Source organism: Butyrivibrio sp. AD3002 (assembly GCF_000420905.1).
Taxonomy (GTDB): domain Bacteria; phylum Bacillota; class Clostridia; order Lachnospirales; family Lachnospiraceae; genus Butyrivibrio.
The window spans coordinates 1-44628 of sequence record NZ_ATVV01000031.1 but is presented as its reverse complement, the minus strand read 5'-3'; the positions used below and the strand labels follow the sequence as shown (position 1 = coordinate 44628).

At 44.3% G+C, this 44628-nt stretch carries 34 protein-coding genes and 1 pseudogene; 33 read left to right on the top strand and 2 right to left on the bottom strand.

The genetic code is table 11. The features are described from left to right. Positions 1–205, bottom strand: a pseudogene (locus G596_RS0117215) (IS110 family transposase); the annotation flags it as partial. A gap of 263 nt (positions 206–468) precedes the next feature. Between G596_RS0117215 and G596_RS0117210 the strand changes: the two are divergent. From G596_RS0117210 to G596_RS0117190, 4 genes are all read left to right on the top strand, one after another. Beyond that, positions 469–663, top strand: a complete 195-nt coding sequence (locus tag G596_RS0117210) for a hypothetical protein (RefSeq protein ID WP_022763064.1) — start codon at positions 469–471, stop codon at positions 661–663. A gap of 18 nt (positions 664–681) precedes the next feature. After that, positions 682–3045 carry an EAL domain-containing protein gene (locus G596_RS24115; protein WP_022763063.1) on the top strand — a complete coding sequence of 788 codons (2364 nt, stop codon included), beginning with the start codon at positions 682–684 and terminating at the stop codon, positions 3043–3045. Between the two features lie 24 nt (positions 3046–3069). Continuing rightward, positions 3070–6081 carry an ATP-binding protein gene (locus G596_RS24110; protein WP_022763062.1) on the top strand — a complete coding sequence of 1004 codons (3012 nt, stop codon included), beginning with the start codon at positions 3070–3072 and terminating at the stop codon, positions 6079–6081. Positions 6082–6269: 188 nt separating this feature from the next. Continuing rightward, positions 6270–7049: a response regulator gene (locus G596_RS0117190; protein ID WP_022763060.1), complete on the top strand. Its 780-nt coding sequence runs from the start codon at positions 6270–6272 to the stop codon at positions 7047–7049. Between the two features lie 497 nt (positions 7050–7546). Here the strand turns inward: G596_RS0117190 and G596_RS0117185 are convergent, their stop codons facing one another. Then, positions 7547–8269, bottom strand: coding sequence for a hypothetical protein (locus G596_RS0117185; protein ID WP_155829347.1), 723 nt, complete (start codon positions 8267–8269; stop codon positions 7547–7549). Between the two features lie 951 nt (positions 8270–9220). Here G596_RS0117185 and G596_RS0117180 point away from each other — a divergent pair. From G596_RS0117180 to G596_RS0117035, 29 genes are all read left to right on the top strand, one after another. Then, positions 9221–11212, top strand: coding sequence for a M13-type metalloendopeptidase (locus G596_RS0117180; protein WP_022763058.1), 1992 nt, complete (start codon positions 9221–9223; stop codon positions 11210–11212). 93 nt (positions 11213–11305) lie between these two features. Beyond that, entirely contained in the window at positions 11306–12031 is a 726-nt protein-coding gene (locus G596_RS0117175) for a class I SAM-dependent methyltransferase (protein WP_022763057.1), read from the top strand. Positions 12032–12057: 26 nt separating this feature from the next. Then, complete coding sequence (locus G596_RS0117170) at positions 12058–12843, top strand: histidine phosphatase family protein (RefSeq protein ID WP_022763056.1); 786 nt, start codon at positions 12058–12060, stop codon at positions 12841–12843. A 103-nt stretch (positions 12844–12946) separates the two neighbouring features. Beyond that, positions 12947–13867: an orotidine-5'-phosphate decarboxylase gene (gene pyrF / locus G596_RS0117165; protein ID WP_022763055.1), complete on the top strand. Its 921-nt coding sequence runs from the start codon at positions 12947–12949 to the stop codon at positions 13865–13867. 135 nt (positions 13868–14002) lie between these two features. Further along, positions 14003–14695, top strand: coding sequence for an orotate phosphoribosyltransferase (gene pyrE / locus G596_RS0117160; RefSeq protein ID WP_022763054.1), 693 nt, complete (start codon positions 14003–14005; stop codon positions 14693–14695). 7 nt (positions 14696–14702) lie between these two features. Then, entirely contained in the window at positions 14703–15065 is a 363-nt protein-coding gene (locus tag G596_RS0117155) for a DUF6142 family protein (RefSeq protein ID WP_022763053.1), read from the top strand. 10 nt (positions 15066–15075) lie between these two features. Continuing rightward, the gene (locus G596_RS0117150; protein ID WP_022763052.1) at positions 15076–17556 is read left to right on the top strand and encodes a hybrid sensor histidine kinase/response regulator; all 2481 of its coding nucleotides are present in this window, start codon (positions 15076–15078) and stop codon (positions 17554–17556) included. After that, positions 17553–20237: a DegV family protein gene (locus G596_RS22720; protein ID WP_022763051.1), complete on the top strand. Its 2685-nt coding sequence runs from the start codon at positions 17553–17555 to the stop codon at positions 20235–20237. The genes G596_RS0117150 and G596_RS22720 overlap by 4 nt, the downstream gene beginning before the upstream one ends. Next, positions 20230–20985, top strand: a complete 756-nt coding sequence (locus tag G596_RS0117140; protein WP_022763050.1) for a response regulator — start codon at positions 20230–20232, stop codon at positions 20983–20985. The genes G596_RS22720 and G596_RS0117140 overlap by 8 nt, the downstream gene beginning before the upstream one ends. Before the next feature lie 77 nt (positions 20986–21062). Beyond that, positions 21063–21563, top strand: coding sequence for a 5-(carboxyamino)imidazole ribonucleotide mutase (gene purE, locus G596_RS0117135; RefSeq protein ID WP_022763049.1), 501 nt, complete (start codon positions 21063–21065; stop codon positions 21561–21563). Positions 21564–21580: 17 nt separating this feature from the next. Continuing rightward, positions 21581–22615, top strand: coding sequence for a phosphoribosylformylglycinamidine cyclo-ligase (gene purM / locus G596_RS0117130; RefSeq protein WP_022763048.1), 1035 nt, complete (start codon positions 21581–21583; stop codon positions 22613–22615). Continuing rightward, on the top strand, positions 22609–23253 hold the full coding sequence (gene purN, locus G596_RS0117125) for a phosphoribosylglycinamide formyltransferase (RefSeq protein WP_022763047.1): 645 nt from the start codon (positions 22609–22611) through the stop codon (positions 23251–23253). Before purM ends, purN begins: the two co-directional genes overlap by 7 nt. Before the next feature lie 62 nt (positions 23254–23315). After that, positions 23316–24590 (top strand): phosphoribosylamine--glycine ligase, encoded by a 1275-nt coding sequence (gene purD / locus G596_RS0117120; protein ID WP_022763046.1) that lies wholly within the window; start codon positions 23316–23318, stop codon positions 24588–24590. A gap of 415 nt (positions 24591–25005) precedes the next feature. Continuing rightward, positions 25006–26388, top strand: coding sequence for an SH3 domain-containing protein (locus G596_RS0117115; RefSeq protein WP_022763045.1), 1383 nt, complete (start codon positions 25006–25008; stop codon positions 26386–26388). Between the two features lie 146 nt (positions 26389–26534). Then, a complete protein-coding gene (locus tag G596_RS0117110) occupies positions 26535–26903 on the top strand; it encodes a GntR family transcriptional regulator (protein ID WP_022763044.1) in 369 nt (122 codons plus the stop codon). A 104-nt stretch (positions 26904–27007) separates the two neighbouring features. Further along, a complete protein-coding gene (locus G596_RS0117105; protein WP_022763043.1) occupies positions 27008–29569 on the top strand; it encodes an ATP-dependent Clp protease ATP-binding subunit in 2562 nt (853 codons plus the stop codon). A 138-nt stretch (positions 29570–29707) separates the two neighbouring features. Beyond that, positions 29708–30115, top strand: a complete 408-nt coding sequence (locus G596_RS0117100; protein ID WP_022763042.1) for a hypothetical protein — start codon at positions 29708–29710, stop codon at positions 30113–30115. 123 nt (positions 30116–30238) lie between these two features. After that, the gene (locus G596_RS0117090) at positions 30239–30694 is read left to right on the top strand and encodes a DUF2752 domain-containing protein (RefSeq protein WP_022763040.1); all 456 of its coding nucleotides are present in this window, start codon (positions 30239–30241) and stop codon (positions 30692–30694) included. A 38-nt stretch (positions 30695–30732) separates the two neighbouring features. Then, positions 30733–32124 (top strand): DNA repair protein RadA, encoded by a 1392-nt coding sequence (gene radA / locus G596_RS0117085; protein ID WP_022763039.1) that lies wholly within the window; start codon positions 30733–30735, stop codon positions 32122–32124. A gap of 159 nt (positions 32125–32283) precedes the next feature. Then, positions 32284–33480, top strand: a complete 1197-nt coding sequence (locus tag G596_RS0117080) for an ABC transporter substrate-binding protein (RefSeq protein WP_026671404.1) — start codon at positions 32284–32286, stop codon at positions 33478–33480. 110 nt (positions 33481–33590) lie between these two features. Further along, a complete protein-coding gene (locus G596_RS0117075) occupies positions 33591–34475 on the top strand; it encodes a branched-chain amino acid ABC transporter permease (RefSeq protein WP_022763037.1) in 885 nt (294 codons plus the stop codon). A gap of 5 nt (positions 34476–34480) precedes the next feature. Beyond that, positions 34481–35521, top strand: a complete 1041-nt coding sequence (locus G596_RS0117070) for a branched-chain amino acid ABC transporter permease (protein WP_022763036.1) — start codon at positions 34481–34483, stop codon at positions 35519–35521. A 2-nt stretch (positions 35522–35523) separates the two neighbouring features. Then, entirely contained in the window at positions 35524–36282 is a 759-nt protein-coding gene (locus tag G596_RS0117065; RefSeq protein WP_022763035.1) for an ABC transporter ATP-binding protein, read from the top strand. A gap of 122 nt (positions 36283–36404) precedes the next feature. Beyond that, a complete protein-coding gene (locus tag G596_RS0117060; protein ID WP_022763034.1) occupies positions 36405–37115 on the top strand; it encodes an ABC transporter ATP-binding protein in 711 nt (236 codons plus the stop codon). Between the two features lie 2 nt (positions 37116–37117). Next, a complete protein-coding gene (locus tag G596_RS0117055; protein WP_022763033.1) occupies positions 37118–37762 on the top strand; it encodes a cytidylate kinase-like family protein in 645 nt (214 codons plus the stop codon). A 67-nt stretch (positions 37763–37829) separates the two neighbouring features. Continuing rightward, the gene (locus tag G596_RS0117050) at positions 37830–40328 is read left to right on the top strand and encodes a glycoside hydrolase family 2 TIM barrel-domain containing protein (RefSeq protein ID WP_022763032.1); all 2499 of its coding nucleotides are present in this window, start codon (positions 37830–37832) and stop codon (positions 40326–40328) included. A gap of 163 nt (positions 40329–40491) precedes the next feature. Next, positions 40492–42105, top strand: a complete 1614-nt coding sequence (locus tag G596_RS0117045; protein ID WP_022763031.1) for a hypothetical protein — start codon at positions 40492–40494, stop codon at positions 42103–42105. Beyond that, complete coding sequence (locus G596_RS0117040; protein WP_022763030.1) at positions 42102–43352, top strand: hypothetical protein; 1251 nt, start codon at positions 42102–42104, stop codon at positions 43350–43352. Before G596_RS0117045 ends, G596_RS0117040 begins: the two co-directional genes overlap by 4 nt. Before the next feature lie 3 nt (positions 43353–43355). Then, on the top strand, positions 43356–43979 hold the full coding sequence (locus G596_RS0117035) for a response regulator transcription factor (RefSeq protein ID WP_022763029.1): 624 nt from the start codon (positions 43356–43358) through the stop codon (positions 43977–43979). The last annotated feature ends 649 nt before the right edge of the window (positions 43980–44628 follow it).

Here is a 44628-nt window from a genome sequence, read left to right as displayed (position 1 = left end):
CGGTCTTATTCATGAGTTCCTCAATCCATCGAAGGAATGTAAGGAATCCCATTCGGTCGTTACTAAACTTAAACACTCTTCTGGATAGCTCAAATCCCCTCCAGTCAAACGCTCTACAGAAATGTGTCTGTGATCCAACATCAACCCCAACAATCAGTGTATCTGCAGTTACTTGCTTAAGTCTGTCATTCTGTGTAAAATTCATTTTGAGAAACCTCCGGTTAGCATAAGATGTTTTTTCATCCGCCAAGATGAACACCTTTATCTTACTTAGAGGTTTCTTTTTATTCAATTGGCGTTATTTCTGAATTACAGGAATGCTCCTATCAAAAATCGCAATCGTTCCTATTTTGCTTTATTTTTCATGGAATGTAAAGGAATACTTTAAATACTCTTAAAAAAACATAAAAACGCACTTTAAGCTTAATTTTCGTTGTAGAATAAAAATGATGTATAAGGGAGGATGCTATGAATATCTATCTGTGTAAGCCTGACGAAACACTTGAGCAGGCACTTGAAGCTGTTATGGAAAAAGATCCTGACGGAAGAAAATTTACCTGTGATGAAGAAAAGGACAGGTGCTATATCGGGGATGAGGCATTTGCCAATGCGCCTGTAATAGTAAATAAAAATAATCAGTACTATGCACTGAAGCAAATATGATACCTTAGTGGGGAAATTATGCTAAAGAACGAAGAGATTGATCAGTTAACCGGACTTCCTAATCTTTATTCTTTCAGGAAAAATGCGCAGAATCTGATGGATGGCCGCGCGAAGACCGAGCGGGAATTTGCCATCATCTATTTTGATGTGCAGAATTTTAAGAGCTACAACTCGCGCTATGGCTTTGAGGCCGGTGACCGCTTTCTTCAGAATCTGGCAAAACATATTGAGAAGATTTTTCCGGAACTTATGGTGGCAAGATTTTCCGATGACCATTTCGTTGCACTTGCATATTTTTCTGGAATAGAGGCGAGAATTGAAGACCTCCGAAGAAGAGTTATAAGCTACAATCCCGATGCGGGAGTTGATCTCCATGCGGGTATTTATGAGCTTGAACCCGATGATACGGACATCAGTATGGCCTGCGACAAGGCGAGAATTGCCTGCAACAGTATAAAAGCCAATTACGACAATATCTACAGATACTATGACAGAGAGCTGGGCAACCAGCTCGATCTGGCACATTACATAATTCACAATATAAGCGATGCGGTTCTGAACGGATATATTCAGGTTTACTATCAGCCCGTGGTAAGGGTTATCTCGGGAAGAGTATGCGGTTTTGAAGCGCTCGCACGATGGGTGGATCCTAAACACGGATTCCTTATGCCCGGAGTTTTCATACCTATTCTCGAGGATGCACACCTTATCTACAAGCTCGATGCCTATGTGATAAGGCAGGTCTGCGAGGATATCAGGGAATACATGGATCATGGCTATAAACCCCAGCCTGTGTCCATCAATCTTTCCCGCACCGATTTTCATCAAAAGGATATGTACCGCGTTGTTAACGATGCGGTCAGCGTAAATAAAATACCCAAGAACCTCATACATATTGAGGTTACCGAGAGTGCCCTTGACGACAACCAGGACGTACTGAAGGGAACAATAGATAAATTCAGGAGAGGTGGCTACCAGGTTTGGATGGACGACTTCGGAAGCGGCTATTCATCACTGAATCTTCTTAAGGACTATGAATTTGACGTCCTCAAATTCGACATGAAGTTTTTGCAGAACTTTGGATCCAATCCAAAGGAGACCGCTATCTGGGAAAATGTCATCAACATGGCAGAAGAGATAGGAATCCAGACCCTTGCAGAGGGTGTGGAAACCATGGAAGCATGGGATTTCCTAAAGAGAGTCGGCTGTGAAAAGGCTCAGGGCTATTTCTTCGGAAGACCTATGTCCAAATCCGAATGCATTGATTATCTCGATGAAGCCAAGAGTAACGAAAGGCCTTCAAAAACCGCAATGGAAGAGGATGAGAGTGCGCTCTCACACAACAAGAATATTATTGAACTCAAAAATGAGGAGCCCGAAGAGGATGAAATAGACAGGATCGGAACAATTGAGGATGAGCAGTTTATGGCGCAGTCCCCGGTGTACCTCACTCTGGCAGCAAGAGGGTTTGTGTCGCTGCTTGAGTACAATTCCTATTCCCAGTTCCAGAAGCATTCATTTTTCATAGTTGCGAATCTGTCTGAGGATAAGCTGGTAAGACTCCACCTTAGCAGCAAGCGCAAGATACTGGACAAGGAATATCACAGGCAGGAATCCTACCAGGAGATGATAGATGACATAGTCGAGAATACGGTTATCGACGAGGAAAAGAGAAACGTTGAGGAATTTTTCAGCAAGGACAGACTGATTCTTGCTTATCACAGCGGAATTAATTTTGATGAGATTGAATTTCACAGGATAGTTGATAAAAAGATGGCTCCGAGATGGACGCATACCATCTATCAGATAATGGAGGAAGAGGGAAGCATCGTTGCGTATTTCCTGTCTTTCGATATCGATGAGTATAAGAGATCTAAGGATCTAGTGAGACAGATGGCCGAGCGTGATTCACTTACCGGGCTTTACAACAGACATACCGCTGTTCCGCTTATCAGAAACAGGCTTTACAGGCATCACGGCGGGAAGTCGGTGCTGATAATGGTCGATGTGGATAATTTCAGAGATATAAACGATAGGTTTGGAAGTTTTGCGGGCGATGAGGTTTTGAGAAGAATTTCCGCAAGGCTGGATGACTTCTTTGGAAGAGATGGCATTGTGTGCCATATAGATCAGGATGAGTTCCTGATTTTCCTTGAAAATATTCAGCCGGTGAACATAGAAGACAGAATCGTGGATCTTTGTGACAACATTTTCAGTTTAAGATACCATGATGACAAAATTACGTTCACAGTCTCTGCGGGCTATGTCATTCATCCCGATCAGGGCAGAGGATACCATGATCTGTACCGCAAGGCAGACATGGCGCTTTGCATGGCGAAAAATGCAGGAAAGGGAACAGCAGTCAGATATTCCGAACAGTGACCGTCTTAAGAGGATACTGTAATTATGCGTAAACGTGACCGCAATTTTTATATCAGGCATATTGTTCTGATAGTTCTGTTTGCTTTTGCAACAGTAATCACAATTAAAAACAACTTGCATATTGATAACGGTGATGAGCTTTCGGGATTACAGTTCTTTAGCGTGTACCTGTTTAAATTTTCACCGCTTCTTATTTTTGCGGGGCTTGAGGGTGTTACTCCCGCTGTTTTTTCATGCTTTATTCTGTTTGGCGTAAAAACTGCAGTCAACAAGGAACTCGCCTTTGTTACCGGTATTTATCTTGTGGGTGCGGCAACCACTCAATACTTTTCAATGAGCGGAATGTTTGAAAAAAAGCGCAAAGCTTTATTGGCAATGCTTTTTTACATGTTCTTCTACGGGAGCGTGTGGGGAGGCTGCCTTGGAATTCTGGCAGGGAGACGCTTTATCGAGTTTATGCCGACCAGAAATATTTGGTTTTTCCTGAATGAGTTCCCGGAAGCTTTTATTACTGTGGCAATTTTGTATCTGATTCTCGGAAAAGGTTCCAACAAATTAAAGGCGCTGTTTTTCAGCGGAGTTTATTACAGAAGTGATGTGGATGAGCTTTCCAGAAAAATGGCTGATATCAGAAAGTCAAAGCTCAGCAGATCGGTATCCCTGATTATTTCAATACAGGCGGTAGCACTGGGGATTGCGGCTGCAATATATGCCAATACGCTTATTCCCAATATGAAGCAGTCATTTGAGTCCGGTATTATTAAGCAGGTTGATCAAATTTCGCAGTCTATCGACTGGAGTAAAATGACCAACATAATCCATCTCGAGCAGGTTGTCAGTCAGATAGAGAGTGTAAAGCAAACAGGATACCTGCGGCTAACACTCAATAATGACACTCTCATTTTTGATACAAAGCTGATACTTCTGATACTTATAGTCATTATTCCTATGGCGGTTATTGCCAATCAGTATGCGCAGTTTCGAATAACGAGGCCAATAATGATGCTTGCGGATTCCGTGCAGTCCTTCTATGACCTTGGCGCGAAAGGACTCGACGAAAACCTACGAAGACTGCAGAATTTGAACATACACACGGATGATGAGATTGAGTACATGTACTCGACTTTCACCAAGACTGCAGAGACCATGGTCAGCTATATCAAGATGATTCAGGCGCAGCGGTCACTTGCTGATGAACTGCGTGCTCAGCAGATGGCGAATGAGGCGAAGAACAATTTCCTTTCAAGTATGTCGCATGAGATCAGAACGCCCATAAATGCTATGCTCGGCTTTAATGAGATGATACTCAGGGAGAGTAAGGACGCTGAGATACTAAAGTATGCTTCGAATGTAAACAGTTCGGGTAAGCTGCTGCTCGGACTTGTAAATGATATTCTCGATTTTTCCAGAATTGAAGCCGGAAAGACGGAGATAATACCTGTTGAGTACGACCTCAGCTCGCTTATCAACGATCTCGTAAATACCGCACACATGAGGGTACAGGGGAAAAATCTTGAGCTTAAGACCAACATTGCAACCGATATTCCCTGCATACTTTTCGGAGATGAGATCAGAATAAAACAGTGTGCAATGAATGTGATAACCAATGCCGTAAAATATACAAATGAAGGCAGCGTTACCATAAGTGTCGATTACACCAAGATAGATGATGATAACATATCTCTGAGATTCAGAGTGAAGGATACCGGAATCGGAATCCGCAAAGAGGATATGGACAAGCTCTTTGCACCCTTTGAGCGCATTGAAGAGAGCAGAAACAGGACCATCGAGGGAACCGGTCTTGGAATGAATATAGTAAAGCAGCTCCTGTCTCTCATGGATTCAAGACTTCTTGTCAGCAGTGAATACGGAAAAGGCAGTGAGTTCTCTTTTTCCATAAAACAGAAGGTGCTCAACTGGAATCCTATCGGTGACTTTGCAGCGACCTACGAGGAGACGCTGCTCGGACAGGATACCTACCACGAGAGCTTCCATGCACCTGAGGCGAAGATCCTGGTTGTCGATGATACACTTGCAAACCTTACGGTTATACAGGGCTTATTAAAACAGACCCAGGTTCAGGTAGACGTTGCTGAGAGTGGTTTCGAGGCTCTTGAGAAGGTCTGCGAGAACAAGTACAACATTATTTTCATGGACCACAGAATGCCCAAGATGGACGGTGTCGAAACCTACAGGGCGATGAAGGAACTGGATGAAAACCTGAATAAGGATGTTCCCGTATTTGCGCTTACTGCAAACGTAATAAGCGGCGCGAGGGAAATGTATATGAAGGAAGGCTTTGCGGGGTATATCCCGAAGCCTGTTGATTCAGGAAGGCTTGAGGATGCGATATTGAAAGCTCTTCCTGAAGAACTGATAATCAGACCTGATGATGAAGAATTTAATTCCGTGATAGAGGCTGAGGAGATAGGAGCGGAGGATCTTGAGGCCATCGGAATTATGACCAATATCAAGGGCATAGACTACGAGACCGGTGCAAAGAACTGCGGTGGGCCCTCCGCACTCAGGAAGGTTGCCACAAACTTTGCTCTTGCTATAGAGAATAACTCAAAATCCATCGAGGATGCCTGGCACTTCGATGATTTGGATAATTACACGACCTATGTGCACGGGTTGAAGAGTTCGGCCAGGGTCATAGGTGCTATCGAGCTTTCAAACCTCGCCGCTTATCTGGAGCAGTGCGGAAATAAGAAAGACAAGGATGAGATAGAGAGAAGAACTCCCGAGCTTTTGGCGAATTACAGGGAGTACATCGATTTCCTGAAGCCGCTTATTGATGAAGCTACCGCGGAAACCGAGGAAGACATGAACAAACCTCTGATAGAACCGGAGGAATTAAAGGGAGCTCTTCGCAGTCTCAAGGAATTTGTGGAAGGCAGCTATTTTGACAGTGCTGACGATGTCGTCTCCATGATGGACGACTATCGAATGCCGGAGGATTTCAAGGGGACTTACAAGGAAATCAAACGGCTGCTCGCTGCTGTTGATAGGGATGGACTTTTGAAGATTTTATGATTGAACTATGAACCTTCCCCTTGGGGAGGGAGAAAATAAAAGCCGTCTCCCCTGGGGGGAGGGAAAAATAAAAGCCTTCCCCTTGGGGAGGGAGAAAATAAAAGCCGTCTCCCCTGGGGGAGAGGGAAAAATAAAAGCCTTCCCCCTTGGGGGAAGGTGTCAGCGAAGCTGACGGATGAGGGGAAAATATGGACAAAAGAGTACTTCTTATTGGAGCATCCAAAAGTTTTATGGTAAGTGCTATCGCGAAAGGCCTTGAAAAAGACGGCTTTGAGATAGTTCACTGTGAGTTTACCAAGGCCGCACTTACAGCGGTTGAGGATAAACCACAGCTTTATGTGCTTTACCTGGGAGACATCGATACTTCCAATCCGGAGAAAAACGGTATAGAACCGCTGAAGTATCTCGATGAAGCAATAGACAGAGAGAGGTTCTTCCTCTATGAGGTCGGGAACACTGACGAGCTGAATTATGCTTCCAAGTTCCTGTCCAATATAAAGGTCACTGAAACTTTCCTCAGGCCTCTTGATGTGCAGCAACTCTCGGATCAGCTCATGTCAGCTGTTCAGAGCAACGAGATATCCGAGGATCAGAAAAAGAAGATTCTTGTTGTGGACGACGATGGAACAATGCTCAGAATGATCAAGACCTGGTTGTCTGTGAAGTACAGAGTTTACATGGCAAGCTCCGGAAAGATCGCGTTGAACTTCCTCCAGAGCAATGAGGTTGATCTCGTGCTTCTTGACTACATGATGCCGCAAATGGACGGCCCACAGGTTCTTCAGGAGATCAGAAAAAGCGAAAATCTGAAGGCGCTTCCTGTTATGTTCCTTACTTCCAAGAGCGACAAGGAGAGTGTTGTCAGCGTGGCAGCCCTTCGCCCTGAAAAATACCTGCTTAAGACAATGCCTAAGGCGAAGCTCATAAAGAGTATTGATGAATTCTTCTTCGGTCCGGAGAAGCAGTGATGGCTGAGAGAAAGATAGAGATTTTGATTACGAAGAATAGTGCAAACTTATGAAAAATAGTGCAAGCTTACGAAAAATAGTTCAAGCTTTTGCTGGCGGAGGCTGTGGCCTCCGCCTGTTTATGCTTTTGGTACTTTGTTATGGGTACTGTTTATGCTGTTGGTACTTTGTTGCGCTAAGGTTTTGTGGGTACAACAAAAGTGACGTTGTTGTTTTGATTTGTTGTTTGGATTCGCTTGGATTTTTTATTGGGACAACAAATATGGGTGTATCTGTCTATTATGTTGTTTGGAAAAATCGCAGGTGCAATAAATGTAGGCTTATCTTTCAAGTTTGTTGTTCGGTATTTTGGTGCAAACAACAAATAGAGGAGCTGCTATTCAATTTGTTGTTTCGGAAAATAGCAAGTGCAACAAATTCGGGGATATCCATCTGGTTTGTTGTTTGGCATTTTTGCCTGTACAACAAACCGTTGAAGTACCATTTGATTTGTTGCATTACTTCTTTTTTCCAAAGTGCTTATCAAGAAAATCTTCAATGTTTTGCGTGGTAAGAGGCATCTTCTGGGTTTCCATTGTGATGAGTAGTTCTTCACCAAGATAGATTCCGGTTTTTTCATAATCTCTAAGCTTCTTAAGATTCCAGGAAATATAATCCGTGTCATCAACTTTGCCTAGATGTTCAAGCAGTACAACTTTTCTGGTATGAGTATTAAGTATTGTAAAATCAGGATGTCTGATTTCTCCATTATAAAGCGTTACAGGGTATTCATATTTGTATGGAATGGACCTGGCAAACAAGGCATTTGCTATCATTTCTTCTGCCTTTGATCTTACCTGTTCGCCTCTGGCAGTGATATGAAAGGGAACACCCTCGTCTATTCCTTTGGGTTTATATTCGATATTCTGCCAATAAATTGCATATTCCTCATCTGTCATCTCGGCTATATCCATTTTTGCCTTGATTTCCCATGGGAATGATTCTGATATACCGGCCGGGTTGAAATTGTAATGATTTAGAAAACTGTGTAAAAGCTTTAACTCTTTTTCGGCAGATGAGATGTATTTTACGTCATACCTTTTCTGGGCTAGTTCAAGAATAGTTTTGGGTTTATCTTTGTGAATATATTCACCGTTAGGCTCCCCTTTGTTACGCTTGTAATATTGATAACTATTACGATTTCTGATGATTTTGAGATCACCTTCAGGGTATTTATTCAAACGTTTCTTTCGCTTTTCAATTTCTTGTGTTAGATTTTTTTCTCTTTCTATTATCAAATCGTAAATATTATTTGTGTTTATTTGCATATAATTAGTCCTCAATTCTTTTCGTTTTTATCCTCATTATTCACAGTAGCGGGGTTACATGTTTTGGAGTTCAAACTATCTGGCCATATATTTTGAGTCCAAATTTGTAAAAAGTATTGTGAAAATAGCATGCTGAACGCATACCAATCGCTCGAAGAACAACAAGATTATATTTTACTCATAAACATAACAGTGTCAAGCATAAATATGAATATATGTGATTTCAGCGGCGAAAAATACGGTTAAGCGTATTTATTTACACTTGATTTATGAGGAGCTTTACAGAGGATCTACGGGGATTGACAGAAATCTACGGGAGATTAACAGAGATCTACGGGGATTGACAGGATTCTTAGGAGGGGAATGATCTCCGAGAAAATATAGATACAACAAATGATAGAATTCATTACGAATTTATTGTGAGAAAAACCTGAAGATACAATAAATAAGAGTATATCAGACATAATTGTTGTATGTGAAAAATTGAGAAACAATAAATGAAGAGATATTTGATGGATTTGTTGTTTGAACGAAATATCAATGCAACAAAACCAAGCAGTACAGCATGATTTGTTGTTTGGAAAAAAACTAGACACAACAAACCAAACAGATGAAAACTGATTTGTTGTTTGCAAAAATATGAGACACAATAAATCAGATAGATGTAGTTATATTTGTTGTATGGAGATATATTCGGAACAACAAATCAGACGTCCGGAATCAGATTTGTTGTGAGGCTGGATTTTTAAGTGCCTAAAGTGGAGCTATAGTCGGCTCCACGTTTAAACAGCCCCGTCTCCAATTTGAGAGATTCCGCCAATATTGCTATAATTGCCTGGGGGAACAAATTAAGGAGGAAACGGTATGAAAAGAATGACTAATTGTCGCACTAAAAGGGTGGTAGCCTGTTTAGTGACGGCTGCTTTAAGTATATCTATTGCCGCGCAAGTTACCGGATGCGCAGCATCTGTTTCAAATAAGGCTACTCAGCCGGAAGAAATCATAGAAAGTGAAAAGGAAACAACCCCTTCTGAAGAAATCATAGAAAGAGAATCCGTTTACGATTTCGATGACTTGGTAAACGCTCAGTGGAAAGAAGAAACCAAAGCCAAACTCAATGAAAACGGATACAGTTACTATTCTGTCGTCACTGAGAGGTCAGAGGTGCTTGACGATAGGATGGAGGAAATATTTGAAACAGATATTTCATCACTTCCACAGGGCAGTGACATTTACAAAGTGCTCTATGTTTACAATCAGATTCTGGATGCAAAGTGGGAAGGAACGGATGCCAAAAAGGAGATAAAGAGTAAACTTGACCTGATTGACGCTGTGTGCACCCGTGACGATTTATACTCGCTTTTCACAGATAAATACTGGGGACGTTATAATCTCGGAATGTCAAGAAGAGTTGATTTTGTGAGAGGTGATATAACAAATGACATTGATCCGCAGACAATCATAGGTAACGGGAGAATGACAGATGAACAAAAATCTGTGGCGCAAAATTACCTGATTAACCTTGGCTTTTCGGAAGACAGAGCGAAAGAAATCATCAGTAATGCTGATGAGATGGATAAGATGATTGTCGACTATCATGACGGTTTGTCTGAGGATACACTTTGGGGATTCATTGGAAGAAAAACGCTTGAAGAGAAAAACGTTCAGTTCCCGATTCTTGATATCTTAAGTAATCAGGAAGCACTAGGAAGAGATAAAAGCTTCTATTCTAGTTTGGACTACCTGAGCTTTCTGGATGATTATTATACAGATGAGAATATTCCGAAAATCAGAGATCAGATGATCGCCTGCGCGGCAGTGACACTTTCCAGACTTGATAAAGAAGACGGTGGCGAGACCAGCTTTGCATTTTATCCGTACGCGGAGAAACCTGATTTTGACGAGTGCCTTAGATATGCCATGTTTCAGGCGGGTGGTTACACAATCGAAAAAACATTCAAAGATAAATATATTAGTGACAAGACTATTGATGACGTAAAAGAGATAATAGAAGATGAAAAAGCAACAATGCGGAGCATGATAGCTGATACAGACTGGCTTTCTGTGCATGGTAAGGAGCAGGCGAATCACAAGATTTTTTATCTTAAGGAGTACATTGGTGAAAATGGTCACACTGACGATTTGTCCGAAGTGGAACTCACTGAGAATCCATTGGAAAACTACATTGCGCTAAAAACAAGTTTGAATGACTTTCGAGATAAGCAGCTTTTAACAGATAAAACAGATAAGGAATTGTTCACAGGCTCATTTATACAGGTCAATGCATTTTACAATGCCTATAATAACAGCATTATTGTTGGGGATGGTTATCTGGAAGATGTTACCGATGCATCATATGAGGAAAAACTTGCATATCTGGGAGTTACGCTGGCACACGAGTTATCTCATGCGTATGACCCCAAAGGCAGTAACTATGACTATGAGGGCTATAATGATCCCTGGATGTCTGAAGAAGAATACGAGGAGTATTCGAATCGGACTAAGAAAATTGAAGAATTTTTCGACGGGATGGAAGTCGGAGATGGCATAAAGCTTGACGGGAAACTGGTTTGCCAGGAAGCCTTCGCTGACTTAATGGGAATGGAATGCTGCCTCAGAATTCTCGGGGAAAGAGATAATCCTGATTATGACGCATTTTTCAAAGCCTACGCAAGAGAAAATGCCTGCTACTACACACAGGACGGCTTAAAGGAGGCGGTGAAGGATACACACCTTCCTTATAAGGAACGCATAAATTATATTGTTGGCCAGTTTGATGAGTTTTACGAGACCTATGATGTTGATCCGGACAGCCCTTATTATGTGCCCAAGGAGAAGAGGTTGTCGACGTTTTAATAAAAAAACGGGGACGATAAGCACATCTAAAAAAATTCAACAACATGCGGCTTGCAAGACATGGCTTAAGATAGAATACTATGGAGGAGAAAAATGTCAGCAGCAATCGACAATTACAGAAAAACAGTAGAGCAGCCCTGGGGAAAGATGTTCTACGATTTGATATACAGACAACTGAATATTCCGAGTGATAAAAAATTAAAGATACTCGATTTCGGTGCAGGTTTTTGCATAACCGCAGGCCACTATGCAAAAAGCCATGAAGTGACTGCGGTTGAGCCAAGTGAAGAAATGTACAGCCTTCGCTTTTCAGACAATGATTACACCCTGGTTCCACAGGGAGCGGAGTACCTGGAAACACTTGAAGATAACAGCTACGATGTTGTTATCTGCCACAACGTTCTCGAATATGTGGATGATAGAGAGGCCTTGTTGCAGCAGCTTGTCAGGATTCTGAAAAAAGGTGGAATGCTGTCTGTAGTAAAACATAATGATCCCGGCAGAGTTATGATGTACGCAGTACTGAATGATAATCCGAAGGCAGCCCTTGAATTGTTAACGCAGGAAGGCAGTGAGAACTGCGCATTCGGAACCCGGAATGTCTACAACAACGAAACGCTTACAGCATCAATTGCAGACAAAGCAGAACTTACAGCTATGTTTGGTGTGCGAACCTTCTTTGGACTGTCCTCCAATAACGACATCAAGTTTACAGATGAGTGGTATGAGGCTATGCTTGACCTGGAAACGGAAGCAGGCAAGAAGGAAGAATATAAAAAGATTGCCTTCTTTAATCACTTGATTTTCAAGAAGAAATAAACAGCAAAATAGATTGGAAGAAAAAGATGAGAATTTTATTTTTCAGACATGGTGATCCGGACTATCAGATAGACGGACTTACAGAAAAAGGAAAGGTTGAGGCAGAGCTTCTGGCTGCGCAGATTAAGTCCTTTCACTTGGATGATGTATATGTGTCGCCGCTTGGAAGAGCGAGGCAGACCGCGGAGTATTCACTTAAGGAATTAGGGAAAGAGGCTGCGGTTTTAGATTGGCTCAAGGAATTCCCGGCGCTGTTTGATGCAAATAAGGCGGATGAAGAAACAAGACTTGCCTTTCCAAATGAACTTCATATAAATGAAGCCACAGGAGAGTATGATAAGCGCATAGTCTGGGACATCATTCCTTCATATTATATGAATCATCCTGAATTGTTTGATGCGAAAGCGTGGAGAGATTCCGAATTCGTAAAGAGTACTGACATGCCACAGATTTATGATTATGTCATAGACAGCTTTGATAAGTTTCTTTCAGACTATGGATACGAGCGCGATGGCAGCGTTTACAAGGTTAGGGAAAACAATGACAAGGTTATTGGATTTTTCTGCCATTTCGGAATCACTTCAATTATGTTGTCACATTTGTGGGGAGTGTCACCCTTTGTCACCATGCAGTTTCTTGCGATGGCGCCGACTTCCGTAACAGAGATTGTTACAGAGGAGCGCGAAAAAGGGATAGCCATTTTCAGAACCCTGAGAATCGGTGATATCACCCACCTCACTATGGGGAATGAAGCACCTGCGTTTTCAGCAAGATTCTGTGAGCGGTTTGAGAACACAGACGAGCGCCATTAACGGTAAATACATCATACCGGATACTTAACTTATCTCCCAAAATCATGTATACTGTCGAGAGATAAAAACGCAATCTACAAGATTATTCACAAGGAGAGTTCCCATGATCAAAAACTTAATTGACGGTATCAAAAAGACTGAGGCACCAATTGTTGTAGGACTTGATCCCAAGACTGACTTCATTCCGAAGAGAATTTTGGACAAGGCTCTTAATGAAAAAGGATACACAGCGGAGGCGATAGCTGACAGCTTCTTTGAATTCAATAAAGAGATAGTTGATAGCATCTGCGATCTGGTTCCGGCCGTAAAACCGCAGGTTGCAATGTATGAGCAGTTCGGACTTCCCGGACTCATCGCCTATAAGAAGACAATTGATTACTGTCATGAAAAGGGACTCCTTGTTATAGCTGATGTAAAGCGCGGCGATATAGGCTCAACCTCAGAATCCTACGCGCTCTCACACCTCGGAGCATCCAAAGTGGGAGATACTCTCATCAAAGGATTCGATGCTGATTTTGCAACGGTTAATCCTTACCTTGGATCAGACGGCGTTAAGCCCTTCATCAACGTCTGCAACGAGTTTGACAAGGGAATCTTCGTACTTGTAAAAACTTCAAACCCCTCAAGCGGTGAGCTTCAGGATAAAATAGCGGACGGCAAGCCCCTCTACGAGACAGTCGGAGAGCTTGTTGAAAAGTGGGGACAGGATTCTATGGATGGTAGCTACAGTAACGTCGGCGCCGTTGTAGGTGCTACTTATCCCGAGATGGGCAAGGTTCTTCGCGACATCATGCCTCACGCTTTCATCCTTGTTCCGGGCTATGGAGCACAGGGCGGAAAGGGCTCAGATCTTGTTCACTTCTTTGATAAGGACGGCCTCGGAGCAATCGTAAATTCCTCCAGAGGAATTATCGCTGCATGGAAAAACGAGAAATACGGCGATCCCGCAAAAGAAGCCGTAGGAGAGGCAGCTAGAAAAGCCGTTCTCGACATGAAGGAAGACATACAGAACGCATTAAAGTAATGACCTGCGCACTCAATAAATAAAAGAAAAATACGCATTTTATCGTTACAAATCTTTAATATTTAGTTAATTGTTTATGCTTATTTCAATGTGATACAATGCACATAGCAATACAATAAAAGGAGTATGCTCAAAATGGAGAGGTATAAGGAAGAATTTATTGAATTTATGGTGGACAGCAACGTTCTTAAGTTTGGAGAGTTCACATTAAAAAGCGGACGCAAGTCTCCGTTTTTCATGAACGCCGGTGCTTATGTTACAGGAGCTCAGCTCAAGAAGCTCGGCGAGTATTATGCAAGAGCAATACATGACAATTTCGGTCTTGAATTTGATGTATTATTCGGACCTGCTTATAAGGGAATTCCGCTTACGGTTGCAACAACTATCGCCATAAGCGAGCTCTACGGAAGAGAGATAAGATACTGTTCAAACCGCAAGGAGATCAAGGACCACGGCGATAAGGGAATTCTTCTCGGAACCAAACTCAGAGACGGGGACAGAGTTATGATCATCGAGGATGTTACCACATCAGGTAAGTCCATCGAGGAGACAGTTCCGATCATAAGAGAGCAGGCAGAGGTTGATATAGTCGGAATGATGGTTTCTCTCAACAGACAGGAGAAGGGACAGGATTCCGACAAGAGCGCACTTGAGGAGATAACAGACAGATATGGATTTGAGGCCGGTGCGATCGTTTCAATGTCAGAAGTGGTTGAACACCTCTATGGCAAGAATTTTGATGGCGAGGTTATTATAAACAAAGAGATTAAGAAGGCCATCGATGAGTATTACAAGGAGTATGGCGCAGCAGGGGTATCTGCCGGCTAACTGATATATGGAGGAGAGAAAAAAGAGGCGAAAACTTAATATTAAGCTTCCGTCGTTTGGGCGCGGCAGGTACGTGTTCACCGACAAGAAGCATCCTGAAAAAGGAGTCCTTTCAGCTGCACTGGGGCTGATTTCCGTAGCCACAATCGTGTATGCCGTCATTCTAAGCTACAGGAATGGTGGGCAGGCAGAAGCAAAATACGCGGTGGCCGTGATGTTTTGTCTGGTTTATTCAATTGCAGGTCTGGTTCTTGGCATTATGTCGAGGATGGAGAGGGATATATTCAAGCTTTTTCCGAATCTGGGGATAATACTCAATGTGCTGTCGCTCATATGGGTAGGGTTGCTGTTGTACTTTTCTGTATTGTGAGGTGCAGTTTATGGACAGAAACAAGCGGAATGAGGAAATACGCAAGAGTATACAGATCGTAATACTGCTTTGCTATAGCTTGTATTCTGTTGGCCTCGCTTTGGTATCAGTACTAAATAAATGGGAGTTTTGGGCAGTTCCGATTATCTTTATCGGAACTGTCATCTGCTGGAGTCTTTATGTGTCCGGACAGTTCGAGTATAAGTTCAGGATATATGTTTTTGCCGGTTTCGTGGCACTATCTACATTCTTTTATGGTTCCCATATTTCCGAATTTTATAATTCCACACTAATAATAGTTCTGGCGATGCTTTTGTTCTCACTTACCGAGGAAAAGCCTGCGCTCAGGATTTTATTCATGATGTATGTAATGCTCTTTGCCTATCACATGATTCTCATGGCGACCGGTATGGAGAATTTCAGTGACCTGTCTGTTTCGATACTGATTCTGGATATCCTGTCGGTTATTCTGGCTGACAGGGTGGGCGGATACATCTGTGAAATGTTCTCGATTTCCAAGAAAATGGCCGATGACCTTGAGTTGGAACTAAATGACATGAAGCAGAAGTCCGAGGACTTCATGGCGAACATTTCACACGAACTGAGAACGCCCATAAACGTTGTTACCGGTCTGTCAGGTCTTATGCTCGAAGATGAGAAGGAAGAAAAAAAGAAGGCCGATTTAAATGCAATTCAGAGTGCAGGTAAAAGACTGTTTTCAAGGATTGAGGACATCCTGGACTACACCGAGATAGATACGGGCTCGCTCCTTCTCTCCGAAGAGGAGTACCGTATTTCCTCCATAGTTAACGACATAGCGACAGAGTTTCGAACCTTCAGAAGCGGAACCTGTGAGATAGTCATTGATATGGATGTTAATCTCCCTGCGAGAATGATTGGAGACGCTGGCAGAATAAAGAGAATCATAAGACATCTCATGGTAAATGCGGCGAAATTTACTGATAAAAACGGCTGCGTAAATTTACATCTTTTTGCAAGAAAAAAGGAGTACGGAGCTAATCTGTGTATCGAAGTTACGGACACAGGTATCGGAATGACGGATGATGAGAGACTTCGAGTTATAGAGGGAATGTATCAGATAGATTCCGGACGAAGCAGAAGGGCTGAGGGTATTGGACTCGGTCTTTCAATCGTGTTCGGATTTGTAAAGCAGATGGGCGGCTTCGTGAGACTTGAGAGCGAGGTGAAAAAGGGCACCAGGGTGACTGTAAGTATACCCCAGAAGGTTGTGGACGATAAGCCCAGCGTTATCCTTGATCATCCCGAAAAACTCGAGCTTGCCTGCTATCTTAGAAACGATAAGTATAAGAGCCCTGCAGTCAGAGAGTACTACAACACGATGATAATGCATACTCTTAAAGGCTTGTCGGTTCCGATTCACAGAGCTTCCGAATTTGAGGAGCTTAAGAAGCTGTGCGCCGCAAATCAGATAACTCATGTCCTCATAGCAGAGGAAGAATATCAGGAGAACAAGGATTTCTATGAAAATATGAAGTCTGACGTTTCGGTTATTGTGTCAGTTTCGGGAGGTTACAGAATACCTGCCGGCAGCAAGGTTACCTTTATCAGAAAGCCTATTTTCAGCCATTCAATTGTAAATGCTGTTAACAGAAAGATGACCGTTTGGGAATTCGATCCCGAGACCAGTGGAAAGAAGCTTGTATTCAACGGCGTAAATGCGCTGGTTGTTGATGATGAGGAGATGAACCTGCTTGTTGCGAAGGGAATTCTCGCCGGGTACGGAATGGACGCGGATGTTGTGCTAAGCGGAATGGAAGCTGTACATCTGTGTGAGAAAAAGAGCTATGATGTCATTTTTATGGATCATATGATGCCCGAAGTTGACGGCGTTGAGGCTATGAAGATGATAAGACATAACCTTGGCCCCGACGATCACACCGCAATTATTGCGTTTACCGCAAATGCCGTGAGTGGCGTCAGAGAAATGTTCATGAAGGAGGGGTTTGATGAATTTCTTGCAAAGCCCATTGAGATATCGGAGCTTGAGAGAATCCTTAAAAAGCTGCTTCCTTCAACGATGTGGGAGTATGTCACCGTTGAGAGAGATGATGAGGAAGTGGTACAGGCAGAGGGCGGATCAGGCATTAGCAGAAGCAGTGAACTTGTTACTTTAAATACCGAACAGGGTGTAAGAATCTGCCGCGGAAGCAGCGATTTTTATGAGGAAGTACTGCTTGAATTTGCCAGGGAAGCAGACGCGATTGCCGGTGAGGCGCAGGAACTCTATGACGCGAGAGACTGGGAGAATTACAGTATAAAGCTCTCGGGACTTAAGTTGTCTTCAAGAATAATCGGCGCAGACGATCTTTCCAGAAAAGCGGGAGAGATTGAGAGGGCTGCAAAGGATAAGTGGGAGGCATATATTATTGCAAACCACGAGGATTTAAAACGACAGATAGGCGCTGTAAAAGACGATATTATTCGTGTTTACGGAGGTAATGCATCATGATTTTAAAGCGCTTGTTCAAAGCTGCAAGTGATCATAACAAGACACTTCAAGAGAGACTATTCACGGTTATTCCGGTGATCGGTCTGTTTTCCATGTTCCTCCTTATTTTTATAGGCATCTTTGTTGAGGATGACATAAAAAACACATTCATTATTTCGCTTTGCCTTATAGCATTTATAGCAATAGTTGTCATTTCCAAAAAAAAGCGCAGAGTGCAGACCGGAGCTACCATAATAGCTGTGGTGCTTGTGGTTATAATGCTTCCGGCAGCATTCATATACGGAGGCGGAATCTATGGTGGATCCCCGATATGGTTCGTATTCGGCTTTGCATATATAGGAATTACGGTTGAAGGCAGAAGAAAATATGTCCTTCTTGTAGTCGGTGCGATCATGACCGGTATCTCCTACTATATCGCTTACACATTTCCCGAAAAGGTGGCGCAGCATACGCTGGAGATGGCGCACCTTGATTCCTTTGCAAGTGTTGTGCTTGTGAGTTTCCTGATTACGATAATAGTTCTTTTCCAGAATCAGGTTTACCAATCGGAAAATGATCTTATCCAGCAGCAGAAGAAGGAAATCGAAGAACTGTCCCAGACAAGGAACAAATTCTTTTCGAATGTCAGCCACGAGCTCAGAACGCCCATAGATTCAATTCTTGGATTCAATGAGCTGATCCTTAGAAGTGCAAACAACGATGAGATAGCGGAGAACGCCGAGAATATCAAGAGCGCCAGCAGACTCATGCTATCTCTTATAAATGACGTTCTGGATATGAATAAGCTTGAATCCGGAAAAATGGAGATTGTTCCTGCGGAATATGACCTTGCCGGAATGTTGTCCGAGACAGTCAATATGGTATGGGAGAGCGCTTCGAGAAAAGGGCTTGCCCTTTACGTTGACGTGGACAAGACAATCCCCAGAAAACTTATCGGAGATGACATGAGAATAGAGCAGATTCTTATCAATCTCCTTAGCAATGCCATCAAGTTTACGAATGAAGGAAGCGTTAAGATTTCCGTAAAATGGAAACCGCTTCAGAACAAGCAGATATCTATCATCTTTTCAGTAGAAGATACAGGTATGGGTATCAAGAGAGATAACATGCCATATCTGTTTGATGAGTTCAAGAGAATAAATGTCGAGCAGACCAAGGGCATTTCAGGTACGGGACTTGGCCTTGCGATTGTAAAACAGCTGACGGAGCAGATGAACGGTGAGATACAGGTCAACAGTATCTATACAAAGGGTTCGACCTTTACCGTATCGATTCCACAGGAAATTGTTAGGGATGAGCCCATAGGTGAGATGGCGCTAGAAACTCTTAAAAAGCGCGAAATGGGGCAGTTCTACAGACAGAGCTTCGAGGCTCCCGCCTGCAGGATTCTTGTTGTCGATGACAACATGATGAACAGAATCGTCACCGTCAAACTCCTGAAGGATACCAAAATGGTTATCGACCAGGCAGAGAGCGGCGCAGAATGTCTTTCAAGATGTAATGATGCAGAATATGATTGTATTTTTATGGATATCGAGATGCCCGAGATGGACGGAGTGGAGAGTCTTCGCCAGATACGCTCTCAGATTGGTGGTCTGAACAGAGAGACGCCTGTCATTGTTCTGACAGCGCATTCGTCGGCCGATGATCAGGCGATGTACAGAGCAGCGGGCTTTGACGGCTACCTGCTAAAACCGATCTCCGGAGAAATGCTTGAAAATACACTGCTTCGCGTGCTTCCGGGAGATAAGGTTCACAGGATAACTCCCACTTATATTGATCCGGAGGATCAAAAGCTCCTTTCAACCAGAGAGAAGCTTCCGATTTTGATAACGACAGAAAGTGCTGTTGATATACCTAAAGAAATGATATCTGAGCTCAGAATTCCTATTATTCCGCTCTATATCAGGACGCAGAACGGACTGTTCCTTGACGGAGTTGAGGCTGAGACCGATGGCGTCTTGAAGTACATGAAAGAGGGCGGAGCAGATAAGCTCTTTGTGGATGTTCCGTCTATTCAGGAGTATGAGGATTTCTTTGCTTCGCATCTTTCGGATGCTGAGAATATCATCCATATCAGTATGTCGGGAAAAGCCGGTGGAGCATATCATGTGGCAAAAGAGGCTGCAGCTTCTTTTGATAAGGTCACTGTGATTGATTCCGAGAGTCTATCCAGTGGTATAGGACTTCTTGTGTTTGAGGCAATACGTCTTGCCAGGGAGGGGAAAAGCGTTCAGGATTGCGTAGAGCAGCTTAATATTATAAAGAAACGTATACACACCAGCTTCCTTATCGACAATATCGATTACCTTATCAGGATGGGAAGAATCAAAAGAAAAGTCGGAGGTTTCAGCAGACTCTTTATGCTTAAGCCGGCGGTTCTCTTCCGTGACGGCAGAGGCAGCCTGGGAAGAATGATGATGGGCTCTGTGACAAAATGCCGCAAAGCCTACATTGAGGATCAGCTGACCAAGTTTGCACCTATTGACAGAAGAAGACTGTTTATAACCCATAGCGATCTTTCATCCGCGGAGATTGAGGAGATCAAGAAATGGGTAAACAATATAATGTCCTTTGAAGAGATAATTGTTCAGAAAGAATCCGCATCCATGGCAGCTATCCATGGAAGTGCGGCCTTCGGACTTTTGTACATGCTTGGAGAAACCAGAAATAATGGCTAAGGTTTTGATTGTTGATGACGCCGAAATGAATGCTGAGCTCCTTGCAGAAATCGTAGGAATGTTTGGAGTGGATTCGATGACTGCTTCCAATGGAAAGGAAGCGGTCGATTTGGTGCGCCGCGAAACCTTTGACCTTATTTTCATGGATCATCTAATGCCGGTGATGGATGGACTTGAGGCCATGGCGATTATTAAGAAGGAAAAGCTGTGTCCCTCCACGCCTGTAGTCATGGTAACCGCAAACGATTCCGCAGCTGACGGAGATATTTATAAGGAAGCCGGTTTTTCCGAGTACCTGAAAAAACCGATACCTTCTAAGGATGTCAGAGCCATTTTTATGAAATACGGCATCATCGGATGCGATGGCGAAAAGGATGAATGGAGGAAATTTTCAAAGAAAATAAAAGGTATAGATATCGAAGGGCCGATGCAGTATTTTTTGAACGACTTTTCTTTTTATACGGAGGTTTTATACGAGTATTCAAAGAACAGCACCTTCGACTGGGCTGAAAAGATGCTCACCTTTCAGGAAGTGTCGGTACTTCTGCCCGGTGTGCGCGCTGCCAAGGACGCCGCAAGGCTGATCGGAGCAGTGCAGCTTGCAGAGCTTGCTCTATCAATGGAGAGGGATATAGAAGACGGAGACGAGAAATCTTTTCTTGAGCATTTGGGGAGCTATCGTTTATTGGAAAAAAAGCTCAAGAAAACCATTTTAAAAACGGAAAGTTTAGCGCATTCTCATAGTTGATTATACAGTACATCTTATGGTAGGATTTCCGTGGTTACGTTTTTAATTTTTTGTACCATTTTATTTGGAGGAGAGATATGGCACAAGTTGGGATCGTTATGGGCTCTGACTCGGATATGCCGGTCATGGCCAAGGCAGCAGGGGTGCTTGATGAGCTGGGAATCTCGTATGAGATGAATATTATTTCAGCACATCGTGAGCCCGAAGAGTTCTTCGAATATGCGAAGAGCGCAGAAGATAAAGGTTTTAAAGTCATCATTGCCGGAGCAGGAATGGCAGCACATCTTCCTGGTATGTGCGCCGCAATTTTTCCTATGCCTGTTATCGGAATTCCCATGCATACAACTTCATTAGGCGGAAGAGATTCGCTCTACAGTATTGTACAGATGCCTTCAGGCATTCCGGTTGCTACTGTGGCTATTAATGGCGGTGTAAATGCCGGTCTTCTTGCTGCGAAGATTCTTGCAACAAGTGATGCAGAGCTTTTGGGAAAACTTAAGGACTATTCAAAAGGCCTGAAGGAAGCGGTTGTCGCAAAGGACGCACACCTTCAGGAGGTTGGATACCAGAACTATTAATATATACGGAGGAAAACATGTCAGAGCTTAACTACAAAAACGCAGGTGTCGATATCGAAGCAGGCTACAAGTCTGTTGAGATGATTAAGGGCTATGTAAAGGAGACCATGAGACCCGAAGTCCTTGGCGGCCTTGGTGGCTTTTCAGGAGCCTTTTCCCTTGCAAACATTAAGAATATGAAGGATCCGGTACTCTTATCCGGAACCGACGGAGTTGGAACAAAGATAAAACTTGCATTTCTTCTTGATAAGCACGACACCATCGGAATCGATGCTGTTGCAATGTGTGTAAATGATGTTATCTGCGCGGGTGGTGAGCCGCTGTTCTTCCTTGATTACATCGCTTGCGGCAAGAACTATCCGGAGAAAATCGCAGCAATCGTTAAGGGTGTTGCTGAGGGCTGCAAGCAGTCTGAGTGTGCACTAATAGGCGGTGAGACAGCTGAGCATCCGGGACTTATGCCCGAGGATGAGTATGACGTGGCAGGTTTTGCAGTTGGCGTTGTAGACAGAGAGGACATGATCGACGGTAGCACCATTAAAGCCGGCGATACACTTATCGGCGTAGCTTCAAGTGGCGTTCATTCCAACGGCTTTTCACTTGTAAGAAAAGTATTTGACATGACTAAGGAGAGCCTTGAGAAGTACTACGATGAGCTCGGATGTACACTCGGCGAGGCGCTTCTTGCACCTACCAAGATTTATGTGAAGATGCTCAAGAGCATTAAAAATGCAGGCGTTAAGGTTAAGGGCTGCAGCCACATCACAGGCGGCGGTTTTTATGAAAACATCCCGAGAATGCTTCCCGATGGCTGCAAGGCAGTAGTGAAGAAGGACAGCTACGAGGTTCCCGCTATCTTCAAGCTTATGCAGAAGACAGGCAATCTTGAGGAGAAGATGATGTTCAATACCTTCAACTGCGGACTTGGAATGGTTATCGCTGTAGATCCTGCAGATGCTGACAAGACCCTTGAGGCAATCAAGGCTTCAGGCGAGAAGGCATGGATCGTTGGATCTGTAGAAGCAGGCGACAAGGGAGTGGAGATATGCTAAACATTGCAGTCCTTGTTTCCGGCGGCGGAACCAATCTTCAGGCGATAATTGATGCTGTGGAGAGCGGCAAGATTACAAATACTAAAATTGGCATGGTTTTCTCAAATAACCGAAATGCCTACGCTCTCGAGAGAGCAGCAAAGCACGGAATAAAAACCGAGGTTCTTGTTCCGAAGGAATTTGAGAACAGAGATGCTTTTAATGAAGCTTTTTACAATCTTCTGATTTCAGAGAATCCTGATCTTATCGTTCTTGCGGGCTGCCTTGTGGTGATACCCGAGAAGATCGTCAAGGCATTTAGCGGCAGGATAATCAACATCCATCCTTCGCTCATTCCGTCATTTTGCGGAACCGGTTTCTACGGTCTGAAGGTTCATGAAAAAGCGCTCGAGCGCGGCGTCAGGGTTTCAGGAGCAACGGTTCACTTTGTTGACGAAGGTACCGACACAGGCCCGATCATCCTGCAGAAACCTGTCATGATAAGACCTGACGATACAGCGAAAACTTTGCAGCAGCGCATAATGGAGCAGGCAGAATGGAAGATTCTACCCAAAGCTATCGACCTTATTGCGAACGGTAAGGTGAAGGTGGTTGACGGTAAGGTTGTTATAGAAGGTTACGACCCGGATACAATATAGTAGCCTTCCCCCTTTGGGGGAAGGTGGCACGAAGTGCCGGATGAGGGTTATAGGAGGAGAATATGAATGTATTAATAGTTGGCGGAGGCGGCCGTGAGCACGCTATAGCTGAAGCAGTTTCAAGAAGTAAACACCTTGATAAACTCTACTGTGCACCCGGTAATGCCGGAATCGCAGAACTTGCTGAGTGTGTTTCCATTTCACCCATGGAGTTCGACAAACTTGTAAGATTTGCCAAGAACATGCAGATCGACCTTACTATAGTAGGAATGGACGATCCGCTTGTTGGCGGAATCGTTGATGCTTTCGAGGCAGAGGGCCTCAGAGTATTCGGACCCAGGAAAAATGCAGCAATTCTTGAAGGAAGCAAAGCTTTTTCCAAGGACCTTATGAAGAAATATGACATCCCCACAGCTGCTTACGAGACTTTTGATGATCCGGAAAAAGCGCTTGAGTATTTACAGAGCGCAAAGTTCCCCATCGTACTTAAGGCTGACGGTCTTGCACTCGGAAAGGGCGTTCTCATCTGTGAGACAAAAGAGGATGCAGAGGCCGGTGTTCGCGAGATCATGGAGACCAAGAAGTTCGGTGATGCCGGAAACCGTATGGTTATTGAGGAATTCATGACAGGACGTGAGGTTTCAGTCCTTTCATTTGTTGACGGTAAGACAATCAAACTTATGAGTTCTGCTCAGGATCACAAGAGGGCAGGAGATGGCGACACAGGTCTTAACACAGGCGGAATGGGCAACTTTTCACCCAGCCCCTTCTATACGGAGGAGGTTGATAAGTTCTGCAAGGAACACATCTACCAGAAAACTGTTGATGCCATGAGAGAAGAGGGCAGAGAGTTCAAGGGAGTTATTTTCTTCGGACTTATGCTCACCGAGGACGGCCCCAAGGTTCTCGAGTACAACGCAAGATTCGGTGATCCCGAGGCTCAGGTTGTGCTGCCGAGATTAGAGACTGATATGATTGAGGTTTGCGAGGCAGTTATCGATGGAACTCTCGATCAGCTTGATCTTAAGTTTGAGGACAAGGCAGCAGTTTGCGTGGTTCTTGCATCTGACGGCTACCCTGTAAGCTATGAGAAGGGTAAGGAGATCACAGGCCTTGAGAACTTCAAGGGCAAGGATGGTTACTACTGCTTCCATGCCGGAACGAAGTTCGATGAGAACAGCAAAATTGTGACAAACGGCGGACGAGTTCTCGGCATAACCGCTAAGGGAGACACTCTTGCCGAGGCCAGAAAGAAAGCCTACGAAGCAACCGAGTGGGTTAACTTCGATAACAAGTACATGCGCCACGACATCGGAAAAGCCATAGACGAGGCTTGATAGAATGGCCCGCCCGCGGTATAGGTGACGTAAATTTGCGTTTTCGTCTGCGGAGTGATTTGCGTAAAAAAATAAAAAGGATGTATGCTGACTCTCGCGTTGCTCGAGGCAATCAGCATGCATCCTTTTTATTTTTTTGCAAATCATCTTCCTCGTCCGAGAACTGCAAATTTACGTCAGCTATACCGCGGGCAGGCTAATCTACCAAGTCTTCCCCCTACGGGGGAAGGTGGCACGAAGTGCCGGATGAGGGGATTTAAATGAAACCAGCAAAATATTTCAAAAATATTACAAATAGGCTGTAAATGTAGTGGTTATGTGTTATAATGACACCAAATATTGAGTTTTTCGATATTTGAATTGAATAATTATGTGCAGATGTATAAGCTGCACTTGTTACCGGAGGTAGAAAAGTATGTTTAGGAATAGAATTGGAAATGTGATGATTAGTGCAGCTTCCGTTCTGACGGCAGGAGCATTGGCGCTTAGCATGCCGATATCAGCACTCGCTGCCACAGGAACCATAACCTCATCCAATGTTAAGGTCAGATCCGAGGCGAGTACGTCATCTTCACAGGTATCAAGTCTTGATTCGGGGGACAAGGTTGATATCGTTGATGAGACCACTGATTCTCAGGGATATGTATGGTACAGAATTTACATTAACGATACTGAATTCGGATATGTAAGAAGTGATCTGGTTTCCAAGGAAGGAGCAACACCGAGTACTGATGCTGCAACTTCAACAGCAGCTCAGCCTGAGACACAGGTTACAGCTGTAGATGCACAGACAGCTACAATTACAGTTGCAAGTGCAAATGTCAGAAGCGGAGCAGGTACAGGATACAGCTCAGTAGGAACAGTTAAGAACGGCGATGCAGTTACCGTAACCGGTGAGGCTACAGGAACTGACAATAATAAATGGTACCAGATACAGTTTGGAACCAGCGGAAGAACAGGTTTTGTTCGTTCAGACCTTCTTCAGATAGGTGCTCCGGCAGCAGCTGACGGAGGCGAGGCAGCTCCCGCAGATGGTGAGCAGCCGGCAGAGGGCGAAGCAGCACCTGAGGGTGCAGAAGCAGCTCCCGTAGAGGGAGAACAGCCTGCAGAACAGCCCGCAGCAGAGCCTGCAGTTGTAGGAAACGGCGAGTTTTCACTTGCATATAAGGATGATGGAACAGGCACCGAAGTTTGGTACCTTTATGATAATGTTGAAGGAACACAGGTTAAGCTTAGCGACCTTCTTGATTATGCTAAGGCAGGACAGCAGTCCAAGGCACTTGAGGCACAGGTTAAGAAGCTCAAGGGTGCCCTTATCGGTATGGCAATTGTAATTGCTATTCTGGTTCTCGGAGTTCTTCTTCTCATCTACAAGCTTCGTGATTACATGTACTACGAAGATGAAGAAGATGAGGGAACAGCTCAGAAGAAGCACAAGTATGACGATATTCCGTCCCAGAAACCCGCTAAGAAGTTCTTTGACAGAGGTGAAACAGATCGCGGCAGCAACGGCAGAACAGTAGCTGACAGCAAGAGAACAGTAAGCCCTTCAGCTCCCAGAAAGAGCGCACCTATGGGTTCCGCAGCTTCTCTTCTTACACCCGACAGACCGTCAGGAAGAACGGCTTCTGAAGTAAAACCGGAGCGTCCCGCACCTTCACGTGAGCGTGCAGAGCAACCCAAACCGGGACAGACCATCACACCTAATAATAAGGGTAGAGGCTCTCGTAACTTCCTTCTTGATGATGAGGATTTCGAGTTTGAATTCCTTGATCTGGATGATGATGACAAACCCTAAATACTTAACGAGGTACTAATTACACGAAGTATTCTTCTACCGCACGGCGCGCCGTGCGGTTTTTTTGGTTGTATTTAGGAAATTACTTCTATTGACTTTAAATTCCTCTTTGTTATACTAGACGTATCACAGAAAAGGAGGCGAAAATGGTAATCCAGATTGATTTTAACAGTGATGAAGCGATATATGTACAGCTGTGCAATCAGATTATTATGGGAATTGCCACGTCTCAGTTCAGGGAGGGTGAGCAGCTCCCCAGTGTGAGACAGCTTGCTGAGATGATTGGTATAAATATGCATACCGTCAATAAGGCGTATTCCATATTGCAGCAGGAGGGATTCGTCAAGATTGACAGAAGAAGAGGTGCCATCATTGCAATCGATTTGAACAAGCTTGAGGCACTGGATGAGGCGCATGACATGCTAAGCGTCGTTCTGGCGAGGGCCATGTGCAAGGGCGTCACCAGGAATGAGATTCACGAGCTCGTTGACAGCATCTACGAGCAGTATGAGTGATGAATATCTCATCAAACAATTCTAAGAAATAATACTTGAACAGGTTACCCACGGGGCATTTTTTCATAAGAGAACCCTGATACAGGTAACAGGAAGGAGTTTACTTGAATAAAGAATATACAGAGAAGGCCCAGGAAGCGCTTAAGCTCGCAAGGAAGACAGCGAGAACCTTAAAGCTCAACTATGTGGGTACCGAGCATCTTCTCATAGGACTTATAAAAACCGGAGGCTGTGTGGCTTCCAGAATCCTTATCGATAACGGCATCAATGAAGATAAGATGATGGACATCATAAGGGACCTGATCGTTGAGGGCGGCAATCTGACGCTTCTTGATAAGGAGGGCTTTTCACCCAGAGCCGAGAACGTTCTGGAGGAGGCCGAGAGACAGGCGGACAGATTCCATGCAGATAGAATCGGTACAGAGCACATCCTTCTCGCACTTATTAAGGAAGGCGAGAATGTTGCGGTGCGCCTTATCGGCACCATGAATGTGTCTATCCAGAAGATATATGCGGAGACGCTGGCAGCAATGGGTGAGGACGCCAATCTGGTAAAAGAAGACCTCGGAAGGAAAAACAATTCCAAGAAAAAGGCTTCAACCCTTGAACAGTACAGCCGCGACCTTACTGCACTCGCAGCTGATAACAAGCTTGATCCCATCATCGGAAGAAATAATGAGATTCAGCGTGTGATCCAGATACTCAGCCGCAGAACCAAGAATAATCCCTGCCTTATCGGTGAGCCCGGTGTAGGAAAAACGGCAGTGGTTGAGGGACTTGCCCAGAGAATTGTGGCAGGAGATGTTCCCTTTACAGTACAGAATAAGCGTCTTCTGACACTGGATCTTTCAGGAATGATTGCAGGTTCAAAGTACAGAGGAGAATTCGAGGAGAGAATCAAGAGAGTTATTCGCGAAGTTATCGATGACGGCAACATCATCCTTTTTGTTGACGAGATGCATACACTTATCGGTGCGGGCGGTGCTGAGGGTGCTATCGACGCATCCAATATCTTAAAGCCTTCACTTGCGAGAGGCGAGATCCAGATGATCGGTGCGACCACCATCACTGAGTACCGCAAGTATGTGGAGAAGGATGCCGCTCTTGAGAGACGTTTCCAGCCCGTAAACGTCGAGGAGCCCGACAGAGACGAATCTCTTGCAATCCTCAACGGAATTGTGGGCAAGTACGAAGAGCATCATCATGTGAAAATTACACCTGAAGCAATTCAGGCAGCGGTTGATCTCAGCAGCCGTTACATAAATGACAGAAACCTTCCGGATAAGGCCATCGACCTTATAGATGAGGCTTCTTCCGCAGTAAGGCTTCGCTTAACCGGAGCTCCTTCGGGCATCCGTGAGATGGAACAGCAGATTAGGGAGATGGATTCTGAGGTTGAGAATCTTCTGGCGAAAGAGGATTTCGCAGGTGCCGGAGAAGTGCATCGCAAACAGGAAGCCCTTATCAAGAAGTACAACCGTAAGAAGAACGCTGAGAATAAGAGAGAGAAGAATTCCGACTACATCGTTACCGAGAATGACATCGCGGAAGTTGTTGCTATGTGGACCAAGATTCCGGTTAAGAAGATTGCGGAGAAGGAATCCGAGAGACTCCTCAAGCTTGAGAAAATCCTTCACGAGAGAGTCATCGGCCAGGAGGACGCAGTTGTTGCGGTTTCCAAGGCAATCAGAAGAGGCAGGGTAGGCCTTCAGGATCCCAACAGACCTATAGGTTCTTTCCTTTTCCTGGGACCCACCGGTGTAGGTAAGACAGAGTTGTCAAAAGCTCTCGCTGAGGCGATGTTCGGCGACGAGAACGCTCTTATAAGAGTTGATATGTCGGAGTACATGGAAGGCCATTCCGTATCCAAGATGATCGGTTCACCTCCGGGATATGTGGGTTATGACGAGGGCGGCCAGCTTTCAGAGAAGGTCAGACGTCATCCCTATTCCGTAATCCTCTTTGATGAGATAGAAAAGGCGCACCCTGACATCTTCAATGTGCTGCTGCAGGTGCTTGACGACGGACATATAACTGACGCCAAGGGACGCAAGGTGAGCTTCAAGAATACGATCCTTATCATGACTTCAAACGTCGGAGCCCAGAGAATCGTTGAGCCAAAGAGACTTGGTTTCGACACCGCTTCCGATGAGAAGAAGGATTATGAAAACATGAAGAGCGGGGTTATGGAGGAGGTTAAACGACTTTTCAAACCCGAGTTCATAAACCGTATCGATGAGATCATGGTATTCCATCCTCTCAATGAGAAAGAAATGATGGAGATCGTTACCCTGCTTAGCAAGAATCTCTCCAAGAGATGCAAGGATCAGCTGGGCATCGACCTTGTGATGTCACAGTCTGTAAAGCAGTTCCTTGTAAAGAAGTATTCAGATGCCAAGATGGGTGCTAGACCTCTTAAGAGAGCTATTCAGTCCGTAATTGAGGACGCGATGGCAGAGGAGCTTTTGAAGGGCAAGATTAAGCGCGACAGCAAGGTTACGATCGGCCTTAAGGATGAAAAGGTAGTATTTACGCAGAAGGATGCGGAGAAGCCCGCTGCTAAGAAGGCTGCTGCAAAAAAGACTCCTGCAAAAAAGGCTCCCGCAAAGAAGACTACAGCCCGGAAAACTCCGGCTAAGAAAGCTGTCTCCAAGAAAACCAAATGATTCATAAATATTTAATATAATTATTGATTCGGATGCTTTATAATTATATCAGTAAAAACATTTTGTACTATTACAAAGGACGTCAGCAGTTCCTCAAATGCTGCTGATGACCGGAGTAATCAAAACAGGAGGTAGAAAATGGCTGTCGTAGAGCAGTTGCTGAGGACGGAAGCTGATGGAACCTTCAGCTTTGGTAATTATGAGTTGCCTGAGAAGAACAAGCTCGATAACTTCGAGTATGAGGGCAATATTTTAAAGGTTAAGACCTTCAAGGACATTACCAAGCTTGAGCAGAATGAGATGTTCCTATATGAATCAGTTCCGGGAACAACGGTTACACACTTCAAGGAAAAGGAGGACGGTGTTTCTTTTGAGGTTGAAGGACCGGGAGATGCACAGATAACAGTCGGACTGGAGGAGAATACTGATTACCACATTCTTGTGGACGGTAAAAATATCGGACCGATGCAAACAGGAGTAGGAGGCAAGCTGAGCTTCAGTGTTCCGCTTGGAAACGCTCCATCAAAAGTAGAAATTCATAAATAAAATATGAAAGAGGGCTGCGATGCAGCCCTCTTTATATATGATACAAGATTGGTGTAGAATGAAGACTATGATGCACTTCAAAAACTATGGAAAGCAAGGATATTTTATATGCCGGGAGAAAAAATGGCACTGATTCAAAATCGCATAAAAGAGGATATCCGGCATAATGGCCTTCCGATATTGGTAATTGTGTTTGCATGGTTTGCGGTTACTTTGATTTTTCATCGTTTCTGCCCCATGGTGATTGTGACAGGCTTTCCGTGCCCCGGGTGCGGGATGACGAGAGCACTTATCAGTTTCATCACGCTCCATCCGATAAGGGCGATGCAGTACAATCCTTCGTATCCGTTTTGGATCGTGGTGCTGATAATCGGAGCTTATCAGCGATATGTTAAGGGGAAGAGTTTTAACGCTCTTAAATATCCGCTGTTAATAGTAGCAACCATAACCATAGGTGTTTACATATGGAGACTTACGCACGTGTTTCCCAGCACTGAGCCGATGGTTTATACTCACCAGAATTTTTTGGCTTTTATCAGTCCTAAGTACGATAGTGCAGTAACATCTTTTTTTCAATAAAAAATACAAATATAAAAGAAAAGGTAATGAAATAAATTATGGCAACAAAGATAAAAACAGTATTCTTCTGTCAGAGCTGCGGTTATGAGTCCGCAAAATGGATGGGGCAGTGTCCCGGCTGTAAGGAGTGGAACAGCTTCGTGGAGGAGACGATAAAACCCTCGGTGACAGGAAAATCGTCCAAGAGAAACATTAGCGGTATTGCAGGAAGCGGCGAGGCGCAGAATAAGCCTATGAAGCTTTCGGAAATCACTCTTAATGAAGAGGACAGATTCGACACCCACATCGGTGAACTTAACAGAGTTCTCGGAGGAGGCCTGGTCAAGGGCTCCCTTACACTTGTGGGCGGCGATCCCGGAATCGGTAAATCAACCCTGCTTCTTCAGACAGCAAGGCTCCTTGCGGCTGACAAGAGAAAAGTTCTTTACATTTCGGGAGAGGAATCGCTCCAGCAGATTAAACTTCGTGCCAACAGAATTGGCGAGTTCACAGACGATATGACATTGCTGTGCGAAACAGATCTCGGAACGATCGAGGAGACCATCAGAAGGCAGAATCCGGATGTAGTCATTATCGACTCTATTCAGACGATGTTCAATGAAAACGTGAGCTCTGCTCCCGGCAGCGTATCCCAGGTAAGGGAGTCAACGGCTGTTCTTATGCGTATTGCCAAGCAGCTTGGGGTCTCGATTTTCATTGTTGGACATGTGACAAAGGAAGGAACCGTGGCAGGTCCCAGAGTCCTCGAGCACATGGTGGATACCGTGCTCTACTTCGAGGGTGACAGACATGCCTCATACAGAATATTAAGAGCTGTTAAAAATCGCTTTGGCTCCACAAACGAGATAGGTGTATTCGAGATGAGGCAGGAAGGACTTGCGGAAGTCGAGAATCCTTCGGAGTTCATGCTTGAAGGAAAGCCGGAAAATGCCAGCGGTTCAGTGGTTACCTGCTCCATCGAGGGAACAAGACCGATTCTTATAGAGATTCAGGCGCTGGTAAGTCACACCAATTTTAATTTCCCAAGACGCCAGGCGAACGGAACCGACTATAACAGAGTTAATCTCTTAATGGCAGTTCTTGAAAAGCGTGTAGGTCTGGAACTTTCCTCCTATGACTGTTATATAAACCTCGCAGGCGGAATGAAGCTCATAGAGCCGGCACTCGACCTTTCGATGTGTATGGCAATTGTATCGAGTTTCCGCAACAGACCTATTCCGGATGACGTGATTGCCTTCGGTGAAGTCGGACTCTCGGGAGAGGTGCGCTCTGTCAATATGCCTGACATCAGAGTGTCAGAGGCAGCAAGACTGGGCTTTAAGACCTGCCTTGTTCCAAAGTCCGCAGAGGCAAAACTTAAGAGTGCTTTCAAGGATATTAAGATCATCGGAGTTTCTTCAATTCAGGAAGCGGTTGGCATGATAAGGTGATTCGTAAATTGCTGTCGGCCCAAATGGTAGTTGACATAATTACTTTAATACTGTAAAGTTTTAACTAATTACATTGTATACATGTATAAGCAATTATAAATGTGCGTAACATAGTATATGTAACATTCGTAAAAACGAGGAGGACAAATTATGAAGAAGATGAAGAGTGTGATCAGTTTACTTGCAGCATCAGCACTTCTTGCAGGAACAATTGCAGGTTGCGGCGGCAATGCAGGCGGTAACACAGCATCTACAGGAGAGGGCACAGCTACTGAGAGTTCAGCAAGCGGAGCTACTTTTAAAATCGGTTCAATCGGACCTCTTACAGGTGGTGCTGCTGCATATGGTCTTGCTGTTGTTAATTCGGTAGAACTTGCAGTAAATGAGATCAATGCTAACGGTGGTATCAACGGATATCAGGTTGAGATGAAGGGTGAGGACGACGAGCTTAACGCAGAGAAGTCCGTAAACGCTTATAACACACTTAAGGACTGGGGGATGCAGTTCCTTGTTGGTTCAACAACAAGTGCTTGCTCACTCGCAGTTAGTGAGAACACACATGAGGACAATATGTTCCAGCTTACACCTTCAGCTTCAGCTGCTGACTGCGTAGCTTATGACAATGTTTTCCGTGTATGCTTCTCAGATCCTAACCAGGGTCTTGCTTCCGCACAGTACATCGGAAGCCACAAGCTTGCATCCAAGGTTGCTATCATCTACGACAGCTCAGATGTATATTCATCAGGTATTTATCAGACATTTGCACAGGAAGCTGTTAATCAGGGATTTGACGTAGTTTCTGCTGAGGCTTTCACAGCTGATTCCAAGACAGACTTCTCAGTTCAGCTTCAGAAGGCTAAGGACGCAGGCGCAGAGCTTCTGTTCCTTCCTATCTACTATACAGAGGCATCACTTATCCTTACACAGGCTAACACAATGGGATATGCTCCTATATTCTTCGGTGTAGACGGTATGGATGGTATCCTTACAGTTGAGAACTTCGATACATCACTTGCAGAAGGACTTATGCTTCTTACACCTTTCGCAGCTGATGCAACAGATGATCTCACAGTTAACTACGTTAAGAACTACAAGGAAAAATACGGCGAGACACCTAACCAGTTCGGAGCAGACGCTTACGATGCAGTTTACATCATTAAGCAGTGCCTTGAAGAGGCAGGTGCTACACCTGATATGAGTGTCAGCGATCTCTGCGAGGCTGTAAAGGGCAAGATTGTTACAATCACAGCTTCAGGTCTTACATCAGACACTATGACATGGGATGCAAGCGGCGAGCCCAACAAGGAGCCTAAGGCTGTTGTTATTAAGGACGGCGCTTACGTTACAGCAGAATAATAGTGTTATAAAAGATTATTTTTTGATATAATTTTCATATCGCGAGGTGGCGAGGAATGCTGTCAAAGGCATTCCTCGTTCCATATTTACAAATCTTTGTTGGAGGAAATATGAGCTTCTTGATCTATCTGATTAACGGACTTAGTCTGGGGAGTATCTATGCTATTATCGCCCTTGGCTACACTATGGTATACGGAATTGCCAAAATGCTGAATTTTGCACACGGTGATTTCATCATGGTGGGATGTTATGTCATTTTTACAATCTGTTCCACATTAAGTGGCAATACCGTCGTGGGACTTATCGCCGCAGTGATTCTGTGTACACTGCTCGGAATCACAACGGAGAAGGTGGCATACAAGCCCCTGAGAGGCGCAGCTTCTCCTCTGGCTGTTCTTATAACTGCAATTGGTGTCAGTTATTTTCTTGAAAATCTTGCTCTTCTTATTTTCGGAGCAGATATCAAATCGTTTTCATCGGTTGTTTCATGGCAGGGACTTTCCTTTGCAGGTGGTGATCTGAAAATCCAGGGAGTAACAATTATTACCATCCTTTCAAGTGTGGTAATCCTTATTGTGCTTCAGCTTTTCATCCACAAGACAAGAGAAGGACAGGCTATGCTTGCTGTTGCCGAGGACAAAGGCGCAGCTATGCTCATGGGAATAAATGTAAATAAAACCATTTCCCTTACCTTTGCAATAGGTTCAGCTCTTGCTGCTATCGCGGGAGCACTTCTTTGCTCAGCATATCCGTCGCTTTCACCTTACCTTGGTGCGATGCCCGGAATCAAAGCCTTCGTGGCAGCGGTATTCGGCGGAATCGGATCAATTCCAGGCGCAATGATCGGAGGACTGGTGCTCGGTATAGTTGAGATTCTCAGCAGAACCTACATCTCCTCACAGCTTTCGGATGCGATTGTTTTCGGAATCCTCATTGTAGTGCTGCTCGTTAAACCTACGGGATTATTAGGTAAAAAGATTCAGGAAAAGGTGTAACCGCCATGACAAAGAAAAAATTCAAAGACCAACTTATAACTTACGGAATCGTGATCGCGTTATATCTGATCATGGAGATACTTATGAAAACCGGCAACCTTTCAAGCCATTTGAAGGGACTACTCGTACCCATGACCTATTATGCGGTTATTGCCGTTGCGCTTAATCTCTGCGTCGGAATCCTTGGAGAACTCAGTATAGGCCACTGCGGATTTATGTGTATAGGTGCATTTGCGAGTGCTGTTTTCTCAAAACTGACTCAGAATACTCTGCCGGCAGCGCCGAGATTTTTCCTCGCATTTGTTGTGGGAATCGCATTTGCTGCGCTGTTCGGATTTTTAATAGGAATTCCCGTACTAAGACTTAAGGGAGACTACCTCGCCATCGTCACTCTGGCGTTTGGTGAGATTATCAAAAACGTTATAAATGCAATCTACTTCGGTGTTGATTCAAAGGGACCTCACATTTCACTGAATAATGTAATGGATCTCGGAATGGAGCCCGACGGACAGGTAATAATAAACGGAGCCATGGGAATCACAGGTACCCCCAGAGATGCGAACTTTACCATCGCAATTGTTGTACTTTTGCTTGCACTTTTCGTGGTACTTAACCTCATGAACTCGAGGGACGGACGTGCTATCATGGCAGTTCGTGACAACAGTATCGCGGCTGAATCCGCAGGCATCAATGTCACCAAGTATAAAATGCTTGCCTTCACAATTTCGGCTGCAATTGCAGGTGCTGCAGGCGTGCTCTTTTCACACAATATCACATCACTTACGGCGACCTCACAGTACTTTGGATATAATGCTTCCATCATGATCCTTGTGTATGTGGTGCTTGGCGGAATCGGAAATATCAGGGGCTCAGTCATTGCGGCTGCGATCCTGTACCTTCTTCCTGAGATGCTCAGAGGTCTTAATACCTACAGGATGCTTATCTACTCAATCGTGCTTATTGCAATGATGCTCTTTAACTGGGCACCCGCAGCGATAGAGTGGAGAGAAAAAGTAGCACACAAATTTATTAAAAGGAATGCGTAATTATGACATTACTTCAGGTTAACAATTTAAGTATTGCGTTTGGAGGACTTCGTGCCGTTGATGACTTTTCCCTTGAGATACAAAAGGGCGAGCTCTACGGACTCATCGGACCTAACGGTGCAGGAAAGACCACGGTATTCAACCTTCTTACAGGTGTTTACAAGCCGAACGAAGGCATTATCCGCCTCGACGGTGAGGACATCACAAGGAAAAATACCATCGAGATAAATCACGCCGGAATCGCAAGAACTTTTCAGAATATCAGACTGTTTCACCAGATGTCGGTGATCGACAACGTTAAGGTCGGACTGACCGAGCGCTTCAAGTACAGCACACTTGAGAGTGTCTTGCATCTCGGAAAATACAGAAAGCTTGAAAAAGAAATGGACGAGGAGGCTTTAAAGCTCCTCAAGGTGTTCGATCTAGATAAGGAGAGGGACGTCCTTGCAAGCAACCTCCCCTACGGTAAGCAGAGAAAGCTCGAGATCGCAAGAGCTATGGCAACATCACCGAAGCTCCTTCTTCTCGATGAACCCGCGGCAGGCATGAACCCTAACGAGACAGCAGAGCTCATGGAGACCATCGCCCTAGTCCGCAAGGAATTCGACATGACGATCCTGCTGATCGAGCATGATATGAAGCTCGTGTCCGGAATCTGTGAGAAGCTCACAGTACTCAACTTCGGCCGGGTATTAAAACAGGGCGAGACCAAGGAAGTTTTGCAGGATCCGGAAGTAATTAAGGCGTACCTTGGTGAATAACAGATAGAATACACTCTCTGCCTTCCCCCACTGGGGGAAGGTGGCACGAAGTAATACACTCTCTGCCTTCCCTCACTGGGGGAAGGTGGCACGAAGTGCCGGATGAGGGGTTAGGAGAACAAATGTCTTTACTTGATGTAAAAAATCTAAGCGTAAACTACGGCGTTATAAAGGCCCTCAAGGGCATCTCTTTTCATGTAGATAAGGGAGAAATCGTAGCTCTTATCGGTGCAAACGGCGCCGGAAAAACAACAACACTTCATACACTCTCGGGACTTCTTAAGCCCTCGGAGGGTGAGATAATCTATAAGGATAAAAATCTTGTGACAACACCGGGGCACAAAATCGTATCTCTTGGAATGGCGCAGGTACCCGAAGGCAGACGCGTTTTCGCGGATATGACCGTTTTACAGAATCTGAAAATGGGAGCTTATACCAGAAACGACGCCGCGGAATTCCAGTCAACCCTTGAAATGGTATTCAAGAGATTCCCGAGACTTGAGGAGAGGCAGAACCAGATATCGGGAACACTCTCAGGCGGTGAGCAGCAGATGCTTGCAATGGGTCGCGCACTCATGTCACATCCTGATATAATATTAATGGATGAACCTTCAATGGGACTTTCACCGATATTTGTAAATGAGATTTTCAGTATCATCGAGGACGTGAACAAGGATGGCGTTACCGTGCTCCTTGTTGAGCAGAACGCGAGAAAAGCACTTACCATCGCTGACAGAGCTTATGTCCTCGAGACAGGAAGCATCGTCAAGGAAGGTCCGGCAAGCGATCTTCTCAACGACGAAGCAATTAAGAAGGCATATCTGGGAGAGTAAACATGAAAAACATCGTCATCACTATTGCAAGACAGTACGGCAGCGGCGGACGCACCGTAGGAAAAATGCTCGCCGAAGAGCTTGGCATTCACTATTATGATAAGGAACTTTCCAAGGTTGCATCAGACATCAGCGGAATAAACGAAAGCTATTTTGTCGATGCCGACGAGAAAGTGAGAAACAACTGGAAGAACAAGATAGCGCTGGGGCCCAAGGTTTATGACGGAAAAGTAAAAAAGCCCGGCGATTATAATGTTGCCTCAGATGAGGACATTTTCAGCTATCAGGCAAATGCACTTAAGATGCTTGCCGTAATGAAAGAGCCCTGCGTAATCATCGGACGCTGTGCAGATTTTGTGTTGAAGGATTACGACAATGTCATGAGCGTATTTGTTCATGCTGATCAGGATTTCCTCATGCAGGAAGCAGGCAAGGTTCAGCCCCTCACGGGAAAGGACCTTGAAAAATATATTGCTCAGATTGATAAGGCAAGAGCAGACTACTATGAATATCATACAGGCCATGTCTGGACCGATGCTTTGAATTATGACCTCTGTCTCGACAGTGGTAAGCTTGGTTTTGAAAAGTGCGTTGAAGCTATCAAGGCCTACGCAAGAGTCAGATTTGGCGAGGACTGCTTTGACTGATAATTTAGGATAATTATATAAAGCAAGAAACCAGACATCGCATATTAAGCGGAGGTTGGGGGATAAAATGAAGAGCATATGCATCGATGACAGTTGGATTTTCAGAAGAAGCTTTATTGATTCACTTGGAATGCTGGAGGAGGACCCGGGTGAAATAGTTAATCTTCCTCATGATGGAATGATAGGAACACCGGTTTCACCGGATGCGCCTGCTAAGTCTGACAGCGGGTATTTCAAAGGCGGTCTCACAAATTATACTAAAAACATTTTTATTCCCAAGGAATGGGAAAAAGGCTGCGTAGGTCTTTCTTTTGACGGTGCAATGATGAATGTGACAGTTGATGTAAACGGGTGTAAGGTTGGCAGCCGGCACTATGGCTATGCTCCGTTTTATGTAGATCTTACGGATTACGTAACCTTTGGAGAGGAAAACCGGATAACGATAAACTGCAATACCAGTATGCATGTTAACTCACGCTGGTATACAGGATCAGGACTTTACAGAGGAGTTATGATCTGCTGCGGGCCCAGAGTGCATGTTGTTCAGAACGGAGTTTTTGTATACACGAAGGAAGTGAGTGAGGGAAACGCTTTTCTGGAGGCCAATGTGGAAGTTCAAAATTCCACGACAGAAAACAGTCTGGTTGAAGTTACTGTGTCAATTTGTGAAGAGGATACCGGTGCTGTAAAGACTACTACGAAACGCGTTATACAGATAAACCCCGGAAAAACAGAGAACGCCAGAATGGCAATGATTTTAAATAATCCAAAACTTTGGGATGCGGATAATCCGAATCTATACAGAGTAAAGACAAGTGTTAAGAGCCTTGGAGTATACCGTACACATTTCATTCCAAAGAAAAACGATGAGATTGATGAGGCTGAGACACTTTTTGGAGTTCGAACAATCACTGCGGATGCAATAAGAGGACTAAGGATTAACGGGAAGTCAGTAAAACTCAAAGGCGGCTGCCTTCATCATGACAATGGACTTCTTGGTGCTGTTTCTTTATATGAGACTGAAGCAAGAAAGATAAAAAAGCTCAAGGAATTAGGTTTCAATGCTGTACGAACTGCGCATAATCCGCCATCTGCAGCTCTGATAGAGGCTTGTGACAGACTTGGAATGTATGTATTCGATGAGGCCTTTGATGCGTGGGGAATGGCAAAGAGAGGTGGAGATTATAGTCAGTTCTTTGATACAGACTGGAAAAGGGATCTGACTGATTTTGTCCGAAGAGATAGAAATCATCCTGCTGTTATCCTATGGTCAACGGGAAATGAGATACCGGAGAGAGGGGGACTTGATAACGGCTATACACTTGCAACGCAGCTTGCGGAGACTATCAGAAGACTGGACGGATCAAGACCTGTAAGCAACGGAATTTGTTCCTTCTGGAGTGGCCTGGATGACAAACTTATGAAAAATCAGAGTCAGGAGCAGAATTCCGCAAATGGTCTTAATGACGGAAGCTGGGAGACGATGACGGAACCCTTCACCAACGGGCTTGATATAGTGGGATACAACTACATGGAGGATATCTATGAGCGCGATCATAAGATGTTTCCTGAAAGAGTAATACTGGGATCAGAGAATTTTCCTAAAGAAGTAGGCTTTAGATGGCCTCTTGTGGAAAAACTGCCCTACGTAATAGGAGAGTTCACGTGGACTGCATGGGATTATATCGGAGAAGCCGGAATAGGAAAGGCTGATTATATTGAAGCCGATGACGAGCGTGTAAAGACAGGTGGCTGGTATCTTATGCCTCCGAGCGGATCACCATATCCCTGGCGTCTTGCCAATGATGCCGATTTTGATATTACGGGACACATGCTGCCACAAGGTGCGTACAGAAGCATCGTCTGGGGAAGCGGGAAAACACATCTGTTTTCAATGCATCCTGATACTTATGGAAAGACTGAGATGATGACACTGTGGGGATTCCCGGCACTGGCTTCATGCTGGAATTATGCAGGATATGAAGATGAGCCGGTAAGACTTGCCGTATTCTCAAATGCGGATGAGGTTGAAGTATTCGTGAACGGCAAAACACTCGGAAGAAAGCCTGTATCTGTTGAACGTCCTATGCCGAATTGCGCATTCTTCAATACAACATATGAACCCGGAAAAGTGGAGGCAATAAGCTTCTTAGACGGAAAGGAAGTAAGCAGGGATGTTTTAACAACTACAGGAGAGCCTGACCGTATACGTCTTGTTCCCGAAAAGAAAGAGATGAAGGCTGACGGTCACGATCTTATTTATGTCGGAATAGAAATTGTTGATGGCGAAGGAAATATAATTCCCGATGCAGAAATTGCAATAGAAGCTAAACTGACGGATGATGCTGAGACCGAGCGAAATGAGGAGAGGCATGATATTGCAGTCCTTTCAGGGTTTGGCTCAGCAAATCCGGTAACCGAGGATAATTACACCGATGGAAGAACCGTAACATTCCGCGGCCGGGCGATGGCTATTATCCGCGCCGGATATGAAAAAGGCCAGGTAACGCTTGAAATCTCTGCGAATGAGCTTCCTTCGGTTGAAGAGCATTTTGATATAGCATGAAAAACAGTTTAATCACCCAATTACCACCATTTGGCGGTAGTAAGAAATAATAGATTCTTTTACAATGGTTATATATCATTCTATACTAAATATCGCAATTTTATCGACGAAGTATTAGTGATACAATATTGTGGAAGGCTATTATTGCCGGGGGAGGGTGTGATTGGACAGATTTGGGTTAACAAATAAAAAAGTGCTGGCTATCCTTTGCGGGATAGCTGTAGCGGCTTTTGTTTTCGATATCTATAAACCACTGTATCCATATGTTGATCATATTTCATCCATTTTGTACAGCATGCTGTTCATCGCCTGGGGACTGATGGTCAGGCGCAGAATCCTTAATGGTGCAATCAAAAAAAGACTTCTCTATGTCTGCGGCTTTATGGTCGTTCTTTTTGTTCTGCGCGTATCCAGATTTAATTTCTTTGATGATTGTCCTATTATAAGCACATATATCTGGTATGGTTACTATATTCCTATGACGGCAATTCCGCTCCTTGGCATGATGGCGGCACTGTACACTGAGCCTGTCAGAAGCATAAAGCGTGTCCGGATAGCTGAGCGGATATTAATGGTGGCAGAGGTCATGCTGGTGATATTTGTCATGACGAATTCTTTTCATAAGCAGGTATTCAGTTTCTACGGTGAGGAACCTATTGAATACAGCAGAAAATGGGGATATGTTCTTGTCTTTGCATGGATGGCAGTACTGGGTATAGGCTCACTTGTTGTTTTCATGAAAAGATGCAGCATTTCATCAGCCAGAAAATCCTGGTATATTCCTGCAATATGGCTTGTGATAGGAATGTCCCTGCTTGTTATTTATATTGTTGTAGGCGGTTCGCCGGTTCTTTTTGGACAAAAAATATATCATCTTCAGGAAGCATTCTGCTTCCCGTTTATCACGATTTTTGAAAGTGGAATTCAGATAGGCTTTATTCCCGCAAACACTGGGTATGAGCTTTTGTTTGATTACTCCGGAATAAATGCGGCTATCTGCGATGCTGACGGCAGGGCAATTTTGACTTCTAAAAACTGGAATCCCAATGAAAAGGACAAGGATCATAGAATAAAAAAGGAATTTATTTCGGGAGGATACATAAACTGGGTTGTAGACATGTCATCTATAAACAGGCTGAACGAAGAAATCTCGGAGGTAACCGAGGAGCTTGAGGAAGAGAATGACCTCATTCGTCAGGAGAATGAAGTTCGCGCCCAGCGTGTGAGATTTGAGACCAAGAACAGACTTTACAACAGTATAGCTAATGCTGTAAGGCCGCAGGCTGCACGTGTCTATGAGCTTTTGGAAAAGGACGAAAGCGGAACTGTTTCAAGGGCGAATTTGATTTATGCAACTTTCTTAAGTGCATTCATAAAGCGTATGGGAAATCTTATGCTTATATCTGATGAGAACCCTATTGTTTCAACTGCGGAGCTATGCCTGGCTATCAGGGAATCCATGGACTATATGGGGCTTAACGGTATTAGCTGCGAACTTATGGAATACATGGTGGAAGATATGCCATCTTCGTTTATAATATTTACATACGATCTTTTTGAGAAACTGATGGAAGATGCATGGGACAGCATTCATTCATGCATGGTCAGACTAGAGAAAAACGAACGCTTTGAGATTACCATAATCTTTGACTCGCCTGTATGCACTATTACTCAGGACTGGAAGAAGAGCGAGCTTACGGAGTTTGGAAGCAGGCTTTCTATCCGAAACGAAGATGATACTTTTTATGTGACTGTTTCAAAGGAGGTGGAAGTATGACCTTTGGAAATCTTTCGTTAGCCTCAAGAGGAATGATACTCACTGTAACGTATATTATTCTGATGACTTTTATCTATAATACGATAAGGTCTCTGTTTTTAAAGAGAAGCAGGATAAACATTATAGCTTCAATTGTGGCGACACTTATTACCAATCTGCTGTTACAGATTCTTGATATGCACCATATAGGTTTATATGTGATAAAGTTTGAGCTTCCGCTTCCGGTTCTTTTGGTTATTCAGATACTTCTTCTTTTCATTGCGGTAGCACAGCAGTATATAATAGGGAAATGGCAGGAGACACATATTTCTGCAATGTCGGTGAAGGAAGCTTTTGACATGCTTCCGACAGGCCTTTGTTATTACAACGATAATGATGGTATGCCGCTTATGGTAAATCAGACCATGCAGGACATAAGTGTGGATCTGTTCGGAAAAGGGGTTACCAATGGAAACGAGTTCTGCAACAGGCTAAATGAAACAGAAACTGCAATGGCTGTTTCTGAGGGGAAAGCTCCACTTGTAAGATGCTCGGATGGCAGAACCTATAGCATAAGGAAGCAGAAACTTTTCATAAAAAATAAGGAAATACCTGAGATAATTGCGGCCGATGTCAGCAGAGAATATGCTCTTACTCAGGAGCTTGAGGAGAGGCGAACAAAGGCAGCGCAGCTAAACACCAGACTTAAGGCTCTGCTTGGAACAATAGAATACCTGACCATGAGCCGTGAGCTTTTGCAGCTTAAGGTTGCGCTTCATGACAATATAGGTCAGAGCATTCTCATAGCAAGAAGGTACCTTGCTGAGCCGCAGAGCGTTGACAGGGATGAACTTCTTTACCTTTGGAAGGATAATATCAGGCATCTTTTGAACGAAGAACAGGAAGAATGGGAACTTCCTTATTATGTGATTTCCAAGGAGGCTGACAAACTCGGCATTAAACTGCAGATAGTAGGAGAACTGCCAAAGGAAACTAAGCTCATTCCGGTGGTTGATTCAGCAATATCAGCACATATTGGAAATACGTTAAAGCACGCGGACGGAAAACTTGCTACAATAAAGGTTAAGGAAACCGGCGGAAGTTATATCCTTACATTTCTAAATGATGGAAAGAAACCGGAGAAAGAGATTGAGGAAAAGGGTGGCCTAAGGAATCTCAGACATGATATTGAGAGCGTGGGCGGAAGTATGAAAATATACACATCACCCGAATTTTGCATGGAGATTATTTTGCCCAAGGAGGATTAGTCAGTGTCGTACGGGGTTGTGATTGCTGAAGATTTCAGGATGATCAGAGAGATATTCGAGAGCGCTGTGGATGGCATGGAAGGCTATGAGATGCGAGCTTCTTTTGCCACAGCCACAGAAGCACTTGATTTTCTTGAAGCGCATGACGCAGACCTTGTAATACTTGACGTACTGTTCCCCGGGAGTATGAGCGGGCTTGAGGCCGCAGAGAAGATAAAGAAAAAAAAGCCGGGCATTAAGATTATCATTGTGACGTCCATGCCGGAACTTTCTTACGAAAAGAGAGCTAAGGAGATCGGCGTCGAGAGCTTCTGGCAAAAGGAGGTTCAGGAACAGCCGATACGCGAGATAATGGAGCGCACGATGAAAGGCGAATCCGTCTATCCAAGCAAACATATGAAGGTCACGGTCGGAAACGCGCAGAGCACTGATTTTACTGAGAGAGAAACCGAGATTCTAAGAGAACTTGTGACCGGTGCCTCTAATAAGGAAATTGCCGAGAAGCTGTGTGTTGAAGCATCCACTGTAAAGATGCATATTTCAAATATGCTGCAGAAGACAGGCTATCACACAAGGCTTGAACTTGCGGTTAAAGCAAGAACACTGGGGCTTGTGATTAATGATTAGAGAGATTGGTGCTTGGGTATAGTGGTGTATGAGTGTAGGTCTGAGAAGGCGGACGCTATTGCTTGATTGCGTGAATGTGGTGTGTGCGTTGTCTGAGGTGTGCGGACGCCACCCTTGACAGCGCAAAAAATAACTGCTGTGGGTTTGTCACCGACGGCGAAGAACTCAGGAACAATAGGTTTTCCCGTCGATAGCAGCAGTGTAGCAGTTATTTTTCGTGCCATCAAGGGCAAAGCCGCTACGCGGTGGCTGGGTTATTACCTCCGGCTCTGAATCTAGGAACAATGTGGCGCGTGGGGAGGCTATTTGTGTATGTGGAGGCTTTTACGCATATGAAGGTTTTTCACGTATGTGGAGGTTTGTGGACCAAGATATTTGTACTTTGGTTGATATTTGGGTATGAATTTTTGTTTGTTGTACCAAGATAGAGTGGATATAGTGAATATCTGGGTATGAGATTGTGCTTGTGATGCCAAGATAGAAGAGATATAGCGGATATCTGGGCATGAGGGGTAGGCTTTTAATACCAAGATAGTTGATAAATGGAAGATATATGGGTATGGATTTTGGTTTGTTGGACCAAGATAGAGTAGATATTGTGAGTATCTGGGTATGAGATTTGGCTTGTAGTACCAAGATAGTTGAGATA

Bases quoted from the DNA above. Each gene is read 5' to 3' on its own strand.
- G596_RS0117080 (WP_026671404.1), top strand. From the start codon at position 32,284: ATGAAGAGTGTGATCAGTTTACTTGCAGCATCAGCACTTCTTGCAGGA.
- G596_RS24115 (WP_022763063.1), top strand. From the start codon at position 682: ATGCTAAAGAACGAAGAGATTGATCAGTTAACCGGACTTCCTAATCTT.
- G596_RS0117100 (WP_022763042.1), top strand. From the start codon at position 29,708: ATGGCTGTCGTAGAGCAGTTGCTGAGGACGGAAGCTGATGGAACCTTC.
- G596_RS0117040 (WP_022763030.1), top strand. From the start codon at position 42,102: ATGACCTTTGGAAATCTTTCGTTAGCCTCAAGAGGAATGATACTCACT.
- purE (WP_022763049.1), top strand. From the start codon at position 21,063: ATGGCACAAGTTGGGATCGTTATGGGCTCTGACTCGGATATGCCGGTC.
- purN (WP_022763047.1), top strand. From the start codon at position 22,609: ATGCTAAACATTGCAGTCCTTGTTTCCGGCGGCGGAACCAATCTTCAG.
- G596_RS0117140 (WP_022763050.1), top strand. From the start codon at position 20,230: ATGGCTAAGGTTTTGATTGTTGATGACGCCGAAATGAATGCTGAGCTC.
- G596_RS0117050 (WP_022763032.1), top strand. From the start codon at position 37,830: ATGAAGAGCATATGCATCGATGACAGTTGGATTTTCAGAAGAAGCTTT.
- G596_RS22720 (WP_022763051.1), top strand. From the start codon at position 17,553: ATGATTTTAAAGCGCTTGTTCAAAGCTGCAAGTGATCATAACAAGACA.
- G596_RS0117180 (WP_022763058.1), top strand. From the start codon at position 9,221: ATGAAAAGAATGACTAATTGTCGCACTAAAAGGGTGGTAGCCTGTTTA.
- G596_RS0117175 (WP_022763057.1), top strand. From the start codon at position 11,306: ATGTCAGCAGCAATCGACAATTACAGAAAAACAGTAGAGCAGCCCTGG.
- G596_RS0117055 (WP_022763033.1), top strand. From the start codon at position 37,118: ATGAAAAACATCGTCATCACTATTGCAAGACAGTACGGCAGCGGCGGA.
- G596_RS0117190 (WP_022763060.1), top strand. From the start codon at position 6,270: ATGGACAAAAGAGTACTTCTTATTGGAGCATCCAAAAGTTTTATGGTA.
- G596_RS0117060 (WP_022763034.1), top strand. From the start codon at position 36,405: ATGTCTTTACTTGATGTAAAAAATCTAAGCGTAAACTACGGCGTTATA.
- G596_RS0117210 (WP_022763064.1), top strand. From the start codon at position 469: ATGAATATCTATCTGTGTAAGCCTGACGAAACACTTGAGCAGGCACTT.
- G596_RS0117170 (WP_022763056.1), top strand. From the start codon at position 12,058: ATGAGAATTTTATTTTTCAGACATGGTGATCCGGACTATCAGATAGAC.
- purD (WP_022763046.1), top strand. From the start codon at position 23,316: ATGAATGTATTAATAGTTGGCGGAGGCGGCCGTGAGCACGCTATAGCT.
- radA (WP_022763039.1), top strand. From the start codon at position 30,733: ATGGCAACAAAGATAAAAACAGTATTCTTCTGTCAGAGCTGCGGTTAT.
- pyrF (WP_022763055.1), top strand. From the start codon at position 12,947: ATGATCAAAAACTTAATTGACGGTATCAAAAAGACTGAGGCACCAATT.
- purM (WP_022763048.1), top strand. From the start codon at position 21,581: ATGTCAGAGCTTAACTACAAAAACGCAGGTGTCGATATCGAAGCAGGC.
- G596_RS0117065 (WP_022763035.1), top strand. From the start codon at position 35,524: ATGACATTACTTCAGGTTAACAATTTAAGTATTGCGTTTGGAGGACTT.
- G596_RS24110 (WP_022763062.1), top strand. From the start codon at position 3,070: ATGCGTAAACGTGACCGCAATTTTTATATCAGGCATATTGTTCTGATA.
- pyrE (WP_022763054.1), top strand. From the start codon at position 14,003: ATGGAGAGGTATAAGGAAGAATTTATTGAATTTATGGTGGACAGCAAC.
- G596_RS0117155 (WP_022763053.1), top strand. From the start codon at position 14,703: ATGGAGGAGAGAAAAAAGAGGCGAAAACTTAATATTAAGCTTCCGTCG.
- G596_RS0117150 (WP_022763052.1), top strand. From the start codon at position 15,076: ATGGACAGAAACAAGCGGAATGAGGAAATACGCAAGAGTATACAGATC.
- G596_RS0117115 (WP_022763045.1), top strand. From the start codon at position 25,006: ATGTTTAGGAATAGAATTGGAAATGTGATGATTAGTGCAGCTTCCGTT.
- G596_RS0117070 (WP_022763036.1), top strand. From the start codon at position 34,481: ATGACAAAGAAAAAATTCAAAGACCAACTTATAACTTACGGAATCGTG.
- G596_RS0117075 (WP_022763037.1), top strand. From the start codon at position 33,591: ATGAGCTTCTTGATCTATCTGATTAACGGACTTAGTCTGGGGAGTATC.
- G596_RS0117090 (WP_022763040.1), top strand. From the start codon at position 30,239: ATGGCACTGATTCAAAATCGCATAAAAGAGGATATCCGGCATAATGGC.
- G596_RS0117110 (WP_022763044.1), top strand. From the start codon at position 26,535: ATGGTAATCCAGATTGATTTTAACAGTGATGAAGCGATATATGTACAG.